The following is a 47,035-nucleotide window of genomic DNA, read 5'->3' as shown; positions in this document are numbered from 1 at the left end:
GCCGCCGGCTGGTACGAATACACGACCTACGGCAACGGCCACACCATCATGATCTGCCCCGGCTCGGCGATGTCCTACAAGTCCACCGCCCCACCAGCCACGGGGTACGCGCACAAGCCGTTCCCGCAATTGAGACGCGACTCGAAATGGATACAGCAACTCAAGGAACGGCTGAAGCCCAAGGATGGCCCTGAAGACCTCGCAGCCTGACTCCCGGCAAGCAACCATTGCGCGTACTCATGGCTTAATGCCGCTCGACGCCACCGGCTTTGCGCAGCATCCTGCGACAAAGCCGCCTGGAAACTACTTTCCAAGCGGCTTTGCTCCGACCTCTACTTGCTGGCGGCGTCTGCCAGCAGTTCAACGATGTGGCGGTATTCCTTGCCCGTCGCACGGGTCATGCCCAGTTCACAGGTGCGGTTGCACGAAGCGTGTTCCTGCGCATCCAGTTCACGAACCTCGGCAGCTTCGCGAGCGGTAGCCGACTCGGTCAGCTCCGGATGCAGCATGCCGCGGTCACCGGCAAAACCACAGCAGCCCCAGTTCACCGGGGTGTTCACGGTATCTGCCACAGCCTCTGCGATCTTCTGCATGTCCGGGTTCAGGCCCATCTGCGTGGACGAGCAGGTTGGGTGCAAGGTGACCGAGGAGATCTTCTCGAGCGCTGGCAGCTTCTCCAGCAAGTGCTGCGAAGTGAACGCCAGCAGGTCAACCACTTCGTAGCCATGCTCGGCCAGGGTATGCGCAAAGCCTTCGGTGCAGCTGGAGGCATCGGAGATGATCGGCAGGACCTTGCCCGGCATGGCCGCACGGACTTCTTCCAGCACGCGCTGGCCCATGACCTCATGGCCCTGTTCGTAGCCCTTGGAAGTCCACGGGGTACCGCAGCAGGTGGATTCAATGCCCTCGGGAACGTAAACCGAGACGCCAGCAGCGTGCAGCAGCTTGGTGAACGCCGGGGCGACTCCTTCCCCGTCTCCTGCAGGGCCGAACATCGAATTCACGCAGGCTGGCAGGTAGATGGCCAGCGGCTCGGTGCCAGCTGCACCCAAGTTGCCGGCCATGGGCTTGCGCGCCTTGCCGCCACCAGGCAGGTCGGCATCGTAACGTGGCATGGTGTCGGTGCTGACCACCTTGCGCGCAGCATCGGTGGCACCGCGGACCAGCGAAGCAGGGAATTTATCGGCGATGCTCAGGGCCAGCGAACCAGCGCGCGTGGCAGGTCCCCATCCCTTGGCTGCGGCCTTGAAGCCGGCTTCCAGGACCGGGTGCGCGTCTCCGCGGCGCAGGCGCTTGACCAGCAGGCCGGTGTTGATGCCCACCGGGCAGGCGGTGACGCACATGCCGTCCACGGCACAGGTCTGCACGCCGTTGTATTCGTAGTCACGCTCCAGTTCGGCCGCCAGCTCGGCGTTGCCCTCGGCCTCGGCCTTGGCGATGGCCCGGCGCACGACGATGCGCTGGCGCGGGGTCAGGGTCAGGTCCTTGGACGGGCAGACCGGCTCGCAATAGCCGCATTCCACGCAGTGGTCGGCCTCGATCTCGATGGTCTCGTTGAGCTTGATGTTGCGGATGTGCGCGGCGTGGTCTTCGTCGATGATCACCCCGGGGTTCATCATCAGGCGCGGGTCGCAGGCGGCTTTCAGCTCCAGGTGCACCTCGTAGAGCTCATCGCCGTACTGCGCGCGCACGAACGGCGCCATGGCGCGGCCGGTGCCGTGCTCCGCCTTGAGGTTGCCGTCCTTGTCCAGAATCAGCTGGACCATCTTGTCGTTGAAGGAGTTGTACCGGTTCAACGCCGCATCGCCTTCGAAACGGTCGGTGAGCATGAAGTGGATGTTGCCGTCCTTGGCGTGGCCGAAGATCACCGAATCCGCGTAGCCGTACTCGGTGAACAGCTCCTGCAGGCTGTCGCAGGTTTCGGCCAGGGACTCTACCGGGACCACGACGTCTTCGAGCAGCGCGGTGGTGCCTGTGGCGCGGGCACCGGCTACCGAAGCATACAGGCCCTTACGGAACTTCCACGCGGCCTGGCGGTTCTTCGCATTTGGGGACAGCACCGCTGGGGCGCGCAATGCCGATGCGTCGAGCAGCGACTGGCCAGCGGAGCGCAGCCCGGCCAGTTCCTCTTCGGTGTCCGCATGGTATTCGACCAGCAAGGCGGCCTGCTGGTCGACGTCGAAGCCCATGATGGCATCCGGCACGCCGGGCAGCGACTGGCCCACGCGCAGCGACGTGGAATCCATCAGCTCCAGGGTGGCGGCGCCGGAATCCACGAGTTCAGGCAGCGCCCGGGTGGCCAGATCCAGGTTATCGAAGACGGCCAAGGTGGCAATGGCCAGCTTGCGGATCGGCACGGTGCGGAAGACGGCCTCGGCGACGAAAGCCAGGGTGCCCTCGGAGCCGATGATCAGGTGTGCCATCAGCTCTGCCGGGGTGTCGTAGTCCAGGAAGGCATTGATGCCATAGCCCATGGTGTTCTTCAGCGCGAAGTGCTTCTCAATCTTGGCGACCGAGGCCGGGTTGCTGCGCACGCGCTGGCCCAGCTTGTCCAGCGTGGCGACCAGTTGCGGTTCAGCGGCGGCCAGCTTGCGGTCGGCCTGCGGATCCGCGGTGTCGATCATGGTGCCCGAGGGGAGCACGAAAGTCATGGATTCCAGGGTGCGGTAGGTGTTGAATTCGGTGCCGCAGGCCATCCCCGAGGAGTTGTTCGCGATCACGCCTCCGATGGTGCAGGCCGCCTCGCTGGCCGGATCCGGCCCCAGCTTGCTGCCGTAGACGGCCAGGCGCGCGTTGACCTGGCGGACGGTGGCACCGGGCTGCACGCGCACGCGCGCTCCGTTATCGAGCACGGTGATGCCGCGGAAGTTGCGGCGCACATCAATCATCAGTCCGTCGCCGCTGGCTTGCCCGGCCAGCGAGGTGCCGCCCGAGCGCAGGGTGACCGGCTGGTTGCCGCGCGCGGCCGCAGCCAGCAGCGCGGAGACTTCCGCGGCGTCCTTGGCCAGCACGACAGCTTGCGGCGTGTACAGGTAGTGCGAGGCATCCGAGGCGTAGGCAACGCGGTCGATGGATCGGGTCTTGACGCGATCCTGGTCGCCGACCAGATCGAGGATGCCGGATGAAACCGTCGTTTCTCCGAGTGCTGGCGTGCTCAATGCCATGGTGCGCTCCTGTGCAGTTGGCAAGCGGAGCTTGCCGAATACGGAAATTGTCTTACAAGTACACAAGCCATAGTAGTACGATTCATGGGATACTTGTTAGGTAAATTTTCCGCGGCTCGAAAGGACCCTGATGGCGGCCCGTTTAGGTGTGGTTTCCGTGGTTCAGGCCGTCGTCAAGTCACTGCGTGCCCGGATTTTCAGCGGGGAACTGTCCCCCGGCACCCCGCTGGGCGAAGTGGACGTCGCCGCGCACTATGAAGTGGCCCGGCCAACCGCCAAGGCCGCGCTGGAGAACCTCGTTGCCAGCGGCCTGCTGACGCGCAACGCGCATCAGAGCGCGAAAGTCACACTGCTCTCATCCGCCGACGCCCGCGACATCTACCGCACCCGCGCCATCATCGAAGCAGAGGCCGTGCGACTGCTGGCCAGCACCGGACAGGTCCCGGAAGCTGCACGCGAGGCCAATGCCGAAATCACCGCACTGCGCGATGCTTCCCCGATCCAGATCGTCGATCCGGATGTCCGCTTCCACTCCGCACTGGTCCAGGCCCTGGATTCGACGCGTACCAGCGCAATCTACGGCCAGCTCAGCGATGAGATTCGCCTGTGCATGACCCACGTCCAGGATGCAACGCTGCTGAACACCGCGGATATCGCCAGCGAACATGAACGCCTGCTCGAATGCATCGCCGCCGGCGATACCCAGGGCGCGGCAGAGGTTTTGGCCCAGCACCTCTCCCGCGCGAGCACCCGATTGGCCGAGCACCTCGACAGCCTTTCCCAAGGTAGGCGAAGATAGGAGCATGGGCATTTTCGCAAGCAGGAAAAGCATTGAGCAGGACTTCGCGCGCATGACACAGCGCCTGGATGCGGTAGCTGCCTTCCAGGCCGAGGGGCTCAGCGCGAAAGCGCGCGTCCTGGCCACGGGCCTGCGCAAGATTGTTCCCGAAGCCGGGTTCGAGCTGGCTGCCAAAGATGCCACCGCATGGATCCACGCGCACGAGGCCCTGCGCCTGCTGGAAGGCACCATCTCGATCCTCGAGGGTTGGAACGGTTCACCCGACGAGGTCTTCATCTCCAGGGCGGCGAGCGCATCGCCCGATTCCCCGGCTGGCGAGGCGATGTCCGATGTTCCAGCCGATCACCTGGGTATTCTGCGCCCCGCAGACGACGGCACCCTGCAGCTATTGGCAACCTTGGACCCCGCGGAGCAGCTGCGGCTAACCGGCTGGCTGCGCACTTTCACCCGGGCATAAAAACACCTTTCCCACCTAGCGGCATTGCGGTCCTCCGCACATACCCCCACCCGTATTTTTGACATACCCCCGGGGGTATAGACTAGTCTGGTTCCAATCCACCTTGAAAGGAACCAACCATGCTGCTTGAACGCCTCTACGACGAAGATCTCGCGCAGGCCAGCTACTTCATCGGCTGCCAGGCCAAAGGCGAAGCTCTCGTGGTCGACGCGCGCCGCGACATCGCCGACTACCTTGCCCTGGCTGCCAAGCACGGCATGCGCATCACGGCCGTCGCTGAAACCCACATCCACGCCGACTACCTTTCCGGAACCCGCGAACTAGCCGCCGCCACCGGCGCCACCAGCTACGTTTCGGGCGAGGGCGGCAAAGATTGGCAGTACGGATTCGAGGCAGAACGTTTGATGGATGGCGATATCATCACGCTGGGCAACCTGCGCATCGCCGCCCGCCACACCCCGGGCCACACCCCGGAGCACCTGGCTTACGCCATCACCGACGGAGCCTTCAGCCAAGACCCTGGCTACCTGCTCTCCGGCGACTTCATCTTCGCCGGCGACCTAGGCCGTCCGGATTTGCTGGACGAGGCCGCCGGCGGTGTCGATACCCGCTTCGAAGGCGCCCGCGATCTCTTTGCTTCGCTGAAGAAAACCCTGGCAGAATTGCCCGATTACATCCAGGTGCATCCAGGCCACGGCTCGGGCAGCGCCTGCGGCAAAGCGCTGGGCGCGGTCCCTTCCACCACGTTGGGCTACGAACGCGAGTTCGCCTGGTGGAGCACCTACCTGGCCAACGACGACCAGGACGGCTTCATCGCCGAACTGCTCAACGGCCAGCCTGACGCCCACGCCTACTTCGGCCGCATGAAGCGGCAGAACCGCCTGGGCCCAGCCATCCTGGGCCAGCTCGACCCCCTAGCTGAAATACCCGTCCAGCAGCTCCTCCAGCAGGTGGAGGCGGGGGTCTCGGTGTTCGTCGATACCCGTGGGTACACCCAGATCGCCGCAGGCACCGTTCCCGGCGCGCTGTCCATCCCGGGTACGGCGAAGACCGCCAGCTTCGGCGCCTGGGCCTACGATCCGGAAAAGGACCAACGCGCCCTGATCGTGCTGGCCGAGACCGGCGAACACGCCGCGACGATCCGCGCCCACCTAATGCGCGTGGGCATCGACGCGGTCAAGGGTTTCACCACCAGCTTGGAAGGCCTGCCAACGGTGAAGCCGAAGTCGATCACCCCGGCACAGCTGGACGATTTCGAGTACGAGATGCTGCTGGATGTCCGCAACAAGACCGAGTTCGCCGCCGGGCATATCCCGGGCGCCAAGCAGCTGTCCGGCGGACGGGTGTTGTGGAATCTCGATCAGCTGCCCGCCGGCGGCACCATCGTCACCTACTGCCAAAGCGGCATGCGCAATGCCGTGGCCGCCAGCGCACTGCGCGATGCCGGCTACAACGTCGTCGAGCTTGAGGGCAGCTACCTCGGCTGGTCCTCCTTCGCCAACTAGCCACCCCCGCCACGAAAGCTGAACTGCATTCAATGACTACCCCTTTGACCACCATGGACGCCGAAGCACTTAGATGCTTGGTGGAAGCCCCCGACACGGACCTCGCCTTGATTGACGTGCGCACCGCGGGCGAATTCGAAACCCTCCACATTCCCGGCTCGTACAACGTGCCGCTCGAAGAATTCACCGCCAACGCCACCGAGGTGCTCGCCAAGATTCCAGGCAAGCCGGTGCTGATCTGCCACAGCGGCAACCGTGCTTCCAAGGCGCAGCGTGCCCTGCAGGAGCAGCAGATCGAGCACAGCACGGTACTGCTTGGCGGCGTCACCGCCTACGAAAATGCCGGCGGCACCATGGTGCGCGGCGTGCAGCGTTGGGCGCTGGACCGCCAGATGCGCATGACCGCAGGTTCCGTGGTGCTCGCCGGGTTGCTCGGAGCGAAGTTCATCTCCCCGAAGTTCGCCTATCTTTCGGCAGCCATCGGTGGCGGACTGGTGTTCTCAGCCCTGCGGGATTCTTGCCCGATGATCAGCTTCTTGGGCAAGATGCCCTGGAACAAAGTAAAGAAGTAGGCCATGGAGTTCGGACCGCTGCTGGTTCTGGCCCTTGCACTAGCGAGCATCGTCGGGCTGTCCCTGGGACTGTTCGGCGGCGGCGGTTCAATCCTGATGGTTCCCCTGCTCAGCTATGTAGCCGGGTTGCCCGCCAAGGAAGCGATCGCCACCTCCCTGCTGGTGGTCGGTGCGACCTCGGCAACGAGCCTGATCCCGCATGCCCGCAAGGCCAATGTGCGTTGGAAACAGGGGATGGTCTTCGCGGCCACCAGCATGCTTGGCGCCTTTGGCGGCGGGCTGCTGGCCAGCGGGATCCCTGCCCAGCTGCTGATGCTCGGTTTCGCGATCATCACGCTGGCCAGTGCCCGCGGGATGATCCGCGGACGGAAAAACACTGGCAGCGCAACACAGTCGTTGTGGCTGTCCGCCCCGGTCGGCTTGGGCATTGGCATGGTCACCGGCCTGGTCGGTGCCGGAGGCGGTTTCCTGCTCGTCCCTGCACTGGCTTTGCTGGCCGGGCTGTCCATGCAACAGGCGGTGGGCACCTCCCTGCTGGTGATCACCCTGAATTCGATCACTGGCCTGGCCGGGCAGTTGAATTCAGTTGCACTGGATTGGCCGCTGGCCGCAGGGCTGGCGACCACCGCGATCCTCGGTTCGTTGATCGGCGCACGGCTTTCGCGCAGGATCGACGAACGCGCTTTGCGCAAGGGTTTTGGCTACTTCGTCTTGGCCATGGGCGTGTTCGTGCTCAGCCAGGAACTGCCGGCTCCCGGCGGGCTGGTCGTAGTTGCGGTTGCAGCCCTCGCGGGCGCATTGGTGCTGCTGTGCAACAAAATTCCGGCGATGGGGGCGCGCTGCCCGCTCGTTCTGAAAGGAGAAACCCGATGAAGCCGCTTGAATTGTCAGCTTCGAACTTCGCTGGCTTCATCGCAAGGAACCGGCTGGTGCTCGTGGATTTCTGGGCGCCTTGGTGCGGTCCTTGCCGCGGCTTTGCCCCGATTTTCGACGAAGCATCCGCGGCGCATCCTGAAATCGCCTTCGCCAAGGTGAATACCGAAACCCAGCCGGATTTGGCGCAGGCAGCCCGGATTGCATCCATACCGACGCTCATGGCGTTCAAGGATGGGATACTTGTACATTCAAAACCCGGAGCGTTGAGCTCTGGCGCTATGGAGCAGTTGCTCGTCCAACTCAAACACCTGGATGCCGAAATTGCAGAAGACGACTAACCCGCTACCCGTACCAAGGAGAAATTGATGCGTACTGCTAATGAAGCGACCCGCAAGAGGATCCTCAACCGCCTTAAGCGTGCCCGAGGCCAGCTTGATGCGGTGATCAACGCCGTGGAAACCGATGGTTCGTGCAAAGAGGTAGTCACTCAGCTGGCCGCCGTCTCCACCGCGCTGGACCGCGCCGGATTCGCCATTGTCTCCACCGCGATGCAGTACTGCATCGCCGATCCCGAGAAGGCTTCCGAGGAAGAAGACGGCCTGAGCGTCGAAGAACTCGAAAAGCTCTTCCTCTCCCTCTCCTGATTACTGACGAAAAGGAAAAAATTATGTGCCGCCAGGTTCAATGCAAGATCTGCCAGAAGACCACGTGGGCTGGCGGCGGCCAGCACGTTGAAGCAACTATGCGCAATGTCCCCAATAAGGACCGCTGCCAGGGCCACGAAGCCGAACCGAAGAAGGGCTTCTTCAAGCGCCTGTTCGGCTAAGCCGGGGTCATAGAGGGTCAAGGGTTTCACTGCCCCGGGATTCGTTGGCATAATCCGAAGTATTTAGCCCATCCGCGGCTGAGCAAACTTCACTCCCCCAAGGAAACGGCAGGCATGACTTCAAAGATCCGCATCGGTATTGCTGGCTATGGGAATCTGGGACGCGGCGTCCAAGCCGCGATCGCCAAGAATCCGGATATGGAGCTGGTGGGCGTCTACACCCGCCGTGACCCGCAGGCCCTCCAGCTGGCTCAGCCAGCACCACGGTTCGGCATCGATGAGCTGGAAAAGCACGCCGCACAGATCGACGTATTGATCCTTTGCGGCGGCTCGAAATCGGACTTGCCGCAGCAGGGCCCGAAGTTCGCGGCGCTGTTCAACACCGTGGACAGCTTCGATACCCACGCCCGCATCCCCGAGTACTACGCGTCCATCGACGGCCCGGCGAAGGCAGCTGGCAAGACCGCGCTGCTCTCCGTGGGCTGGGATCCGGGCATGTTCTCGATCAACCGTGTCTTCGGGGAGGCCTTGCTGCCCGACGGCGAAACCTACACCTTCTGGGGCCGGGGGCTGAGCCAGGGGCATTCGGATGCGATCCGCCGCGTCCCGGGCGTCGCCGCCGGCGTGCAGTACACCATCCCGAGCCAGGAGGCTATCGACCGGGTCCGGGCCGGCGAGCGCCCTTCCTTGAGCACCCGCGAGAAGCACCAGCGCGAATGCTTTGTCGCGCTCGAAGACGGTGCCGATCGGGAGTCGGTGCGCGAAGCCATCGTGACCATGGAGCACTACTTCGACCAGTACGACACCACGGTGCAGTTCATCGACGAGCAGACCTTGGCCGCCGAGCATTCGAATATGCCGCATGGCGGGTTCGTGATCCGTTCGGGCAATACCAGCGAAGAGCAGAAGCAGGTCATCGAGTATTCGCTGGCACTTGGCTCCAACCCGGAATTCACTTCCAGCGTGCTGGTGGCTTACGCCCGGGCCGCCTTCCGGATGAACCAGCGCGGCATCACCGGTGCGCAGACCGTTTACGATGTGGCCCCGGGGCTGCTCTCGCCCAAATCCCCCGCACAGTTGCGCGCGGAGCTGCTCTAGGATTTTGCCGGGCCAGCAGCTCACCCGCTGGCGAGCGCATCCTTCTCCCAGGCCTCCACTGGCCCCGGGACCTGCACGAACAGCGGATGCAGGGCCACCTGCCCTGCCGGTTCCAAGCGGGCGATGCGCGCGGGATCCCGGACGGAGAGCTTGCGAAGCAGGTGCTCGCGCTCGAAGTGCACCTGCCCCTGGGTGACCGGGATCTTTTCCAGCTGCGCGGCGGCTGCCGGATGCAGGATTTTCGCGGCGTCGAAGCGATAGCCCCGGACAGCCGCTTCATCCCACAAGCCCTGCAGATAGCCGCCCATATGCACCAGCGGGGCGGACTGCGCCTTGAACCGGAGAAGCTGCGGGTGCCCGGTATAGCCCTTGGTCTGGCCGGCGAGCACCTTCTGGGCCAGCAGTGTTTCACGCCAACAGGCAACCAGCCCTTTGGCGTCGAGCAATGAGGGGTGCAGGGACCACAGTCGCATGGGCCAAGCCTAGTCGGGGTTCGGGCCAGCCGGGAACTCGATGATCTCGCTGCGGATCAAGAAGCGCTTGCCCTCCGGGGCTTCGACGGAGAAACCGGATCCCCGCCCGTTGACCACGTCCACGGTGAGCTTGGTGTGCTTCCAGTATTCGAATTGCTCCTTGGACATCCAGAAATCAATGTCGCCCAGGGCGGTGCCATCAGCGCCGTCCAGGGAAAGCACGCCGAGCCGGATGTCCGATCCCCCGGTGCGGAACTCGCCGGCCGGATAGCACATCGGCGAGGACCCGTCGCAGCATCCTCCGGACTGGTGGAACATCAGCGGGCCATGGATCCCCCACAGCTTGCGCAGCAGGTCCAGGGCTTCGGAGGTGAAGGCCACCCGCGAGAACTCTTCGCCCTCGATTGCGGCGCGCGTTTCGGTTACGGTGCTCATGTCATGCTCCTGCCTCGTTGTCCACGTCCGGATTTATCTCGTTGTGGCCAGTGTCCTCTTTTTGGGCCGCACCGTCCATCGCTCGGCCAGGGCGGCCAGGGCACCGGTACCGGATGCCGCTTCGAAAAGCCGCATCCGGTACCGTGCCATCAACCGTTGCGGATCCGGCTACGCCCTGCCGGCGTAGTCGATGACAACGCGCCCATCGATCTTGCCATGGCGCATTTCGTCGAATACGGCGTTGATGTCTTCCAGCGGGCGGGTATGGAAGGTCGGCTTGATCTTCCCTGCCGCATAGAATTCCAGCGCCTCGATCATGTCCTGCCGTGTTCCCACGATCGATCCGCGGATAGTCAGGCCCTTGAGCACGATGTCGAAAATGGGTGCGGGGAAATCACCGGCGGGCAGCCCGTTGAACACGATCGTTCCGCCGCGCCGGGTCATGCCGATCGCTTGCCCGAACGCCTTTGGATGCACCGCCGTAACCAGCACGCCGTGCGTTCCGCCAACCTTCTGCTGGATGATCTCGGCCGGGTCCTGGGCGAAGGCATTGACGGTGATTTCCGCTCCATGCTTCGAGGCCAGCGCCAGCTTGTCATCGGCCACGTCAATGGCGATCACCCGCATGCCCATGGCCACCGCGTACTGCACCGCGATATGGCCCAGTCCGCCGATACCCGAAATAGCCACCCACTGGCCGGGCTTGACCTCAGTCATCTTCAGGCCCTTGTAGACAGTCACTCCCGCGCACAGCACCGGCGCGATTTCATGGGGATCCGAGCCCTCCGGGATGTGCGCGGCATAGCGGGAATCCACCAGCATGTACTGGCCGAAGGAACCGTCCACGGAGTATCCGCCATTGGACTGGGCTTCGCACAGCGTCTCCCAGCCGGTGCGGCAGTACTGGCAGTGCCCGCAGGCGCTGGCCAGCCACGCGTTGCCGATCATGTCCCCGAGCGCGACCTCGGTGACTCCTTCGCCGAGCTTTTCCACGATGCCCACGCCTTCATGCCCGGGAATCAGCGGAAGCTTCGGCTTGACCGGCCAATCGCCCTCGGCGGCGTGCAGGTCGGTGTGGCAGACGCCCGAGGCGATCAGCTTCACCAGCACCTGGCCGGGGCCCGGCTCGGGGATCTCGGCGTCCTTCACCTGGAACTCTTCGCCGAAGCCTTCGACTATTGCAGCTTTCATCTTGCTCATGTACTTTGTCCTTTGCATGGCATTCGAAGGTGCGGGGTGCCGGCTGGCGTGCGGGGGATGAGGCCAATCGATCCCCGGACGCTGTCCCGGCTGGCCCCGCACCTTCGAGGTCTGTTGTCATCTCATGCTGCTCGTGGCAGCTACTGCTCCTAGAAGAAGCCCAGCTTGTCTTCCGAGTAGGAAACCAGCAGGTTCTTGGTCTGCTGGTAGTGGTCCAGCATCATCAGGTGGTTCTCGCGGCCGATACCCGAGGACTTGTATCCGCCGAAGGCCGAGTGCGCCGGGTAGGCGTGGTACTGGTTGACCCACACGCGTCCGGCCTGGATGGCGCGGCCGGCACGGTAGGCCACGTTGCCATTGCGGCTCCACACCCCCGAACCCAACCCGTACAGGGTGTCGTTGGCGATGGAGATCGCGTCGTCGTAGTCCTTGAACTTGGTCACCGCTACCACCGGCCCGAAGATCTCCTCCTGGAAAATGCGCATGTCGTTGGTGCCCTCGAAGATGGTCGGCTGCACGTAGTAGCCGCCGGAGAGCTCTCCGCCCAGATCCGCCCGTCCCCCGCCGAGCAGCACCTTGGCGCCCTCGGACTTGCCGATGTCCATGTAGGAGAGGATCTTCTCCAGCTGGTCGTTGGATGCCTGGGCACCCATCATGGTGTCGGTATCCAGCGGGTGTCCCTGCTTGATGGCCTTGGTGCGGGCCACCACATCGCCCATGAAGCGGTCATAGATGCTTTCCTGGATCAGCGCACGCGATGGGCAGGTGCAGACTTCGCCCTGGTTCAGCGCGAACAGCGTGAATCCTTCCTGCGCCTTGTCGTAGAAGGCGTCATCCTTGGCAGCGATGTCCTCGAAGAAGATGTTCGGGGACTTGCCGCCCAGTTCCAGGGTGACCGGGATCAGGTTTTCCGACGCGTACTGCATGATCAGCCGGCCGGTAGTGGTTTCGCCGGTGAAGGCGATCTTGCGGATGCGCTTGTTGGAGGCCAGCGGCTTGCCGCATTCCACGCCGAAGCCGTTGACCACGTTCAGCACGCCGGCTGGAAGCAGATCGCCGATCAGCTCCATGAGCACCAGGATGCTGGCAGGGGTCTGCTCGGCGGGCTTGAGCACGATCGCGTTGCCGGCAGCCAGAGCGGGGGCGAGCTTCCAAACGGCCATGAGCAGCGGGAAGTTCCACGGGATGATCTGCCCGACCACGCCCAGCGGCTCGTGATAGTGGTACGCGGTGGTGTCCTCATCGAGCTGGGAGAGGCTGCCTTCCTGGGCGCGGATGGCGCCGGCGAAGTAGCGGAAGTGGTCCACTGCCAACGGGAGGTCGGCATTCAGGCACTCGCGGATCGCCTTGCCGTTATCCCAGGTCTCGGCCACGGAGAGCATTTCAAGGTTTTCCTCGATGCGGTCCGCGATCTTGTTCAGGATGACTGCGCGTTCGGCCGGGCTGGTCTTGCCCCAGGCGCCAGCCGCCGCATGCGCCGCGTCCAGTGCTACTTCGACGTCCTCTGCGGTGGAACGGGCCACCTCGCAGAAGACCTTTCCGGTGACCGGGGTGATGTTCTCGAAGTACATGCCCTTGACCGGGGCTACCCATTCACCGCCGATGTAGTTCTCGTAGCGCGGCTTGAAATTGACCAGTGCTCCATCGGTATTCGGGTTTGCGTAAACCGCCATTGCTCCACGTCTCCTTAATCGGATGTCCTGGCCGCGACGGCATCATCGCGGAACCATGCTTGTGACTCTAGTCACATAAAGGTTGCAGGCAGGTTGCAACGGACGTGCATGATGCCCGTAGCGGCAACTCCGGGCCTAGCGGGTGGATCGGCAATGCCCGGGAACCTAGTTCTCGATGGCCTGGACTTCGGCGACGACAAGTGAGCGCGCTGGGGATTGCGCGGGCAATTCCCGCAAGGCCGCACGCAACAGGCCCGGGTCGGCAAGCTGGCGGCCCAGGTTCAGCAGCTGATGCGCAGTTCCTCGATCCAGCACCATTTCACGCAGCGCAGCTTCGGTCCGGTACAGCAGCGCAACGATCCCTGGCGCCTGGGAGCGGGCCAGCAGGCCCGGCGAGTACAGCGGCAGGGCCGTATCGAGATCACCCTGCTCCAGGGCATGCCATAGGCGGCCAAGGGTCGTATGCAGGTCCCACTGAAGGCGGTATGGGCGTGAAGTCAAGGCACGCCCGCCTGGGCCTGCGAGCACCTTGCGCAGCCTGACAATTTCGGCGCGGACCGTGCCTTCGGCCGCAGCATCAGGACGTTCGAACAGCTCTTCCACCAGCTGAGCAGTGCTCAAGCCCTCCCGGTAATGCGCCAGGAGGGTCAGGATCTCTGCATGGCGGAGGGAAATCGGCGCGGCTCCCAGATGGGCCCCGTCAGAGCGCCCCAAGTCCAGGTAGTCGGGGTCGGCGACGACTCCGGCACCTGGCAAAAGCAGCTGCGTTTCCGCAGCCATGACCGCCGCCTGCAACAGCGGCAGGGAGTGCGTGGCAATGGCTTCCGGTCCACCGGTCAGGTCTATTGCGCCAATCACCTGCCCCGTGCGCGGATCGCGAATCGGTACCGCCGAGCAGCTGTAGCGGTGGGCTTGCTCGTAGAGGTGCTCAGCCCCCGACACTTGCGAGCCGGTCCCGGTTGCCAGCGCTATGCCCGGCGCGGATGTGCCAACACTCTTTTCCGCCCAGTCGGCACCTGCCATGAAGCCCACGTGCTCGGCTTGGCTCATTGCGCCATTTCCACCCGCCACCCACAGCAAGGTGCCGCCAGCATCCGCAAGAGCCACCAAGAGATTGGCATCCGCGGCAGCGGGGACCAGGAGCTTTTCGAAAACGGGCCAGATTCGCTGGAGCTCGCTGCGCTCGCGGGCGAGACGCAGGTGGTCATCGCTCAGTACCGACGGAACGCGGAGATCAGCAGAATTCTCCAGTGACCGCTTCCAGGATTCACGCACGTCATTGCGCAAGGGGAGGTCGGTAACACCGGCGCCACTGGACCCCAAAAGCTCATGGGCATGCTGAGCGCGACGCGATGCGCCAGGCCAATCAATGGCGAACCCACTCATGCAATCCCCTCGCTAGCAAGGCTTATTCTCCGCAGTTCCCACAAGCCTAGGCGAAGGGCCGGGCCTTGAGAAGAGCCCGCCTTGCCCCGCAAATCCGATTAGGTGATAAATCATCCGGAATTACGTCAAAAATCAGGCGATAAGTTGACTAGAAATTTATCTTCGGCAATTTCCGGGATTCCCCTTTACCAGCCGCGACGAAGGGAGTAACATACAACCAAATGGTTGTATATGAGTTGAGCGAAGAACAGGTGAACAAGGTCTTCCGCGCCTTGGCAGATGCCACACGAAGGGACATCGTGCGGCGGACGCTTCACGCCGAGGTCAGCATCACGGATCTGGCGTCAAGCTACGACATGTCTTTTGCCGCAGTGCAGAAGCACGTTGCCGCGCTGGAAGCCGCAGGCCTGGTCAGGAAAATCGCACGTGGCCGCGAACGCATCGTTCGCGGGCAGCCGGATACCATCCGGCATGCGCAAGAACTACTTACTTCCCTCGAGGATATCTGGCGCCAACGCATCAGCCGGCTCGATGATTTCCTCGCCGACGAGGCTACCTAAGGAGCATTCCCATGCCTGTCACATCCGTTGTCAAAGATTCCGAAGCCCTCTCACTGACTGTCCATGCAGAATTCCCGGTCAAAGTTTCCCGCCTGTGGGATGCCTACCTGGACGCCCGGCAACTTGAAAAGTTCTGGGGGCCGATGGAATACCCGGCAACTTTCACCCGGCACGATGCCGCCCCTGGTGGCCGTTCGAATTATCACATGACTTCTCCCGAAGGCGAAGAATTCCACGGATACTGGATCTGGAACGAAGTCGTCGAGCACAAATTCTTCGAGGTCAGTGACGGCTTTGCGCACGCCGATGGCACGCCCAATACCGACTTGCCGGCCAATCGCATAGTCTTCACCTTCGATCCGACATCCGAGGGAACGAAATTGACCATCACCTCCACCTTCGACTCCGCCGAGGACCTGGAGCAGGTCGTAGCAATGGGCATGATCGATGGCACCCGTTCGGCCATGAGCCAGATCGAGCAAGTCCTCATCGACCTGCGCAATTACGCTGAAAATTTCCTCACCGATGCACAGATCCTGTCGGACACCCAGGTGCGCATTACCCGCTTGGTGCGCGGGTCAGTCGCGCAAGTCTGGCAGGCTCACCATGACGAGCAGCTCATGAAACGTTGGATGCTCGGCCCCGACGGATGGCAGTTGGCTGAATGCGTGACGGCGCAAGAGGTCGGCGAGACCTACCGATACTGGTGGGAACCGCTATCTGCCGATGCCGGGTCCGGCTTCGGCTTCACCGGAACCGTGCTTGAAACGTTGCCCCAGTCCTACGAGCGGACCACGGAGCAAATGATCGGCACCGAGTACCCGGCCACGGTGAATGAATTAACGCTGACATCGAACCAGGGCGGCACCCTGCTGACGATCCTGATCACCTACCCAGACGCGCAAACCCGCGACATGGTGCTCTCCACCGGAATGACCGACGGAATGGAGGCCAGCTACGCCCGGCTCGAATCGATTCTCTAAGGGCGATTCGCCCCACATCCGGCGCCTTCGCGCGCGCAAATATGAAAGACTTAGACCCATGAGTTCTCAGAATGCGCGCGCAGGCCTGGATAAGAAGGCCGATCAGGTTCAGGAAATGTTTGACAAGCTGGCTCCTCGCTACGACTTGCTCAATACCTTGATGACCGGCGGCATCGTGAACTACTGGCGCAAGATCACCACCGAAGCGATCGCGCCAAAGCCCGGCGAGCGCATTCTCGACCTCGCCGCAGGCACCGGCACCTCCTCGGTCCCGCTCGCGGAAGCCGGCGCTGACGTCACCGCCTGCGACATGTCCCACGGCATGCTGGATGAGGGGCGCAAGCGCTACCCGCAGCTGAACTTCGTCTACGGAGACGGAACCGACCTGCCATTCGAGGACAACACCTTCGATGCAGTGACCATCTCCTACGGGCTGCGCAATATCGCAGACACCGAGAAGGCCCTGTCCGAAATGCGCCGCGTGATAAAGCCCGGCGGACGCATCGTCGTCGCCGAGTTCTCCACCCCGACGGTCGCCCCGATCAAGGTGGCCTACAAGCAGTTCCTGCCGCGCGCCATTCCCGCGCTGGGCTACCTGGTTTCCCCTAACCCGACCGCCTACGCCTACTTGGCTGAATCCATTGCGGCTTGGCCAGACCAGGACGAGCTGGGTGCCAAGTTCGTCAACGTTGGCTGGAAGAACGTGGAATACCGCAACCTGACCGGTGGCATCGTCGCCGTGCACCGCGCCTGGAAGTAGCACTTCTCCAGAATTTTCCTTCTGGCCCGCAGCCGAAATGACGGATGCGGGCCAGAAGCTTTAAAGCACTGGTTCCGCGGCGGCGGGCTGTGTCTTTCTGCCGGCCCAGCTGGCATGCTTGTGTCCGTGAGCCAGATACCAACCGAATCGCACCGCCCCGCGATGAGCTGGAAGCTGCTGCCAGCCTCCCTGCTCTCGGGTTCCGCAGTGTTCCTCTTCGGCGCCGAAAACGACCTGTTGGGCTACGGCCTGCTGGCGCTGAGCCTGTTGTGCGCGGGGTTCATCGACCGCAGGCTTGCACGGCATCTGGGACTCATCGCAACCGGTTTGGTGGTCATCAGCCTGGTTCCATTGAATGCCGACCTGAGCCTGGGGCATATGGCATTAATGGGTGGCGCGCTGGCCGCGGCAGTCCTGCTGCCCTGGCTGATTTCGCGCTTCGCCTTGCGCGAGCAGATCATCAAGTTCCCGGTGAATACCGGCCGCAAGTGGCCGCTGGCGGCGAAGCTGTACTTGCTGGGGGTGGTGGCCCTGGGCTTCTTCATCCTCCCGGTGTACCTGATCAGCACCGGCGCCTACCAGAACTGGCCGGACGCCTCGGACCCAGCCATCTTCTGGCGGCTCTTCCTCGGAGTTAATTCGGTGGGCATCTGGGACGAGCTGTTCTTCATCTGCACGGCATTCGCATTGCTGCGCCAGCATTTCCCGGACTGGCAGGCCAACCTCCTGCAAGCGGTGATCTTCTCCTCCTTCCTGTGGGAGATCGGCTACCAATCCTGGGGGCCGTTGCTGACCTTTCCCTTCGCCCTGCTGCAGGGGTATACCTTCAAGCTGACCAAGTCCTTGTCCTATGTAGTTAGCGTGCACCTAATCTTCGACTTCGTCCTGTTCCTCGCGCTGGTCCACGCGCACAACCGGGAATGGCTCCCGATCTTCTTGTACTGAGGGGGTTAACACCCCAATTCCCCCCTGCTACACTCGTTGGCATGGATACCTACTGAGCCAGCCGATGACCCCGCATCGATTCCCAACGGTGCATCTTGTTCATTTCGGCTACCGGCTTCGGTATCCTTTTCCTTTCCGGCTCCCCTGCGGGGTTGAGCCAATTCTGCGATCCCCCAAGCCGGCAGCCCCTTCGCATTCGCGGGAGGACCTGCATGTCTTTGACACCACCAATTACCCTGAACAACCTCAGCTTTTCCTGGCCCACGGGAGAAAGCGCCCTGGCCAATCTGGACGGCACGTTTCCATCCGGGCGGACCGGGTTGATCGGCGCCAACGGCAGCGGCAAATCGACGTTGCTGAAGCTGATCGCTGGGCAGCTGCGCCCAACGAGCGGAACGGCAGAAACGAACGCACCGCTGAGCTACCTGCCGCAAACGCTGGCTCTGGAACAGGACACGACCGTCGCCCAGCTGCTGGGGGCGCATCAGGTCCTGGCGGCTTTGGAAGCTATCGAGTCCGGCAGTGTCGACCCAGCGGATTTCGATGCGGTGGGCGCGAACTGGGATGCCGAAGCCCGGGTTCGAGCTGAACTGGCGCCGCTGGGCTTCGACGGGCTGGATCTGGGCCGCCAAATCACCACCTTATCGGGTGGGGAGGTCATGCTGCTGGCGGTACTGGGCCTGCGACTGGCCGATTCGCCGATCACGCTGCTCGACGAGCCGACGAATAACCTCGATCGCCCTGCCCGTGAATTGCTCTACGACCTTGTACGTGCCTGGAAGGGCACGCTGGTTGTGGTGAGCCACGATATCGAGCTGCTCGAGCTCATGGAGCATACGGTGGAGCTCTACGACGGGAAGCTCAGCGTTTTCGGAGGGCCCTACAGCTCATACCGCGAGCAGCTTGAAACCGAGCAGCAGGCGGCCGAGCAGGCAGCCAGAACTGCCCAGGCCTCCCTGAAAGTGGAAAAGCGCCAACGGGCAGAGGCCGAAACGAAGTTGGCGCGGGCCAAGCGCAAGGGTCGGGCCACCCAGCTTTCCGGAGGCATGCCGAAGATCCTGGCCAACCACCTTCGCCAGAAATCCGAGGCGAACGCCGGGAAGATGCGTTCAAACCTGGATGGCAAGGTCGATTCGGCCCAGGCCAGGCTCGACGATGCCGATCGGCGGGTTCGGCAGGCCGAGCACATCAGCATCGAGCTGCCCGATCCCCGGTTGCCCTCGGGCAAGCAGGTCGCGGCGCTAGGTGCAGAAGATCACCAGTTCATCATCCAGGGAGCCGAACGCGTGGGCCTTGTCGGCCCCAATGGTTCCGGGAAGACCCGGCTGCTCCAGCAGATGCTCGCCGGCGAAGATCCCGGCCCCGGACCGGGCGGAACGCTCTTCGTGGACCGGGTCGGGTACCTGCCCCAGCGCCTGGACGGCCTGGATGGCCAACTAAGCGCGATCCAGAACGTGGCGCTGGTGGCGCCAGCAGCAACCGCGAACGACGTGCGCAATATGCTTGCCCGGTTGCTGCTGCGCGGGGCCAGCGCCGACCGGCCAGTGGCGGCGCTGTCCGGCGGCGAGCGTTTCCGGGTCCATCTGGCGACGTTGCTGCTGGCAGAACCAGCCGCGCAGCTGCTCATCCTCGATGAGCCGACGAATAATCTGGATATGGACAGCGTGCGCCAGCTCAGTGAAGCACTGGGCGCCTATAAGGGTGCGTTGCTGGTAGTCAGCCACGATCAGCATTTCCTGTCGCAGCTGGATCTGGACTATTTGCTGGAGCTGGATGCGCAGGGAACCTTGGCGAAGTCCTACCCGAATCCAGTTTGCTAACCCCCTGGCGGTGCGCTGCCGGTTTAGACTTGTTCAAAGCACACCGCCAAGGACCCCGAAAGCAAGTTGAGTATGTCCTACCCCCAGCGCACCGTCGAAGTCGTCAAAAGCGGCCTCGTGATCGACCAGTCCGCAACCCTGCTCTGGCAGGACATCAAACGTGCCTTCATCTATGAAACGGGTTCCGGCCAGGAAATCCTTACCTGCGCAGAATTCATGCTGGTCGAAGGGTACAGCGTGGAGATCAATAGCCAGATGCCCGGCTGGGACATGGCCATTGAGCACTTGCCGCAGCGCATCGAGAACCTGGTCGACGAACGCTAGAAACCGCTAGGAGCACCCATGGCTACGATTGTTCTTTTCCATCACGTCCAGGGCCTGACCCCCGGGGTGCAGGAGATGGCCGCAGAATTGCGCGCCGCTGGCCACACCGTGCACGCACTGGATCTGTACGCCGGCAAGCTGCCCAAGGATTTCGATGCCGGGATGCGCATGGCAGGCAAGCTGACCGCGGACAAGATCCAGGAACGCGTCGACAAGCTATTTGGCAAACTGCCCGAAGAGCTGGTCTACATCGGCACTTCCTGGGGCGCGGCCCTGGCCCAGCAGTGCGCGCAGCAACGTCCCGGCGCCATCGCCGCGATCCTGCTCGAATCCTTCGTGGATCTGGACGCCGACTGGAGCTTCGGGCCATGGCCGGAAAATGTCCCGGTGCAGATCCATGGCATGGACCAGGACCCGTTCTTCGCGAAGGAAGGCGACCTGGAGGCAGCTCAGCGCTTCGTTGAAGCAGAGGGCGGCGATATCGCCCAGCTCTTCACCTACCCTGGCAAGCAGCACCTGTTCACCGACAGCTCGCTTCGCTCGCATGATCCAGAAGCTCGCGCGTTGGTGATGGAACGCATGGTCAAGTTCCTTCAGCCCTACGTCTAGCACGAGGGCAGTCCGCTGGTTCCATGCCGGACAATAAATCGAAAAACCGGACCCGGCTTGCGTTAGCAAGCCGGGTCCGGTTTCATTTTGTGCGCCCTGCGGGGATCGAACCCGCGACCAATGGATTAAAAGTCCAGTGCTCTACCAGCTGAGCTAAAGGCGCACGGCACAAGGCCAAAATCCATACTACCTGATGGACCGGCATGAGTATTAATCGGCGTATTCCGCAATTCGGCAGCCTGTAATTTCCGCTGGATCTTGGGGTTTGCAAGCTAAATCACTTGTTGGCGCAGAACTCAGGATCAGCGAGTATTCTGGAGCGCATGAGAGGTGCACGTGCAGGATCAAAAGTTGCCCAGGATGCGGGATTCCGCCATCACAAACCACGCCCCTTCGCCCCGGCAGATTTCGAGCCCTACGAGGGAGGCGCTGATCCGGCGCGCGTATCCGAGGCAGCCCATCTGTCCGCCCAGGCTTTCGTGCAGCGCGGCATTGCCAACAACGACCCCGAAGTTTCACGCCGGCTGATTGCGGTGGCCGAAGAAGAAGGGCTGGAGGTGCTCGCGCAGCTGTGGAGCGAGGCTCCGGCCCGCTCCCTGCCAGGTGCCCTGTGGCGCTTGTATGCGGTTCGCGCGGCAACAATGAGCAAGCCCGAGGTGCATTCTGCACGCTTCCAGGCTGGAGCCCATCGTGCCCAGGTCGAACGCATCGTCGCCGGAGTGGCCGAGCCGCCGACCGCCGAGGAGATGAAGAAGATGACCGGGTCGATTCTCTCCGGCGCCTTCGATGGCGACTTCGCCCACGCCTTGGAACGCACCGCCGCCTATTGCCGGGTACTGGCGCTGGGCATGACCGAGCATGCCGATGCCGCGGATTTTTCCAGCAGCGATCGGGGAACCAAGCTGACCCAGCAGGCCAAGGCCCTGATGGGCACCGCCGTGGATCTGGAAGCCTGCGCCCGGCTTTGGCGCCAGGACGCATTGGACTGAAACATGATCCCGCGCCCTTAGGATGGGTTGAGGAAGTTGCCCCTCAATTTTAGGCAGGTGGGTGTGGGCGCCGCATCGAGGACCAACTCTTCAGGGCTCGTACGCTGGTTGCTGATCCTGATCGCAACGGCGCTGCTTTCCCAAACGGCGCTGAACCTCATTCGTCCGGTGACCACCTATAAGCTCATCTCTTTTGGCTCCGGCGAGTTCACCGTCGGCGTGGTGACCGCGGCCTATGCCATCCTCCCGCTATTCACCGCAATGATGCTGGGCCGGGCCAGTTCGCGAATCCGCAGGATCCGGTTCCTGATGGTTGCCGGCGTGGCCCTCTTGGCCGCTGGCGGCATCGGCATCAATTTCTCCCCGAATGCCTTGACCGTGGCGCTGGCCAGTGCCGTGCTCGGGCTCGGGCACTTGATGTTCACCATTGGCGGGCAATCTTCCATCGCCCGGTTCTTCCCCGACAGCGATCTGGACAAGGGCTTTGGCTGGTTCACGGCCGCCTACGCGGCTGGGCAATTCATCGGGCCGCTGATTGGCGGATTGGTGCTCGGCTCCGGTACCGATGCCGTCTCCCCTGAGCGCATCGCCGGCATCAGCCTGTCGCTGTGGATTGCGGCCGGGTGCTCGCTGCTAGCTGTCCCCTTCTTGCTTCCGAGCTGGCAGCCGAGGATTTCCAAGACGGCGCCGCAAACCCGCCCGGCGAAGTCCGAAGCCTCCATTCCCTCGGTCTTGCGCATCAAGGGCATGGCTTCGCACATGTTCGCCTCGATGACCTTGCTGGCCATGCTGGACATCCTCACGGCCTTCTTGCCGCTGGTGGCGGAGAAACATGGCGTCACACCCGAAGATGTTGGTGTGCTTTTGGCCATTCGAGGTTTCGCTTCGGTAGTTTCGCGGCTGTTCATCCCCAAGCTCTCGGCCCACTTCGAACGCAACCACCTGCTGGTCACCAGTTTGTACATTTCGGGCATAGCCATCGCGCTGGCCCCGATCTTCATCGATTCGCTGTGGGCCTCCGGGGCCGCGTTGCTGGTCGGCGGCTTCTTCCTGGGCCTGGGCCAGCCGATGACCATGACCATGATTTCCACCTCGGTGCCGGCGGTGGACCGCGGTGCCGCATTGGCCGTGCGGCTCATGGGAAACCGGGTCGGACAAGTAGCTTTGCCGATCATCTCGAGTACGGTCGCCGCGGGTTTGGGGCCGGCGGGAGCGATCTGGTTCTGCTGCGCGCTGCTCTGCCTGAGCGGAGCGGAGAAGAGCGTGCGCCGCTAGCGTGAGAAAAGGCACGAGCGCAGCCCTGCGGTTGACAGCACACCGGTAGGGCGAGAACACTAGGTAACGGTGCCGGGCCGCTGGTAACCCCGGGCTCCAAAATTCTGCCGCTTCGAGCGGCCTTCCGCCGAGAGGCGTTCCCGGTCCGGCACCTTCAAATACCCGGTGTTAACTTCCACGTCGTAAACTGTTCTGCGTTGGTACCAATAGCCGTCGAATCGAATGGTGCGCCGTAAAGTGAAGTTCCAGATCTTTCCCTCCGCCTCGCGCGGCATCGAGTTGCTGTGCGGGTTGACGACGACCATTCGCGCCTCCGTTGCCAATGTCGCCGAGATGATCGGCTCACCCGATACCCGTGCGGACCAGCTGCGGGATCTGGCCTCCGCGGAAGCCGAGGCCTCCGATCTGGTGCACGCGGTGCTCACCCACCTGCGAACCAGCTATATCAGCCCGCTTCCCCGCGAAGACATGTACACGCTCTCGCGCTTGCTGCACGAAACCATGGAACAGCTGCGCGGTACCGGCGAACTGATCATGACCGTTGGCTCCACCCCGCTTTCCGAGCGTTCCTCGGAGCAGCTTGAACTCATTTCGCAGCTGGCCGAGCTGGCCTCCGATTCGGTCCAGCGCCTGCATAACCTCGATGACCTGGAAGACAACTGGCTGCAGATGCTGCAGTTCTCCAAGCGCGCGGCCCGAACCCACCTGGTGTGGGTCAATGAGATCGCGAAGTTCGCCAAGCCAGGGACCATCCACCGCCACCAGCGCGTGGCCGACCACCTGATGCTTACCGCCAACACCCTGCGCCAGTTCGCCGACCACCTGGGTCGCGTGCTGGTGAAGGAGTCCTAGGGGAAATGACCATCCTTTCGGTCCTCACCGGATTCGCGATCGTCCTGACCCTGGGCTATGGCGTGCTCAACGGCTTCAGGGATGCCTCTACGGCCGTTGCGGCCTCCGTCCGCACCAGGGCGCTGCGCCCGGCCATTGCGGTCTCTGTGGCGGCGGTATTCGCCTTCCTCGGCACCTTGGCGACCTCGGGGCTGAGTGTGGCGCTGGTAGACAAGCTGAACTTCAACCTCCCCGATGGCGTCGTCGGATTGAAGCTGCTGATCTGCGGCTTGCTGACCGCCGGCGCGTGGGGCCTGTATTGCTGGTGGCGCGGCCTGCCGGTCAGTTCCACCCATGCGCTGTTCTCCGGCTTGGTGGGCGCCAGCGGCGCCTCGGCTTTCATGGGCGACCTGTCGATGTCCGGGGCCTGGGGTCTGCTGCTCGGCTCGGTGCTGCTGCCCATGCTGATCACCCCGGTCATCGCCTACCTGTTGTCCTATGCGCTGGTGATTCCGGCGACCTGGCTGATGCGCCACAACTCCTCGCGTTCGGTCAACAACGGCTCGCGCGCAGGCCAGGCCATCACCGCCTGCGCCGTGGCCCTGGGACTGGGGCTGCAAGATGGCCAGCGCACCGGCGCGATGATCGCACTGGTGCTGATCACCGGTCATGCAATGGACCCGGGGCCCGTGACCTGGGCTATCCAGCTGGCCGCGGCCTCGGCACTGGGGCTTGGCGTGCTCCTGGGCGGATGGCGCATCACCTATACGCTCGGCCGCCGGCTGGTGAACTTCGATCCGCTGCGCGGCATGATCGCCCAGGGCGTAGCCGCGGCAATGCTGTTCCTCGGCTCGCTCGTCTTGCACCTGCCGCTGTCCACCACGCAGGCGGTAACCAGCGGCATCGTCGGTGCCGGCAATAACCAGTCTTTCGAATCGGTGGTGTGGCGCAATGTCACCAAGGTGCTGCTGCACTGGGTGCTGACCCCGATTGCCTGCGTTGCCTGCGGCGCGATTCTCACCCTGGCGGTGCACCCGCTGCTGGGCAACGCCTAGTCTTTGCCCGGAATGAAGAGGTCTTCGATTTTGCAGCCGAAGACCGCTGAGAGCTTGAATGCCAGCGGCAGGGACGGGTCGTAGCGGCCTTTTTCGAGCGAGATGACGGTCTGCCGCGAGACGCCCAGCAGGTCGGCCAATGCTTGCTGGGAGAACCCGCGTTCCCTGCGGTATGCACTGAGATTGTTCTCCACTAGCTTTCTGCCCGCTTAATGATGAAATAGCGGATTCCGAAGTCAAGCAACGCCAGCAGCACGACACCAGCCAGAACGAGGCCAAGTGATGCTTGGATCTGAATGAAGGAGAACACTGCGCCACCGAGGCCGCAAACTAACAGCAAATCCTGGAACACTCCGATGGCAGCTCTGTCATACCACTGGCTCTCCACCGATATCTCGGGGTTCCTTGTGGCACCGCGCAGGGTGTCGCGATCCAGCAGCAACGCCCAGCAAGCTGTAGAAAGCACCGGCAGCAAGCCAGCGGCCATGAGCAACGCTGCCAAGACGAAATGCTCCGGGGCGTTCAGCCGGGCGAAGAGCACACCTGCACCGGCTGAAAGCACTGCCCCTGCGCTGAGGCTGACGGCAATCAGGGCGCCCGACCCGCCACCGAAGCGCGAACGGCCCCATTTGCTCTGGCCAACTGCTTTTGAATCCATCGTTGTCCCCTATCCCTATTGATGTAAACCACACTTTACTGACAAGTGTGCTTTACAGTCAAGGGTGCTTTACATGAATAGTTAAAGTGCAGCGGCGCACCGTAATCGGTGCGCCGCTGGCGGTGATCCCCTCCAGGATCCCCGGAAGACCCCCCTTCCGGTCCGTCTACCGCCAGCTCAAGGAGCGGCGGTATCCGAAATCTTTATCCGAAGCGTCCGGAGACGTAATCCTCGGTGGCCTTCTGCTCCGGGTTGGAGAAGATGGCTGCAGTGTCGTTGTACTCGATGAGCTTGCCCGGCTTGCCGGTGCCCGCAATGTTGAAGAACGCGGTCTTGTCGCTCACACGTGCAGCCTGCTGCATATTGTGGGTCACGATCACTACGGTGTAGTCGTTCTTCAGCTCGTTGATCAGGTCCTCGATAGCCAGGGTGGAGATCGGGTCCAATGCCGAGCAAGGCTCATCCATCAGGATCACGTCCGGCTTGACCGCAATGGTGCGGGCGATGCACAGGCGCTGCTGCTGGCCGCCGGAGAGTCCCGAGCCCGGCTTGTCCAGGCGATCCTTGACTTCGTTCCACAAGTTGGCGCCGCGTAGCGACTTCTCGACCAGGGCATCGGCATCGGACTTGGAAATCCGCTGGCCGTTCAGCTTCACTCCGGCGAGCACGTTGTCCTTGATGGACATGGTCGGGAACGGATTCGGACGCTGGAAGACCATGCCGATCTGGCTGCGCACGGTGACCGGGTCGACGCCGGCGCCGTACAGGTCATCGCCGTCCAGCAGGACCTGGCCCTCGACGCGGCCGCCCGGGATGACCTCGTGCATGCGGTTCAGGGTGCGCAGGAAGGTGGACTTGCCGCAGCCCGAGGGGCCGATGAAAGCGGTGACGGACTTCGGCTCGATGTTGATCGAGACGCCTTCAACGGCGAGGAACTTGGAGTAGTAGACGTTCAGGTCGTTGACGTCAATGCGTTTTGCCATGATGTAATCCTTGAAAAGTTCGGGTTTGTCCGGACCGGAGCCTTAGCTCAACGGCCCTTCTTTGGGGCGAAGATCGAAGCGACCAGGCGGGCGATGAGGTTCAAAGCCATGACCATGAAGATCAGCAGCAGGGCAGCAGCCCAGGCGCGCTGCACCGACGGGTCGATGTTCGTCGGGCTGGTCGGAGTCAGGATCTGGTAGTAGATGAACGTCGGCAGCGTGGACATCCAGTTTGCGAAGACGTTCATGTTGATCTGGCTTGCGATGCCTGCGGTGACCAGGATTGGCGCGGTCTCTCCGATCACGCGGGCGATGGCCAGGGTGACGCCCGAGGCGATGCCGGAGATCGCGGTCGGGATGACGACCTTCAAGATGGTGCGCCAGCGGCGCACGCCCAGCGCGAAGGAAGCTTCACGCAGTTCGTTGGGAACGATCTTGAGCATTTCCTCGGTGGAGCGGACCACCGTTGGGATCATCAGCACGCTCAACGCGACCGCCGCGACGATGCCCATGCGGGCGTTCGGACCCAGGATCATGCCGAAGAAGGCCGCTGCGAACAGGCCAGCAACGATCGAAGGAATGCCGGTCATCACGTCGACGAAGAAGGTGATCGCCTTGGACAGCGCCTTGCCCTGCCCGTATTCCACCAGGTAGACAGCGGTCAGCATGCCCACCGGAACGGAGATCAAGGTGGCCCACAGGGTGATCAGCAAGGTGCCCATCACCGCGTGGTACGCGCCGCCGACTACCGGGGTGCCATTGGCGACGGATTCATTGTCCACCGCGCCGGTCACGCCGTTCATGGAGCTGAACAGGAAGTGGCTATTCAGGCCCGGCATGCCCTTTTCCAGCACCGTATAGAGCACGGATACCAGCGGGATTACGGCGACGATGAACGCCGCGTAGATCAGGTAGGTCCACATCGCGTTCTTGCCGCGGCGCTTGCCTTCAGCTGCGGTGGTGATCACGGAGGCGGCCACCAGGAAGATGAGCGCCGAGTAGATGGCGAAGGAGGCAACGTTGAAGCCGGTCAGCGTGGACGCTGCCGCGCCGACAATGATGGCGCCTGCGGCGATCGCCCAGATGGCCCACTTCGGCAGCTTGCCCTTGGCCAAGGAGTTGCGCTTGCGCACCGGTGGAGTCGGGGCCCCGGGCCTGTTGCTCTGGTTAGTAGTCATGGTGCTCATCAGTTAGCTCCCGAGAATTCCTTGTGGCGGGCGATGATTCCACGAGCGATCATGTTCACGACCAGGGTGATCAGGAACAGGACCAGGCCGGCGGCGATCAGCTCTGCCAGGCGCAGGCCGAAGGCCTCAGGGAAGTTCAAGGCGATTTCCGCGGCGATAGTCTGGTTGCCGGTCTTGATCAGCGATGGGATCAGGTTGCCGGTGGAGAGCACCAGCGCAACGGCCATGGTCTCGCCCAAGGCGCGGCCCAGACCCAGCATGATGGCGGAAATGATGCCCGGACGGGCGAACGGGATCACCGCGGTGGTGATCATTTCCCAGCGGGTTGCGCCCAGTGCCAGCGCGGCTTCCTCGTGCAGCTTGGGAGTCTGCAAGAAGATCTCGCGGCTCAGCGAGGTGATGATCGGCAGCACCATCACGGCCAGCACGATGCCGGCGGTGAGCATGGTCTTGCCGGTCTGGCTGGCGGGGCCTTCGAAGATGGGGATGAAGCCCAGATTCTTGGCCAGCCATTCGTAGCCTGGAACCAGAGCCGGAGCGAGCACCATGTAGCCCCACGCGCCGTAGATCACCGAGGGGATCGCGGCGAGCAGATCGATCAGGTAGCCCAGCGGGCCTGCGACCTTGCGTGGAGCGAAGTGCGAGATGAACAGCGCCACGCCGATGCCGATCGGGGTGGCGATCAGCAGCGCGATAGCCGCTGCGATCACGGTGCCGATAACAATCGGCCAGATGTAAGCGAAGAATCCTGCGCCGCCGGAAATCTCCGCCGGATCGGCGAAGAACGTCGGCAGGGCTTGGATCAGCAAGAAGACCGCGACCGCGAAGAGCGTGATCAGGATCAGGACACCGGCGCCCAGGGCGGCACCGGAGAAGATCTTGTCACCAGCGCGGCCGGAAGTCGATGACTTGCTTGTCAAAGCATTGGTAGTCATGGCTAGAGCCTTTACGAAACGGGGGTGGTGCAGTTTTCACTGCGGGGGTGGAGGGGTACTGCTGGTGCGGGTGGGTGAGTTCGTCCACCCGCACCTGGTGCCGGTTGCCCGGCGGGGTACTACTCGGCGACGGTGATGCCGTCGATCGACTTCTTTGCCTTCTCGGCAATGGCTGCCGAGATCGGGGCGTTGCCTGCCGAAGCCTGCGCGGTCTTCTGGCCATCTTCGGAGATGACGTAGTTGCCGAAGGCCTTGACCAGATCGGCTGTTGCCTGGTCCTTGTAGCTGCTGCAGAAGATGTGGTACGAAACCAGGACGATTGGGTAGGTGCCCGCTTCGGTGGTGTCGCGCTCCAGGTCCAGAGCCAGGTCGTTCTCGGCTGCGCCTTCAACTGGGGTTGCGGTCTCCAGGGCCTTGGCAGCTGCTTCAGCAGAAATCTTGGTGTATTCCTCGCCGACCTTCACGTTCACGGTGGACAGGCCGCCCACTGCGGAGAAGTCGGCGTAGGTGATTGCGCCGTTGGTGGAGGTGGTGGTCGAAACCACGCCAGAGGTGCCCTTGGCATTCTCCGACTGGATGTCGCTTGGCCAGTCGCCGGAAACATCGTAGCTCCAAACGTCAGCCGCTGCGGCCTTCAGGTACTCGACGAAGTTCTCGGTGGTACCGGACTCATCATTGCGGTGCACCACGGTGATTGCGGTGTCCGGGAGTTCAACGCCTTCGTTCTGCTTGGCGATAGCCTCATCGTTCCACTTGGTGATTTCCTTCTTGAACACCTTGGCGATGGTGGCTGCGTCCATGTTGATCTCTTCAACGCCTTCGAGGTTGAAAGCGATCGCGATCGGCGAAACGTAGGCCGGGATGTTGAATGCGCCTTCTGGGCCGCAAACTTCCTTGGCCTTTTCGGCTTCGTCTTCCTTCAGGTATGCATCCGAGCCGGCGAACTGCGCGCCACCTGCCAGGAATGCTTCGCGGCCTGCGCCGGAGCCATCTGGCGAGTACTGCACGTTGGCTTCCGGGTTGGCGGTCTTGAAGCCGGTGGTCCATGCTTCCATGGCCGAGTTCTGGCTGGATGCGCCGATGCCGGTCAGGGTTCCGGTGACACCGGATGCTGCCGACGCCTCGGCACCTTCAGAACCTGCTGCGGCGGTTGGGTTATCCGAGCCGCAAGCGGTCAGCGCGAGTGCCGCTACGGAAAGAACAGCAGCTGCGCTGCCAAAGCGATTGAGCTTCACGAGATTTACTCCCCATGTTGGTAGATCGATGTAAAACCTTCAGCGGCGTCTTCCCGCTTCATCTACGACGTTAAAGATCGAAAGTAACCAGCTCCCCCGGCAAAGGTGAACATAAGGTTAACAACATACCCGAAGCCAAGTGATCCTGTTCACCAGCGCAATATCCCGGCAGCTTCTGCCACCTGCCGCCGAACACGTGGAAGACTGAAGCCATGGCAACTGGGCGGAAAGTGAAGCGCATGCCAGCGCATCTATTCGGATTCATAGCGCAGCGCAATCGCGCTGGGCTGATACGCTCGCGCAACTCCCTGCCTAGAATCCTGCGCATGACGCTTGGCGCAATCGGAGCCTTTTGGATCGCCGAAAGCATCTGGGGACATTCCCAACCGATTTTCGCAGCCACCAGCGCGCTGGTTTCCCTGGGCTTCGGCGCCTCCACCACCGTGCGCAAAACCGCCGAAGTCGCCCTGGGGTGCACCCTGGGGGTGGCGCTGGGCGATACCCTCATGCACTGGTTCGGGCAGGGGATCTGGCAGGCCGCACTGGTGATGTCGCTGAGTCTGGTCATTGCCCGCTATTTGGATTCCGGTGCCATCTTCTCCACCCAGCTGGGCATGCAATCGGCACTGGTAGTGCTGCTGCCCATCAGCGCGGATGGGCCATTTGCCCGTTCCATCGATGCCCTGACCGGGTCCCTGCTTGCCCTGCTGGTGATTATTTTCTGGCCTACCGACCCGCGGCGCAGCCCGGTGTCCGCGTTATCGGATCTGTTCAAGGAGCTCTCCGAAGCGCTTTTGGAATGCGCCTGGGCCATCCGCGACGATGACCGGCGCGCAGCCTTCCACGCACTGATCAAGGCTCGCGGAACCCAGAAGTACCTGGATATGCTGCCAGCCGCCTTCCGCGCTTCGAAGGAAATCGCAACGATTTCCCCCACCGGGCGTCGCCACCGCCATGAACTGAACCGGCTATCCAAGCGTTTCAACCACTACGACTGGGCCGCCCGCAACTCGCGGGTCTTCGCCCGGCGCCTTGCTTCCGTGCTCAGCAACAGCGCACTGACCCCGGAAGGCGCGCAAACCTTGGCTCCCCTGATGCGCGAGCTATCCGAGGCGGTCAACACCTTGGCGCACTCGGTGCGCGAAACCACGGTGGCTGGCCAACGCAAATACGAGAAGGCCGCCCAGCTGCAGCTCGAAGGCGTCGCCGCCCAACTGGATCCGCGCGCCCTGGGAGTTGAGGGGCTCCAGGGCGAAGGCCTGGTCTTGCTGCTGCGCCCGATGGTGGTGGATCTGCTCGAAGCGGCAGGCCGCGAACACGAAGAAGCCATCGAAGTGCTGCCCAAGCTGTCCTGAACGAAAATGTCCGCATAGCTCGATAGCATTGAGCCATGGCCAAAACCTCCACTCGCAGCAAGTCTTCCGCATCGTTCAAATGCTCTGAATGCGGGTGGACCACGATTAAGTGGGTGGGCCGCTGCGGCGAATGCCAGGCCTGGGGCACTGTCGAAGAAGTGGGTGTCGTCTCCGCCCGTACCGTAGCCGCGGCCAAGGTGGCCCACCCAGCCAAGCCGATCGCGCAGATTGACGGCTCCGAAGCGGCCTTCCGCCCCAGTGGCGTCTCCGAACTTGACCGCGTGCTCGGTGGCGGCCTGGTTCCGGCAGCCGCGATCCTGCTGGCCGGCGAACCTGGCGTGGGCAAGTCCACGCTGCTCTTGGACGTTGCCGCGAAAGCCGCGCAAACCGGCTTGCGCGTGCTCTATCTAACCGGTGAAGAGTCCGCCGCGCAGGTAAAGTCCCGCGCCGAACGCATCAACGCCATCGCCGATACGCTGTTCCTGGCCGCCGAAACCGACCTGGCTCTGGCCTTGGGCCAGATCCAGGAGATCGATCCGCAGCTGCTGATCCTGGACTCGGTGCAGACCTTCTCCTCGGCAGAGGTGGACGGCGCTGCCGGCGGCGTTTCCCAGGTGCGCGAAGTCGCTGCCTCGATCATCAACGCGGCCAAGACCCGAGCCATGTCCACCATCATGGTCGGCCACGTGACCAAGGAAGGTTCGGTCGCCGGCCCACGGCTGCTCGAGCACCTGGTGGACGTGGTCTGCCAGTTCGATGGCGAGAAGCATTCGCGGTTGCGCATCCTGCGCGCGCTGAAGAACCGCTACGGAGCCACCGACGAGGTGGGCTGCTTCGATTTGAATGAAGACGGCATTGAATCGCTGACCGATCCTTCCAAGCTTTTCGTCACCCGAACCCGCACCCCGGTGCCGGGCACCTGCATCACCGTCACGATGGAGGGCCGCCGGCCGCTGGTTGCCGAGGTGCAGACCTTGCTCTCGCGCAGCAATGCCCCTGCTGCCCGCCGGGCCACCAGTGGCTTGGATGCCGCGCGGGCGCAAATGGTTGTGGCGGTGCTGCAGGCCCGCGCGCATATGGATCTGTCGTCCATGGACTCGTATATCGCCACCGTGGGTGGCGTGAAAATTGCCGAACCCGCCTCGGATCTGGCCTGCGCGCTGGCATTGGCTTCTTCGATGAATGAATTCCCGCTGCCGCAGGACTTCGTGGCCTTCGGCGAAGTCGGCTTGGCCGGCGAAGTTCGGCAAGTACCGGAAATCTCACGGCGCATCACCGAGGCGCAGCGTCTGGGCTTCTCTTTCGCGATGGCTCCGGCCACCCCGGAACCGTTGAAGAATATCCCCGAGGGCATCCGCGTATTCCAGGTGGAGAACATCGCGCAGGCGCTGGATATTGCGTTTAACCAGCGACAGAAGCCCGCAGGATAAACTTGATTGTTGCTGCCCGCCGAAAGGACGCAAGTTGAAAGCGCACCCAACCCCCGGATTCCTTGCCGTTCTGGCCCAGATTGCCCCGGGTACCGAGCTCGCCCAGGGTCTTGAACGGATCCAGCGCGGCCGTACTGGCGCTCTCATAGTGCTGGGCCATGACAGGCTCGTGGAGTCGATCAGCTCCGGCGGCTTCAGGATCAACACCGAATACACGCCTACACGCATCCGCGAACTGGCCAAGATGGACGGCGCGATCATTCTGGACGGCACAGGACGCCAGATCCAGCAGGCCGGCGTGCAGCTGATGCCGGATGCGCAGATTGAAACCCAGGAGTCCGGCACCCGCCACCGCACGGCAGAACGCGTAGCCGCGCAAACCGGGTTCCCGACGATTTCGGTTTCGCAGTCCATGCAGACCATCACCCTCTATGCCGACGGCGAGCGCCATGTGCTCGAGCCAGCCGAGCGCCTGCTGGCCCGCGGCAACCAGGCTATTGCTACCTTGGAACGGTACCGCCACCGCCTGGACCAGGTCACCAGCGCCCTGTCAGCTGCGGAAATTGAAGATGTCGCCACCGCGCGGGAAGTGCTCGCTGTCTTGCAGCGCACCGAGATGCTGCGCCGTACCAGCGAAGAAATCTCCCGCTACGTGCTGGAGCTGGGCATCGATGGGCGCCTGCTGGCGGCCCAGCATGCGGAATTGCTCTCCGGCATCCAGGCGGATAACCAGTTGCTCCTGCGGGACTATTCCGACGCTGAAGGCCAGGAGCTGGATATCGAGCGTGCCCTGGAGACGCTGCATGAAGTTTCCGATGCCCAGCTCATTGAGCTTGATGGCCTGACCAAGATCCTGTTCCCGCACTCCACCATTGGCCAAGACGACCAGCTGACCCCGAAGGGCTACCGCCTGCTTTCGCAGATCCGCACGGTGCCCAAGCTGGTCGGGGACCGCCTGGTGGCGTCCTTCGATAACTTGCAGCTGCTCATGGCAGCGTCCACCAGCCAGCTCATGGAAATCGAGGGCGTCGGCGAGCAGCGTGCACGCTCCATCCGGGAAGGGCTGGCCCGCATGGCCGAATCCTCGTTGCTGGATCGCTACATCTAGGCGTTTTCACTCCAAGGTGAAGGTGACCGGCTCCGAAACGAAGTCGCCGATAGCGGCGGTGAACTTGTAGGTTCCCGGACGCGGCTGCACGCTGACCGACTTGCACCCGGGAGCCGAACGCTCGCGGTTCCAGGTGAAGCGCGCGTTCTCCTTCTGCCCCGGCTTGAAGGCCAGATTCACATCTTCTGCGCCATCCAGGCAATCGATGGTGGAGAAGATGCGGTCCGCGCCGCTGGAAACCAGGAACTCCTGCTGCGTGGTTCCGACGTTCAATTCGCATTCGCGCTTGGAAACATTTTCGATGCCCAGCAGCAAGGTCGGCTTCTTGTCCGAGGCGTAGCTTTTCGCATCGGTAGTCGCAGTAATCTCGACCTCGTCGCTCTTGCACTTCTTGGCCGCAGCTTCGTCGTCTTCCGGCTCTGGCGATGGCGAAGGAACCGACTGGGTTTGCTGGGCGCTTGGCTCATTGCCTGCAGTTTTCTTCTCATCAGGGGAGAACAATCCGGCCAGCGCAACGACGCCCCAGACAAGCAGGCCGACGAGCACCAGGGCAAGTACTGCCACGGTGATCCGCCTGCGCCGGTAGACGCTGGCCGATGGTTTCCCCCCTGATGCGTTGCTCATGGCTTAAGGCTAATTCATTTGCCTGCCCGAAGCCGGTAATGGCGTAGGATCCAGGGCAAATCACGTTCTGCAATCCATTCCCGCTGATTCCGGGCGGACGGTGCGCTGGCTTAGAGTGGTGGGGTGCAGCAAATCCACAACACCATCAACACCTGGTACCTAGAGAACGCCCGCGACCTGCCTTGGCGACGCCCCGGAGTGAGCGGCTGGGAAGTCATGGTCAGCGAGTTCATGCTCCAGCAGACTCCGGTAGTTCGTGTCTTGCCGGTTTGGGAAGAATGGATGCGCCGCTGGCCACGGCCGCAGGATCTGGCTGCGGAACCGCTGTCCGAAGCACTGAAAGCGTGGGGACGGCTGGGCTATCCGCGGCGCGCGCAGCGCTTGCATGCCGCCGCCGTGGAGATCACCACCGAGTACAACGGCGAAGTCCCGCGCACCGAAGCCGAGCTCCTGGCCTTGCCGGGCATCGGCTCCTACACCGCGGCCGCCATTGCCTGCTTTGCCTTCGGCGAGCGCACCGTTGTCGTGGACACGAACATTCGCCGCGTGCATGCACGGCTCTTTGGCGGCATGGCATTGCCCGAGCCAAGCCCGCGTGCCAGTGAATTCGCCCGGGCTGCAGAAGTCCAGCCCGAGGATCATCAGGCAGCGAATCTGTGGAATATTTCGGTAATGGAACTCGGTGCCCTGGTGTGCACCGCTCGCAGCCCGAAGTGCGAGCAATGCCCGGTCTTCCAGCAGTGCGCATGGATTGCCCAGGGGCAGCCGGCCCCGCACTACATCCCGAAGGGACAAGCTTGGAAGGGTACGGACCGGCAGGTCCGCGGCGCCATCATGGCGATCCTGCGCGAGCATGAGCAGGCGGTGCCAGAGCAGTCCTTCCTGGCCGAGCTGTCCCATGAATCGCATGCAAGGTATGTGGCGCTTGACCAATTGCAATCACCATTGGAGCAGCGTGAACGGGCACTGGCCGGGCTGCTCAAAGATGGCCTGGCGATCGCCGAAGAAGATGGAATCCGCCTGCCTTCGTAGCATCGGCCCGGAACGAGCCAGAAGCGGCTAGCTTTATGCCCTGATGCCTACCTATGCTTAGCCCATGAACGCTTCAGTTGATCCGGCCGCTGCTGTTCGCCACGTAGCCAAGCACCCATGGTTCGAACGCGCCGCACGCCTGGGATACGTCGCCAACGGCGTACTTCACGCAACCGTGGGAATCCTCGCAGCTTTCGTCGCTGCCGGCGGCAAGGCGGAAGCCGATCAGGGCGGAGCCATGGGCGCCTTGGCAGAGCAGCCTTTCGGCATGGTCTTGCTGTGGATCTGCGCAATCGGCGCACTATTGCTGGGCCTATGGTCCTTGGCGCAGGCCTTCTTGCCCGAAAACGAGCTGAAGGGCAGGCTCAAGTCCGCGGCCATCTCGGTGTCCTTCTTGGCTGTCGGCTTCACCTTTGGGCGGTTTGCGGTGGGAATTCCCAGTGATTCGGGAAAGACTGCCACCAGCTTCAGCGGAGAAATGATGAAGACCGGACTTGGCCGGGGGTTGCTGATCGCCTTGGGCCTGGGGCTGCTGGCCATGGCCGGCTACTACATCTACAAGGGTGCCACCCGGAAGTTCTTGAAGGATCTCTCCGGTTCCGGAAATACCGAGGTATCGCGCGCGATCAAGTACTCGGGCATGCTGGGCTATCCTGCCAAAGGCGTAGTCCTCGGTGCCGTGGGCCTGCTCTTCATCGTGGCCACGGTACAGCGCGACCCGGAAGAGGCCAGCGGCATCGATGGCGCGCTGAAGGCCATCCAGGATCAGCCGTTTGGGCCGGTTGCCCTGGTTGCTATCGGTGCGGGCCTGGTTTGCTACGCGCTGTACCTGGTATTCCGTGCGCGCTACGACCGGATGGACTAGAAGTATCAGTCCAGCGTAATGATCATCCGGGTGTTGCCCAAGGTATTCGGCTTCACGCGGGCGAGGTCCAGGAATTCAGCAACGCCTTCATCCCGGGAGAGCAGGATCTCCTGGTATACCGCTGGATCCACGGCGCTCTGGTCAGCCATCACCTTGAAGCCTTGGCGTATGAAGAAATCCACTTCGAAGGTCAGGCAGAAGACGCGGCCAACCCCGACTTCCCGGGCACGTTCCAAGAGTTCGGAGAGCAGGACATGGCCTACGCCCTTGCCACGCAGCTCGCCCGAGGTCGCCAAGGTACGGATTTCGGCGATGTCTTCCCAGATGACGTGCAAACCGCCGCAGCCGACAACATTGCCGTCCGCGTCCTCGGCGACCAGGAATTCCTGGATGGACTCGTAGTAGGTGACCGCTTCCTTATCCAGCAGGATCCGTTCCTCGGCCAACGGGCGCACAAGATTGCGGATAGCGTTGACATCACTGGTTCTGGCTGAGCGGACGGTAAAAGAGTTCACGTTCTAAATCCTATGCCCCACCGTTTGCAGAATCGAAGCAGATGCCGGATATGTCATTGAAGGAACATCCCGCAACACGGTGTGCCAAGATAAACTTGAACATTGAAGTCGCACTGGAGCAAGGATGAGGATGCCAGCTAGAACAGCACGCCCCGGATTCGGGTTGCTTGCCATCCTCCTATCCGCCGTCGGCATCGCTCCCCTGCTTAATTACGGGTTGAACGCCACCAGCGACCTGGTCATCAGGGATTTGGGAATCACCGAATCCCAGTTCGGCCTGTTGGCGACAGTGTGCTTCGGCTGCGCCGCACTGGGTAACGCCGTCTTCGGGAAGTTCTCCGACAGGCAACCGGATACCAGGCTGGTCCTGCTGATCTTCGGCACGACGGCGGTCGCGCTGGGCTTGGCAGCCATTCCCGCAGGCTACGTCTTGCTCCTGGCGGCTTCCGGTTTGGCCGGCTTCGCCCAGTCATTCCCCAACGGGGTCACCAACCGCATTCTGGCCCAGCGCGTCCCTAGTGCCCAGCGCATCACGTGGACCGGCATCAAGCAGTCTGGCGTGCAGGTTTCACAGCTCATAGGCAGCGTGGGGTTCCCGCTGCTGGCTGCATTCATTGGCTGGAACGGAGCATCGCTGGCCGGCGCCGTGCTCGCCGCGGTCCTCGCGGTGATCGCTGTACGGGTTATCCGCGCGACTCCCATGCTCGCCGCGCCTGCCCCGCAGAAGGCGGCAACGGGCGCGAGCCAGCCGGTGGCTGCGGCCGCCCCCTCCACGAAGTTCGTCATTTTTGCGCTGGCCCTATTCGGTTTCATCAACGGTGTCGGCGTACAGGCGACCAACGTCTACCTGGCGCTCTTTGCGGTCCGCGAGCTGGACTTCTCCTTGGTCGCTGGCGGCCTGACCGCCGCGGTCGCTGGCGTCATTGGCGTTTCCGCCCGCGTCGGATGGGGGCAGATGATGTCACGCGGCGTATCAGCTCCTAAGCTCTTGCTGCTGCTGGCGTCGCTGGCCACTGCGGGCGGTGCCAGCTTCCTGATGGCCCAGCAGCTGCACTCGGTGGCCTTGCTCTGGCTAGCGGTCTGCCTGCACGGCGCCTCGGCCCTGGGAGTTTCGGTAGTGCTGATGGCGGGCTTGCTGCGGGTGATCCCCGCAAGCCGCCTGGGAAGTGCCAGCGGAATCGTCTCGGCGGGCCAGTTTGGCGGTTTCACCGTGGGGCCCTTGGCCATGGGCCTGCTGGTCGGCTCGGTCGGTGGCTTCACCGCGGGCTGGATCACCGTCACCGGGATCTACCTGTGCTCAACGGTGCTGGGTGCATTCCTTGTCCTGCGAGCCAGGAACCGGGGCTAGCCGGTGGATGCCGAAGCGCTGAAAACCCTGGCGCACTTGCGCCGGGCCAGGGACCTGATGGACCGGCACTATGCGGAACCATTGGATGTGCCTGCGTTGGCCCAGCGTGCTTCCATGTCTCCTGCTCATTTTTCCAGGGAGTTCAAGCGGGCCTATGGCGAGACCCCGCATGCCTATTTGCTCACCCGCCGTATCGAGCGCGCCATGCATCTGCTGCGCGCATCGGTCTCGGTAACAGATGCTTGCATGCAAGTGGGATGGACCTCTCTGGGTTCCTTCAGCACGCGCTTCACCGAAGTGGTCGGCGAAACTCCCTCGTCATACCGGGAACGGGACCATTCAGCCACCGAGCAGATCCCTGCCTGCATCGCCAAGATCCTTTTGCGTCCCGAGAGATTCTGAGCAGTTTTGAAGAAGCGCTATCTGGTCGGCGCTCCCTAGGCTGGAGCCATGGCAAGCATTTCAATCAATCATGTCCCTTTGACCGTGCTCGATGTGGATGAGGCGCTCGCGTTCTACCGCGATGCGCTGGGCTTCACGGTCCTCTCCGATGTCGCCAACGGCGGCTTCCGCTGGGTGTCCCTTGGCGGCTCCGACGGTGCCGGCACCAGCCTGGTGCTTTCGGCTCCGGGCGCTGGCCGGTCAGCTGCCGATGCGCAGGCCTTGGCCGAGCTGGTAGCCAAGGGCGCGATCGGCCCGCTGGTGCTGTCCACCAATGATCTGGACAAGGTCTTTGAAACTTTGAGCGCGTCGGGCGCTGAAGTCCTGCAGGAGCCAATGGACCAACCGTGGGGTCCGCGCGATTGCGCCTTCCGCGATCCTTCGGGAAATATGGTCCGTATCAACCAAGCAGTTCAGGGAGAAGAAGCATGAGCAGTTCAGAACAAGAAGGCTTTTCAGCCGCCGAGAAGGCCGCGATGAAAGAGCGGGCCGCTGAGGTGCGCACTTCGAAGAAGCGCATGACCAAAGCCGAGAAGGCGGAACAGGCCCGCAAGGAAGTGGAAGAGAAGATTGCTTCCTTCGAGGGCAACGACAAGGTGCTTGCGCAGAAGCTGCACCGGATCATCACCGAGACGGCTCCGGAATTGGAGCCGAAAACCTGGTATGGCATGCCCGCTTACGCTTTGGACGGCAAGATCTTGTGCTTCATGCAGGATGCCAAGAAGTTCGGTACCCGCTACCTGACTTTCGGCTTCAACGATGTTGCGCAGCTGGATGAGGGCACCCTATGGCCCACCTCGTTCGCCATTACCGCGCTTGATGGGCAGCTCGAAGAAATGCTTGCCGAGTTGGTAGCCAAGGCGGTGGCCCGCTAAGCCCAGCACGCCCGGAGGGAATCGATTGCTCTTCAGGCGTCGAGGCTTTCTTGCTCCGCCTGGGGCAATGCCTTTGCCAGCAGCGAGGCGGAAAGCGCGAAGACTCCGATCAGCCCAAGCAGTCCCATGCCAATAGGCAGGGTGCCTTGCTGCGCGGCGTCTTCTCCCATGGCAGCGAGAAGCATGGCAGCGCCCAGTCCGAGGATTCCGAAGCCAGCGGCCAGGAAGCAGACCACAATCGATTTCGGTCCCGGGTTCCAGTGCCCCAATGAGGTGAAGTCGCGGTAGGCAATGATGCCGATGGCAATACTGAGCGTGCCCGCGGCACCAATCACCAGCACCACCAGCCACGTTGGGCCGTATCCGGCTCCGTCGGTGCCGGCATGGCGCACCAATTGTCCAGGAAGCTGGGGACGGAGGAGAAGGTACAGGGCTGAATAGGCCATGACTGCGAGGCAGGAAGCGGCAATCAGCTGTTGCCCTTTGCTTCGCTTCTTCATGTGTTGAGCCTACGACATGGCCGGATTAAAGCCAATAGCCGTGGAACTGAACGTTGTCAGTTCCACGGCTATGGGTTATGCCTCTGCGGCCTAGCTTTCCAGTGCTGCCGGTGCCGGCTCGCCTTCCAGCTGGCCGGTGCCGCCTTCAGCGTGGAAGACGAACTTGCGGCTCTCGCCTTCGCCCTCGACGTCGACGGTGACCTTCTGGCCCGCAACGATCTGGCTGAAGAGGATGCGCTCGGAGAGCTGGTCCTCGATATCGCGCTGGATGGTGCGGCGAAGCGGTCGGGCACCCATTGCTGGATCGTAACCGCGCTGGGCCAGCAGGCTGCGGGCAGCCTGGGTCAGCTCGATGGTGATCTCGCGTTCTTCCAGGCGCTTGGCCAGGCGTGCGATGAACAGGTCGACGATTTCTTCGATCTCGTCCTGGTTCAGCTGCGGGAAGACCACGGTGTCATCAACACGGTTCAGGAATTCAGGGCGGAAATGCTGACGCAGTTCTTCCTGGACCTTGGCCTGCATGCGCTCGTAACCGGTCTTGGTATCCGCGGCCGACTGGAAGCCGGTCATCACACCCTTGGAGATGTCGCGGGTACCGAGGTTGGTGGTCATGATGATGATGGTGTTCTTGAAGTCCACCACACGGCCCTGGGAGTCGGTCAAGCGGCCGTCTTCCAGGATCTGCAGCAATGAGTTGAACAAGTCGGCATGCGCCTTCTCGACCTCGTCGAAGAGCACTACGGAGAACGGACGGCGGCGGACCTTCTCGGTCAGCTGCCCGCCCTCTTCGTAGCCGACGTAGCCCGGAGGAGCACCGAAGAGCCGGGAAACGGTGTGCTTCTCCGAGTATTCGGACATGTCCAGGGTGATCAGCGCGTCTTCTTCACCGAAGAGGAACTCTGCCAGCGCCTTGGCCAGCTCGGTCTTGCCTACACCGGTTGGGCCGGCGAAGATGAACGAACCACCTGGGCGGTTCGGATCCTTCAGGCCTGCACGGGTACGGCGGATCGCCTGGGAGATGGCCTTGATCGCCGAGTCCTGGCCGATGACGCGCTTGTGCAGCTCGTCTTCCATGTTCAGCAGGCGCGTGGACTCTTCCTCGGTCAGCTTCACAACCGGGATGCCGGTGGAGTTGGCAAGTACCTCGGCAATAAGGTCCTCGGTCACCTCGGAGACTTCGTCCATGTCGCCATTGCGCCAGGACTTCTCCTTCTCGTTGCGGGCCTCAATCAGCTTGGATTCCTTATCGCGCAGCGAGGCAGCCCCTTCGAAGTCCTGCGCGTCAATCGCAGCTTCCTTCTCCAGGCGCACGGTGGCGATTTCCTCGTCCATTTCCTTCAAGGCCGGAGGAGCGGTCATGCGCTGGATGCGCAGGCGTGCGCCCGCCTCGTCGATCAGGTCCACGGCCTTGTCCGGCAGGAAGCGATCGGAGATGTAGCGGTGCGCCAGCGTGGCAGCGGCCTGCAGTGCACCATCGGTGATGGTCACGCGGTGGTGCGCCTCGTAGCGGTCGCGCAGGCCACGCAGGATCTGCGTGGTCAGCTCTACCGAAGGCTCCTTGACCTGGATCGGCTGGAAGCGGCGCTCAAGCGCTGCATCCTTCTCGATATTCTTGCGGTACTCATCCAAGGTGGTGGCACCGATGGTCTGCAGTTCGCCACGAGCCAGCATCGGCTTGAGGATCGACGCGGCATCGATGGCGCCCTCGGCGGCACCAGCACCAACGAGGGTGTGGATCTCGTCGATGAACAGGATGATATCGCCACGGGTGCGGATTTCCTTGAGGACCTTCTTCAGGCGTTCCTCGAAGTCGCCGCGGTAGCGGGAGCCGGCCACCAGGGAACCGAGGTCCAGGGTGTACAGCTGCTTGTCCTTGATGGTCTCGGGCACATCGCCGCGCACGATCGACTGGGCCAGGCCCTCGACGACTGCGGTCTTGCCGACACCAGGCTCGCCGATCAGCACCGGGTTGTTCTTGGTACGGCGCGAGAGGACCTGCATGACGCGTTCCATCTCGTGCTCGCGGCCAATCACTGGATCGAGCTTGCCCTCGCGGGCAGCTGCGGTGAGGTTGCGGCCGAACTGGTCGAGCACCGCCGAGCCTGCCGGGGTGCCTTCCTGCTGTCCGCCCGAGCTGACGCCAGCGGAGGCAGTTTCCTTGCCGCCCTGGTAGCCCGAGAGCAGCTGGATGACCTGCTGGCGCACGCGACCGAGGTCAGCGCCCAGCTTCACCAGTACCTGGGCTGCGACGCCCTCGCCCTCGCGGATCAGGCCGAGCAGAATGTGCTCGGTACCAATGTAGTTATGCCCCAGCTGCAGCGCTTCGCGCAGCGAGAGCTCCAAAACCTTCTTGGCGCGAGGAGTGAACGGGATATGACCGGAAGGCGCCTGCTGGCCCTTGCCGATAATCTCCTGAACCTGCTCACGAACGGCACCCAGCGAAATATTCAGCGACTCAAGCGCCTTTGCGGCGACACCGTCGCCTTCGTGGATTAGACCGAGCAACAGGTGCTCGGTGCCGATGTAGTTGTGGTTGAGCATGCGCGCCTCTTCTTGGGCGAGCACGACAACTCGACGGGCACGGTCGGTAAATCTCTCAAACATCTTCGGCACACTCCTTGCTTACCAATAATTCGATGCTACGCACCAAGCGCCGGCAATGCGCCCTTGTTCGCCACAGGGATAACCGAAGCGGTCCCCTGGTACCGGAAATCCGTAATTGAGGTGCAATTAATTTCCAGATTTACTTGGCTCGCCAATATTGCGATGTTCAATGAAAGTATTGGATGAATTACGAACGTCGTTATAAGAATAAGAGCCGGCACGCATTGCGTGCCGGCTCTTATATTGAGACTTGTTGAAAACCTCGCAAATTACTTCGCGCGGTTTCGTCCGCCCTTGCGCATTGCAGCATTGTAGGCATCTACAACTTCTGCATTAAGGCGTCCGCGTGCGTTGACCTTGATGTTGTTTTCCTTCGCCCATGCGCGGATTGCTGGAGCTTCGCTCGCTGCAGTCTGCTTCGACGAGCGCGCCGCATCGATGTACGGCTCGATGGCTGCATGGAACAGAGCAGCATGCTCGTCGTTCAGGTCGATTTCAAAATGCTGACCAGCGACGCTGAATGCAATAGATTCAGTCGCCTCGCTACCATCAATATCGTCGATCAGGGCAATTTGAACCTGACGTGCCATTTAGGAATTCCTCCGAGCTTGAATGTACTGGACCAACTGACATTCGATCATCAGCCCATTTCAAACAACAAGCATATACAAATAGCCGCACTAAACTCTAATTATCATCAGAATTCACAAGGTTCTTTCAGGAAAGACTAATTCTCGTTTACTGGATTATTAGAATCCGAGCGATTTTGAATTAGCGCATCAGCTTCAGCTTCAGCTTGGCGTTCTTTTCGATCCGCGTTTGTAATTGCTTTCATCACGTACCAGAAAAGCAGCGCCAGGCCGATTGTCGGGACGATCGCCTCAATATATGGCATTCCTATGCCTCCGGCTTTAGGAGTGGGAACAGAATAGTTTCACGAATACCGACGTTGGTGAAAAGCATAACCAGACGATCGATACCCAAACCGATACCGCCCATCGGCGGTGCACCGTATTCCAATGCACGAAGGAAGTCTTCGTCAAGCTGCATTGCTTCCGGATCGCCGCCAGCAGCCATCAGGGACTGCTCGGTCAGGCGCTCGCGCTGGATCACCGGGTCAATCAGCTCGGAGAACGCGGTACCGCGCTCCATGCCGCCGATGATCAGGTCCCAGGCCTCGATGACTCCCGGCTTCGAGCGATGCGGGCGTGCCAGCGGCTGTGCCAGTGGCGGGTAGTCGCACACGAAGGTCGGGTCGATCAAGGTCGGCTCGACGATTTCGCCGAACAGCTCGATGACCAGCTTCTGGGCGCCCCAGGCCGGATCGATCTTCACTTCGTGCTTCGCAGCGACTTCGCGCAGCACCGAAGCATCGGTTTCCGGGGTGATCTCCACGCCAACAGCTTCGGACAGGCCAGGGTAGACGCTGACCCAGCGCCATTCGCCGTCCAGGTTAGCGGTGCCCTTGGGGGTCTCGATGGTCCGGCCGGCGCCAATGGCGTCAGCGGCGTTGAGGATGATTTCCTTGATGCGATCGGCCATGACGTACTGGTCGGCGTAGGCTTCGTAGGATTCCAAGGTGGTGAATTCCGGCGAGTGGGTCGAGTCGACACCCTCGTTGCGGAAGATGCGCCCCACTTCGAAGACGCGGTCGACACCGCCAACGACGCAACGCTTGAGGTACAGCTCGGTTGCGATGCGCAGGGTCATTTCCTGGTCAAAGGCGTTCAGGTGCGTCTTGAATGGACGGGCCGAAGCGCCACCGTGAACCAGCTGCAGCATCGGGGTCTCAACCTCGACGTAGCCGCGGTTCTCCAGGGTGTTGCGTACGGCGCGGACGATCGCGGCGCGCTTGTAGACCATTTCGCGGGCCTCGTTGCGCACGATCAAATCGGCGTAGCGCTGGCGCACGCGGGTCTCTTCATTCAGATCGGCGTGCAGCACCGGCAGTGGGCGCAGGGCCTTGGAAGCCATTTCCCAAGCGTCTGCCATTATGGACAGCTCGCCGCGGCGCGAGGAGATGACCTTTCCGGTCACGAACACATGGTCGCCCAGATCGACGAGCGACTTCCACTGGGCCAGGCGCTCTTCGCCAACGTTGGCAAGCGAGAGCATGACCTGCAGGCGAACCCCTTCGCCCTTCTGGCCGCCTTCCTGCAAGGTGGCGAAGCACAGCTTGCCGGTGTTGCGCATGAAAACGATGCGGCCGACAATGCCGACGACGTCTTCGGTCTCTTCACCAGCTTCGAGGTGCTCGTACTTGTCGCGGATTTCCTGCAACGAGTGGGTGCGAGCTATGCCTACCGGGTAGGCTTCCTCGCCCTTGGCCAGCAGCTGGTTGCGCTTATCGGTGCGCACCTGTCGCTGGTCGTTTGGATCTGGGGCCTGTGCGGAATTATTTTCGGAAGTCACAATAGACCATTCTACGTGTCATGGCGTGCAGTTGAAGCCCTTCATGATCAGCCTTACACAGTGATCTTGGCCCGTAGCGCAGGATAGGGCAGGGGCAAAGCTGGCTTTGCCCCTGCCCTATCCATTCAGTTATGCGGTTTACCAGATTTCTACGCGGTCAGCTGGATCCAGCCACATGCCATCGCCGGGCTTGGTGCCGAAGGCCTCGTGGAAGGATGCCAGGTTCTTCGGAACCTGGTTGCAGCGGAACTCCCCGGGTGCATGCGGGTCGGTGGTCACGCGTACCACCGCGGTCTCCGGACGAATCAGCGTGCGCCAGCATTCGGCCCAGGAGTAGAAGAAGCGCTGGTCTCCGGTGATGCCGTCGATCACTTCATCTTCCTGTATGCCAAGGGCGGCCAACTCGAGCTTGTAGGCCTTGTAGGCAATGCCCAGGCCACCGAGGTCGCCGATGTTCTCGCCCAAGGTCAGTGCACCGTTGACGTTGTGTTCCGGGGCTTCTGAAGGGGACAGCGCGTTGTACTGGTCCACCAGCTTGGCGGTCAGCTTCTCGAAGGAAGCCCGGTCCTCATCGGTCCACCAATTGGTCAACTGGCCAGTGCCATCGAACTGCGAGCCCTGGTCATCGAAGCCGTGGCCGATTTCGTGGCCGATGACCGCGCCGATGCCGCCGAAATTCGAGGCGATGTCGCGGTTCACGTCGAAGAATGGCGGGCGCAGGATTGCCGCTGGGAACGCGATTTCGTTCAGCAGCGGGTGGTAGTAGGCGTTCACCGTCTGGGGGAACATGAACCACAGTTCGCGATCCACCCCGTCATCGATCTTCTTCAATTCACGAGCGAACTCGAATTCGTTCGCCGAGGCAATATTCGCGATGACGTCCAGTTCATCAGCCTGGATGGCAGAGTAGTCGATCCATTGGTTCGGGTAGCCGATCTTCGGACGGAACTTGGAAAGCTTATCCAGTGCCTTTTCGATGGTCTCCGGGCCCATCCAGGACAGTTCGCTGATCGAGATGCGGTAAGCCTCGATGAGCCGTTGAACCAGCGCGTCCATGGCGTCCTTGGCCTCTGCAGGGAAGTGCTCAGCCACGTACAGCTGGCCGATGTCTTCGCCTACAGCACCTTCGGTGAATGCGACACCTCGCTTCCAGCGTTCCTTGAGCTGTTCCACGCCACCGAGCTTGGCCGAGTAGAAGGAGAAATTCTCATTGACGAATGCGCTGGACAAATAGGGAGCGAAGGAGCGCAGCACCTGGACCCGCAACCAGTTCTTCCAGGCATCCAGCGGCTGGGAGCCGAATAGCTCAGACAATCCCTGAAGGTAGCTTGGCTGCCAGACGACAACTTCGCTGTAGTACTTCGGCTCAATGCCGGCGCCAGCCAGCCAGGTCCTCACACCCGGGAAAAGCGCGGAAAGCTCCTCATCGGACATCAGGTTGTAGCGTGCCTGAGCATCGCGGACCTTGACCCGGTCCCAGTGATGCGAGGCCATGGCCTTCTCGAGCGCTACGACATGTGCGGCCGCGGCTTCGGCATCAGCAATACCGCCAAGGGCCAGCAGGCGGCCAAGGTGGTCCTGGTAGTCGGATACGGTTTCAGCGAACTGCTCTTCGCGATAGTAGGACTCATCAGGCAGGCCCAGGCCGCCTTGCAGGAAGGTCAGCAGGTTCCGGTCCGGATTGCCGGCGTCGTTCATCGCGCCGATATCCATGAAGCCGCTGATGCCTTTGCGCTGGAAGAAACCGCATACTTCGAGCAGCTGTTCGGTGCTCTGGATATCCGAAATAGTATTCAAGAAGACAGCAACCGGATCGGCACCGCGTTCTTCGATAACGGCTTCATTCATGAATGAGCTGTAGAGGCGGGCAATGCGCTGGGTGGCGGCGTCAGTTTCTGCACCGGAATCGACCTTCTGCACTGCTTCATTAATGATTCCGTGGACCGCAGCCTCAGCCTGGTCGCGGAGTTCCATGAAGGAACCGTAAATTCCTTGATCTCCTGGAATTGTTGCTGTCTCGAACCACTTGCCATTGCTATGGCGGTAGAGATCGTCCTGGGGACGAATTGAATCGTCGCGGTATGTCAGTGGACTCGTAGTCTCGGTGGTCAAGGAAAGCCCCTCGTGTAGAAGATCTTGTTATTTCTACTACACACCTTATCTACTTCCATGAAGATAGGAAGGGTGAGGACGGCCGATGCGCGTACGGCTTAAATAGTCTAGTTAAACAGGTGAGGCCCCGGCACCAAACGGTACCAGGGCCTCAAACCATCTACTCAAGTTAAGTCCGGCGGTGACCTACTCTCCCACACC

50 protein-coding genes, 1 tRNA gene and 1 pseudogene are annotated in these 47,035 nt (G+C 62.3%); 30 read left to right on the top strand and 22 right to left on the bottom strand.

Going from position 1 to position 47,035, the window contains the following annotated elements:
• A pseudogene (locus ACFVHU_RS18475) lies at positions 1–210 on the top strand (HNH endonuclease); the annotation flags it as partial.
• Between the two features lie 122 nt (positions 211–332).
• On the opposite strand, the gene ACFVHU_RS18470 reads toward ACFVHU_RS18475, so the two are convergent.
• Positions 333–3,164 carry an FAD-binding and (Fe-S)-binding domain-containing protein gene (locus ACFVHU_RS18470; RefSeq protein WP_388026036.1) on the bottom strand — a complete coding sequence of 944 codons (2,832 nt, stop codon included), beginning with the start codon at positions 3,162–3,164 and terminating at the stop codon, positions 333–335.
• Between the two features lie 130 nt (positions 3,165–3,294).
• Here ACFVHU_RS18470 and ACFVHU_RS18465 point away from each other — a divergent pair, with 130 nt between their 5' ends.
• The 9 genes from ACFVHU_RS18465 to ACFVHU_RS18425 all read left to right on the top strand — a co-directional run bounded on the left by ACFVHU_RS18465 (position 3,295) and on the right by ACFVHU_RS18425 (position 9,297).
• Positions 3,295–3,963: a GntR family transcriptional regulator gene (locus ACFVHU_RS18465; RefSeq protein WP_388026033.1), complete on the top strand. Its 669-nt coding sequence runs from the start codon at positions 3,295–3,297 to the stop codon at positions 3,961–3,963.
• A 4-nt stretch (positions 3,964–3,967) separates the two neighbouring features.
• Positions 3,968–4,420, top strand: coding sequence for a hypothetical protein (locus ACFVHU_RS18460; protein WP_105658975.1), 453 nt, complete (start codon positions 3,968–3,970; stop codon positions 4,418–4,420).
• Positions 4,421–4,539: 119 nt separating this feature from the next.
• Positions 4,540–5,925 (top strand): rhodanese-like domain-containing protein, encoded by a 1,386-nt coding sequence (locus tag ACFVHU_RS18455; RefSeq protein ID WP_388026030.1) that lies wholly within the window; start codon positions 4,540–4,542, stop codon positions 5,923–5,925.
• Between the two features lie 32 nt (positions 5,926–5,957).
• Positions 5,958–6,497 (top strand): rhodanese-like domain-containing protein, encoded by a 540-nt coding sequence (locus ACFVHU_RS18450; RefSeq protein WP_388026027.1) that lies wholly within the window; start codon positions 5,958–5,960, stop codon positions 6,495–6,497.
• Positions 6,498–6,500: 3 nt separating this feature from the next.
• Entirely contained in the window at positions 6,501–7,370 is an 870-nt protein-coding gene (locus tag ACFVHU_RS18445; RefSeq protein WP_388026024.1) for a sulfite exporter TauE/SafE family protein, read from the top strand.
• Complete coding sequence (trxA, locus tag ACFVHU_RS18440; protein ID WP_105658979.1) at positions 7,367–7,711, top strand: thioredoxin; 345 nt, start codon at positions 7,367–7,369, stop codon at positions 7,709–7,711. Before ACFVHU_RS18445 ends, trxA begins: the two co-directional genes overlap by 4 nt.
• A 27-nt stretch (positions 7,712–7,738) precedes the next feature.
• Entirely contained in the window at positions 7,739–8,017 is a 279-nt protein-coding gene (locus ACFVHU_RS18435; RefSeq protein ID WP_388026021.1) for a metal-sensitive transcriptional regulator, read from the top strand.
• Between the two features lie 23 nt (positions 8,018–8,040).
• On the top strand, positions 8,041–8,199 hold the full coding sequence (locus tag ACFVHU_RS18430) for a hypothetical protein (RefSeq protein WP_388026019.1): 159 nt from the start codon (positions 8,041–8,043) through the stop codon (positions 8,197–8,199).
• A 114-nt stretch (positions 8,200–8,313) separates the two neighbouring features.
• Complete coding sequence (locus ACFVHU_RS18425) at positions 8,314–9,297, top strand: diaminopimelate dehydrogenase (protein WP_388026016.1); 984 nt, start codon at positions 8,314–8,316, stop codon at positions 9,295–9,297.
• A gap of 20 nt (positions 9,298–9,317) precedes the next feature.
• On the opposite strand, the gene ACFVHU_RS18420 is transcribed toward ACFVHU_RS18425, so the two are convergent.
• From ACFVHU_RS18420 to ACFVHU_RS18400, 5 genes are all read right to left on the bottom strand, one after another.
• Positions 9,318–9,770 (bottom strand): pyrimidine dimer DNA glycosylase/endonuclease V, encoded by a 453-nt coding sequence (locus ACFVHU_RS18420; protein WP_388026013.1) that lies wholly within the window; start codon positions 9,768–9,770, stop codon positions 9,318–9,320.
• A 9-nt stretch (positions 9,771–9,779) separates the two neighbouring features.
• Positions 9,780–10,205: a DUF779 domain-containing protein gene (locus ACFVHU_RS18415; RefSeq protein ID WP_013347532.1), complete on the bottom strand. Its 426-nt coding sequence runs from the start codon at positions 10,203–10,205 to the stop codon at positions 9,780–9,782.
• 168 nt (positions 10,206–10,373) lie between these two features.
• Positions 10,374–11,405 carry an alcohol dehydrogenase AdhP gene (gene adhP, locus ACFVHU_RS18410; RefSeq protein ID WP_013347531.1) on the bottom strand — a complete coding sequence of 344 codons (1,032 nt, stop codon included), beginning with the start codon at positions 11,403–11,405 and terminating at the stop codon, positions 10,374–10,376.
• A gap of 149 nt (positions 11,406–11,554) precedes the next feature.
• Positions 11,555–13,078 carry an aldehyde dehydrogenase gene (gene adh / locus ACFVHU_RS18405; RefSeq protein WP_332727351.1) on the bottom strand — a complete coding sequence of 508 codons (1,524 nt, stop codon included), beginning with the start codon at positions 13,076–13,078 and terminating at the stop codon, positions 11,555–11,557.
• Between the two features lie 165 nt (positions 13,079–13,243).
• Positions 13,244–14,464, bottom strand: a complete 1,221-nt coding sequence (locus ACFVHU_RS18400; protein WP_388026009.1) for a GAF domain-containing protein — start codon at positions 14,462–14,464, stop codon at positions 13,244–13,246.
• A gap of 221 nt (positions 14,465–14,685) precedes the next feature.
• Here ACFVHU_RS18400 and ACFVHU_RS18395 point away from each other — a divergent pair, with 221 nt between their 5' ends.
• From ACFVHU_RS18395 to ACFVHU_RS18365, 7 genes are all read left to right on the top strand, one after another.
• A complete protein-coding gene (locus tag ACFVHU_RS18395) occupies positions 14,686–15,024 on the top strand; it encodes a helix-turn-helix domain-containing protein (RefSeq protein ID WP_332731787.1) in 339 nt (112 codons plus the stop codon).
• A gap of 11 nt (positions 15,025–15,035) precedes the next feature.
• Positions 15,036–16,007: an SRPBCC domain-containing protein gene (locus tag ACFVHU_RS18390; RefSeq protein ID WP_388026005.1), complete on the top strand. Its 972-nt coding sequence runs from the start codon at positions 15,036–15,038 to the stop codon at positions 16,005–16,007.
• Positions 16,008–16,065: 58 nt separating this feature from the next.
• Positions 16,066–16,767: a demethylmenaquinone methyltransferase gene (locus ACFVHU_RS18385; protein ID WP_133835047.1), complete on the top strand. Its 702-nt coding sequence runs from the start codon at positions 16,066–16,068 to the stop codon at positions 16,765–16,767.
• A 162-nt stretch (positions 16,768–16,929) separates the two neighbouring features.
• Complete coding sequence (locus ACFVHU_RS18380; RefSeq protein WP_388026039.1) at positions 16,930–17,712, top strand: CPBP family intramembrane glutamic endopeptidase; 783 nt, start codon at positions 16,930–16,932, stop codon at positions 17,710–17,712.
• A gap of 212 nt (positions 17,713–17,924) precedes the next feature.
• The gene (locus ACFVHU_RS18375; protein WP_388026001.1) at positions 17,925–19,532 is read left to right on the top strand and encodes an ABC-F family ATP-binding cassette domain-containing protein; all 1,608 of its coding nucleotides are present in this window, start codon (positions 17,925–17,927) and stop codon (positions 19,530–19,532) included.
• A gap of 72 nt (positions 19,533–19,604) precedes the next feature.
• The gene (locus ACFVHU_RS18370) at positions 19,605–19,856 is read left to right on the top strand and encodes a hypothetical protein (protein WP_105658992.1); all 252 of its coding nucleotides are present in this window, start codon (positions 19,605–19,607) and stop codon (positions 19,854–19,856) included.
• Between the two features lie 18 nt (positions 19,857–19,874).
• Entirely contained in the window at positions 19,875–20,465 is a 591-nt protein-coding gene (locus tag ACFVHU_RS18365) for a dienelactone hydrolase family protein (protein WP_105658993.1), read from the top strand.
• A gap of 90 nt (positions 20,466–20,555) precedes the next feature.
• Here ACFVHU_RS18365 and ACFVHU_RS18360 read toward each other — a convergent pair.
• Positions 20,556–20,628: transfer RNA gene (locus tag ACFVHU_RS18360), tRNA-Lys, on the bottom strand.
• Positions 20,629–20,788: 160 nt separating this feature from the next.
• Between ACFVHU_RS18360 and ACFVHU_RS18355 the strand changes: the two genes are divergently transcribed.
• Both ACFVHU_RS18355 and ACFVHU_RS18350 read left to right on the top strand, forming a co-directional pair.
• Positions 20,789–21,454 carry a hypothetical protein gene (locus tag ACFVHU_RS18355; protein ID WP_105658994.1) on the top strand — a complete coding sequence of 222 codons (666 nt, stop codon included), beginning with the start codon at positions 20,789–20,791 and terminating at the stop codon, positions 21,452–21,454.
• A 63-nt stretch (positions 21,455–21,517) separates the two neighbouring features.
• Positions 21,518–22,729, top strand: a complete 1,212-nt coding sequence (locus tag ACFVHU_RS18350) for an MFS transporter (protein ID WP_332727355.1) — start codon at positions 21,518–21,520, stop codon at positions 22,727–22,729.
• A 59-nt stretch (positions 22,730–22,788) separates the two neighbouring features.
• On the opposite strand, the gene ACFVHU_RS18345 is transcribed toward ACFVHU_RS18350, so the two are convergent.
• Positions 22,789–23,034 (bottom strand): hypothetical protein, encoded by a 246-nt coding sequence (locus ACFVHU_RS18345; protein WP_181148953.1) that lies wholly within the window; start codon positions 23,032–23,034, stop codon positions 22,789–22,791.
• Here ACFVHU_RS18345 and ACFVHU_RS18340 point away from each other — a divergent pair.
• Both ACFVHU_RS18340 and ACFVHU_RS18335 read left to right on the top strand, forming a co-directional pair.
• Positions 23,021–23,581 (top strand): hypothetical protein, encoded by a 561-nt coding sequence (locus tag ACFVHU_RS18340; protein WP_388025996.1) that lies wholly within the window; start codon positions 23,021–23,023, stop codon positions 23,579–23,581. The genes ACFVHU_RS18345 and ACFVHU_RS18340 overlap by 14 nt on opposite strands.
• A gap of 5 nt (positions 23,582–23,586) precedes the next feature.
• Positions 23,587–24,615: an anion permease gene (locus ACFVHU_RS18335; protein WP_388025993.1), complete on the top strand. Its 1,029-nt coding sequence runs from the start codon at positions 23,587–23,589 to the stop codon at positions 24,613–24,615.
• On the opposite strand, the gene ACFVHU_RS18330 is transcribed toward ACFVHU_RS18335, so the two are convergent.
• From ACFVHU_RS18330 to pstS, 6 genes are all read right to left on the bottom strand, one after another.
• A complete protein-coding gene (locus ACFVHU_RS18330) occupies positions 24,612–24,809 on the bottom strand; it encodes a helix-turn-helix transcriptional regulator (protein ID WP_388025990.1) in 198 nt (65 codons plus the stop codon). The genes ACFVHU_RS18335 and ACFVHU_RS18330 overlap by 4 nt on opposite strands.
• Positions 24,809–25,273 carry a hypothetical protein gene (locus ACFVHU_RS18325; RefSeq protein WP_105658999.1) on the bottom strand — a complete coding sequence of 155 codons (465 nt, stop codon included), beginning with the start codon at positions 25,271–25,273 and terminating at the stop codon, positions 24,809–24,811. Before ACFVHU_RS18325 ends, ACFVHU_RS18330 begins: the two co-directional genes overlap by 1 nt.
• 203 nt (positions 25,274–25,476) lie before the next feature.
• Complete coding sequence (gene pstB / locus ACFVHU_RS18320) at positions 25,477–26,256, bottom strand: phosphate ABC transporter ATP-binding protein PstB (protein WP_105659000.1); 780 nt, start codon at positions 26,254–26,256, stop codon at positions 25,477–25,479.
• 47 nt (positions 26,257–26,303) lie between these two features.
• Entirely contained in the window at positions 26,304–27,443 is a 1,140-nt protein-coding gene (gene pstA / locus ACFVHU_RS18315; RefSeq protein ID WP_105659001.1) for a phosphate ABC transporter permease PstA, read from the bottom strand.
• Positions 27,443–28,378, bottom strand: coding sequence for a phosphate ABC transporter permease subunit PstC (gene pstC / locus ACFVHU_RS18310; RefSeq protein ID WP_388025986.1), 936 nt, complete (start codon positions 28,376–28,378; stop codon positions 27,443–27,445). Before pstC ends, pstA begins: the two co-directional genes overlap by 1 nt.
• A 119-nt stretch (positions 28,379–28,497) precedes the next feature.
• Complete coding sequence (pstS, locus tag ACFVHU_RS18305) at positions 28,498–29,613, bottom strand: phosphate ABC transporter substrate-binding protein PstS (RefSeq protein WP_105659003.1); 1,116 nt, start codon at positions 29,611–29,613, stop codon at positions 28,498–28,500.
• Between the two features lie 326 nt (positions 29,614–29,939).
• Between pstS and ACFVHU_RS18300 the strand changes: the two genes are divergently transcribed.
• From ACFVHU_RS18300 to disA, 3 genes are read left to right on the top strand one after another with little or no spacing between them, the layout of a single operon-like run.
• Complete coding sequence (locus tag ACFVHU_RS18300) at positions 29,940–30,968, top strand: aromatic acid exporter family protein (RefSeq protein ID WP_286134711.1); 1,029 nt, start codon at positions 29,940–29,942, stop codon at positions 30,966–30,968.
• Positions 30,969–31,003: 35 nt separating this feature from the next.
• Positions 31,004–32,398: a DNA repair protein RadA gene (gene radA / locus ACFVHU_RS18295; RefSeq protein WP_105659005.1), complete on the top strand. Its 1,395-nt coding sequence runs from the start codon at positions 31,004–31,006 to the stop codon at positions 32,396–32,398.
• 34 nt (positions 32,399–32,432) lie between these two features.
• On the top strand, positions 32,433–33,506 hold the full coding sequence (gene disA, locus ACFVHU_RS18290; protein WP_105659006.1) for a DNA integrity scanning diadenylate cyclase DisA: 1,074 nt from the start codon (positions 32,433–32,435) through the stop codon (positions 33,504–33,506).
• A gap of 6 nt (positions 33,507–33,512) precedes the next feature.
• Here disA and ACFVHU_RS18285 read toward each other — a convergent pair whose 3' ends face one another.
• On the bottom strand, positions 33,513–34,130 hold the full coding sequence (locus ACFVHU_RS18285; protein ID WP_105659007.1) for a hypothetical protein: 618 nt from the start codon (positions 34,128–34,130) through the stop codon (positions 33,513–33,515).
• Positions 34,131–34,253: 123 nt separating this feature from the next.
• Between ACFVHU_RS18285 and ACFVHU_RS18280 the strand changes: the two genes are divergently transcribed.
• Both ACFVHU_RS18280 and ACFVHU_RS18275 read left to right on the top strand, forming a co-directional pair.
• The gene (locus tag ACFVHU_RS18280) at positions 34,254–35,162 is read left to right on the top strand and encodes an A/G-specific adenine glycosylase (protein WP_105659008.1); all 909 of its coding nucleotides are present in this window, start codon (positions 34,254–34,256) and stop codon (positions 35,160–35,162) included.
• A 64-nt stretch (positions 35,163–35,226) separates the two neighbouring features.
• A complete protein-coding gene (locus ACFVHU_RS18275; RefSeq protein WP_105659009.1) occupies positions 35,227–36,027 on the top strand; it encodes a DUF1206 domain-containing protein in 801 nt (266 codons plus the stop codon).
• Between the two features lie 5 nt (positions 36,028–36,032).
• Here ACFVHU_RS18275 and ACFVHU_RS18270 read toward each other — a convergent pair whose 3' ends face one another.
• Entirely contained in the window at positions 36,033–36,542 is a 510-nt protein-coding gene (locus ACFVHU_RS18270; protein ID WP_105659010.1) for an amino-acid N-acetyltransferase, read from the bottom strand.
• A 130-nt stretch (positions 36,543–36,672) separates the two neighbouring features.
• On the opposite strand from ACFVHU_RS18270, the gene ACFVHU_RS18265 reads away from it, so the two are divergent.
• The 4 genes from ACFVHU_RS18265 to ACFVHU_RS18250 are packed head-to-tail and all read left to right on the top strand — an operon-like array spanning position 36,673 to position 39,206.
• Positions 36,673–37,890: an MFS transporter gene (locus ACFVHU_RS18265; protein ID WP_388025979.1), complete on the top strand. Its 1,218-nt coding sequence runs from the start codon at positions 36,673–36,675 to the stop codon at positions 37,888–37,890.
• Positions 37,891–37,947: 57 nt separating this feature from the next.
• A complete protein-coding gene (locus ACFVHU_RS18260; protein ID WP_219844379.1) occupies positions 37,948–38,292 on the top strand; it encodes a helix-turn-helix transcriptional regulator in 345 nt (114 codons plus the stop codon).
• Positions 38,293–38,340: 48 nt separating this feature from the next.
• The gene (locus ACFVHU_RS18255; protein ID WP_105659013.1) at positions 38,341–38,763 is read left to right on the top strand and encodes a VOC family protein; all 423 of its coding nucleotides are present in this window, start codon (positions 38,341–38,343) and stop codon (positions 38,761–38,763) included.
• On the top strand, positions 38,760–39,206 hold the full coding sequence (locus ACFVHU_RS18250) for an iron chaperone (RefSeq protein ID WP_105659014.1): 447 nt from the start codon (positions 38,760–38,762) through the stop codon (positions 39,204–39,206). Before ACFVHU_RS18255 ends, ACFVHU_RS18250 begins: the two co-directional genes overlap by 4 nt.
• A 32-nt stretch (positions 39,207–39,238) precedes the next feature.
• Here ACFVHU_RS18250 and ACFVHU_RS18245 read toward each other — a convergent pair whose 3' ends face one another.
• From ACFVHU_RS18245 to ACFVHU_RS18220, 6 genes are all read right to left on the bottom strand, one after another.
• Complete coding sequence (locus tag ACFVHU_RS18245) at positions 39,239–39,706, bottom strand: hypothetical protein (protein ID WP_105662701.1); 468 nt, start codon at positions 39,704–39,706, stop codon at positions 39,239–39,241.
• 90 nt (positions 39,707–39,796) lie between these two features.
• Positions 39,797–42,310: an ATP-dependent Clp protease ATP-binding subunit gene (locus tag ACFVHU_RS18240; protein WP_105659016.1), complete on the bottom strand. Its 2,514-nt coding sequence runs from the start codon at positions 42,308–42,310 to the stop codon at positions 39,797–39,799.
• A 269-nt stretch (positions 42,311–42,579) separates the two neighbouring features.
• Complete coding sequence (locus ACFVHU_RS18235) at positions 42,580–42,900, bottom strand: Lsr2 family protein (protein ID WP_388025975.1); 321 nt, start codon at positions 42,898–42,900, stop codon at positions 42,580–42,582.
• A gap of 137 nt (positions 42,901–43,037) precedes the next feature.
• A complete protein-coding gene (locus ACFVHU_RS18230) occupies positions 43,038–43,205 on the bottom strand; it encodes a hypothetical protein (RefSeq protein ID WP_166650875.1) in 168 nt (55 codons plus the stop codon).
• 2 nt (positions 43,206–43,207) lie between these two features.
• Positions 43,208–44,722, bottom strand: a complete 1,515-nt coding sequence (gene lysS, locus ACFVHU_RS18225; RefSeq protein ID WP_105659018.1) for a lysine--tRNA ligase — start codon at positions 44,720–44,722, stop codon at positions 43,208–43,210.
• A 138-nt stretch (positions 44,723–44,860) separates the two neighbouring features.
• On the bottom strand, positions 44,861–46,834 hold the full coding sequence (locus tag ACFVHU_RS18220; protein ID WP_105662699.1) for a M13 family metallopeptidase: 1,974 nt from the start codon (positions 46,832–46,834) through the stop codon (positions 44,861–44,863).
• Positions 46,835–47,035: the final 201 nt, after the last annotated feature.

Source organism: Glutamicibacter sp. NPDC127525 (genome assembly GCF_042672105.1).
Lineage (GTDB): Bacteria > Actinomycetota > Actinomycetes > Actinomycetales > Micrococcaceae > Glutamicibacter.
Note: the sequence above shows the minus strand (reverse complement) of the source record. Positions and strands in the feature narration are given on the sequence as shown.

What these genes read in the sequence shown, in the direction of transcription:
- ACFVHU_RS18335 (WP_388025993.1), top strand. Translation starts at nt 23,587, where the DNA reads ATGACCATCCTTTCGGTCCTCACCGGATTCGCGATCGTCCTGACCCTG.
- ACFVHU_RS18230 (WP_166650875.1), bottom strand. Translation starts at nt 43,205, where the DNA reads ATGCCATATATTGAGGCGATCGTCCCGACAATCGGCCTGGCGCTGCTT.
- ACFVHU_RS18455 (WP_388026030.1), top strand. Translation starts at nt 4,540, where the DNA reads ATGCTGCTTGAACGCCTCTACGACGAAGATCTCGCGCAGGCCAGCTAC.
- ACFVHU_RS18445 (WP_388026024.1), top strand. Translation starts at nt 6,501, where the DNA reads ATGGAGTTCGGACCGCTGCTGGTTCTGGCCCTTGCACTAGCGAGCATC.
- ACFVHU_RS18250 (WP_105659014.1), top strand. Translation starts at nt 38,760, where the DNA reads ATGAGCAGTTCAGAACAAGAAGGCTTTTCAGCCGCCGAGAAGGCCGCG.
- pstC (WP_388025986.1), bottom strand. Translation starts at nt 28,378, where the DNA reads ATGACTACCAATGCTTTGACAAGCAAGTCATCGACTTCCGGCCGCGCT.
- adhP (WP_013347531.1), bottom strand. Translation starts at nt 11,405, where the DNA reads ATGAGCAAGATGAAAGCTGCAATAGTCGAAGGCTTCGGCGAAGAGTTC.
- pstB (WP_105659000.1), bottom strand. Translation starts at nt 26,256, where the DNA reads ATGGCAAAACGCATTGACGTCAACGACCTGAACGTCTACTACTCCAAG.
- ACFVHU_RS18400 (WP_388026009.1), bottom strand. Translation starts at nt 14,464, where the DNA reads ATGAGTGGGTTCGCCATTGATTGGCCTGGCGCATCGCGTCGCGCTCAG.
- ACFVHU_RS18245 (WP_105662701.1), bottom strand. Translation starts at nt 39,706, where the DNA reads ATGAAGAAGCGAAGCAAAGGGCAACAGCTGATTGCCGCTTCCTGCCTC.
- radA (WP_105659005.1), top strand. Translation starts at nt 31,004, where the DNA reads ATGGCCAAAACCTCCACTCGCAGCAAGTCTTCCGCATCGTTCAAATGC.
- ACFVHU_RS18425 (WP_388026016.1), top strand. Translation starts at nt 8,314, where the DNA reads ATGACTTCAAAGATCCGCATCGGTATTGCTGGCTATGGGAATCTGGGA.
- ACFVHU_RS18385 (WP_133835047.1), top strand. Translation starts at nt 16,066, where the DNA reads ATGAGTTCTCAGAATGCGCGCGCAGGCCTGGATAAGAAGGCCGATCAG.
- ACFVHU_RS18370 (WP_105658992.1), top strand. Translation starts at nt 19,605, where the DNA reads ATGTCCTACCCCCAGCGCACCGTCGAAGTCGTCAAAAGCGGCCTCGTG.
- ACFVHU_RS18470 (WP_388026036.1), bottom strand. Translation starts at nt 3,164, where the DNA reads ATGGCATTGAGCACGCCAGCACTCGGAGAAACGACGGTTTCATCCGGC.
- ACFVHU_RS18420 (WP_388026013.1), bottom strand. Translation starts at nt 9,770, where the DNA reads ATGCGACTGTGGTCCCTGCACCCCTCATTGCTCGACGCCAAAGGGCTG.
- ACFVHU_RS18275 (WP_105659009.1), top strand. Translation starts at nt 35,227, where the DNA reads ATGAACGCTTCAGTTGATCCGGCCGCTGCTGTTCGCCACGTAGCCAAG.
- ACFVHU_RS18255 (WP_105659013.1), top strand. Translation starts at nt 38,341, where the DNA reads ATGGCAAGCATTTCAATCAATCATGTCCCTTTGACCGTGCTCGATGTG.
- ACFVHU_RS18325 (WP_105658999.1), bottom strand. Translation starts at nt 25,273, where the DNA reads ATGGATTCAAAAGCAGTTGGCCAGAGCAAATGGGGCCGTTCGCGCTTC.
- ACFVHU_RS18450 (WP_388026027.1), top strand. Translation starts at nt 5,958, where the DNA reads ATGACTACCCCTTTGACCACCATGGACGCCGAAGCACTTAGATGCTTG.
- ACFVHU_RS18285 (WP_105659007.1), bottom strand. Translation starts at nt 34,130, where the DNA reads ATGAGCAACGCATCAGGGGGGAAACCATCGGCCAGCGTCTACCGGCGC.
- ACFVHU_RS18265 (WP_388025979.1), top strand. Translation starts at nt 36,673, where the DNA reads ATGCCAGCTAGAACAGCACGCCCCGGATTCGGGTTGCTTGCCATCCTC.
- ACFVHU_RS18465 (WP_388026033.1), top strand. Translation starts at nt 3,295, where the DNA reads ATGGCGGCCCGTTTAGGTGTGGTTTCCGTGGTTCAGGCCGTCGTCAAG.
- ACFVHU_RS18380 (WP_388026039.1), top strand. Translation starts at nt 16,930, where the DNA reads ATGAGCTGGAAGCTGCTGCCAGCCTCCCTGCTCTCGGGTTCCGCAGTG.
- ACFVHU_RS18300 (WP_286134711.1), top strand. Translation starts at nt 29,940, where the DNA reads ATGACGCTTGGCGCAATCGGAGCCTTTTGGATCGCCGAAAGCATCTGG.
- ACFVHU_RS18430 (WP_388026019.1), top strand. Translation starts at nt 8,041, where the DNA reads ATGTGCCGCCAGGTTCAATGCAAGATCTGCCAGAAGACCACGTGGGCT.
- ACFVHU_RS18375 (WP_388026001.1), top strand. Translation starts at nt 17,925, where the DNA reads ATGTCTTTGACACCACCAATTACCCTGAACAACCTCAGCTTTTCCTGG.
- adh (WP_332727351.1), bottom strand. Translation starts at nt 13,078, where the DNA reads ATGGCGGTTTACGCAAACCCGAATACCGATGGAGCACTGGTCAATTTC.
- ACFVHU_RS18355 (WP_105658994.1), top strand. Translation starts at nt 20,789, where the DNA reads ATGAGAGGTGCACGTGCAGGATCAAAAGTTGCCCAGGATGCGGGATTC.
- ACFVHU_RS18390 (WP_388026005.1), top strand. Translation starts at nt 15,036, where the DNA reads ATGCCTGTCACATCCGTTGTCAAAGATTCCGAAGCCCTCTCACTGACT.
- trxA (WP_105658979.1), top strand. Translation starts at nt 7,367, where the DNA reads ATGAAGCCGCTTGAATTGTCAGCTTCGAACTTCGCTGGCTTCATCGCA.
- ACFVHU_RS18260 (WP_219844379.1), top strand. Translation starts at nt 37,948, where the DNA reads ATGGACCGGCACTATGCGGAACCATTGGATGTGCCTGCGTTGGCCCAG.
- ACFVHU_RS18435 (WP_388026021.1), top strand. Translation starts at nt 7,739, where the DNA reads ATGCGTACTGCTAATGAAGCGACCCGCAAGAGGATCCTCAACCGCCTT.
- ACFVHU_RS18460 (WP_105658975.1), top strand. Translation starts at nt 3,968, where the DNA reads ATGGGCATTTTCGCAAGCAGGAAAAGCATTGAGCAGGACTTCGCGCGC.
- pstA (WP_105659001.1), bottom strand. Translation starts at nt 27,443, where the DNA reads ATGAGCACCATGACTACTAACCAGAGCAACAGGCCCGGGGCCCCGACT.
- ACFVHU_RS18415 (WP_013347532.1), bottom strand. Translation starts at nt 10,205, where the DNA reads ATGAGCACCGTAACCGAAACGCGCGCCGCAATCGAGGGCGAAGAGTTC.
- ACFVHU_RS18235 (WP_388025975.1), bottom strand. Translation starts at nt 42,900, where the DNA reads ATGGCACGTCAGGTTCAAATTGCCCTGATCGACGATATTGATGGTAGC.
- ACFVHU_RS18395 (WP_332731787.1), top strand. Translation starts at nt 14,686, where the DNA reads ATGGTTGTATATGAGTTGAGCGAAGAACAGGTGAACAAGGTCTTCCGC.
- ACFVHU_RS18345 (WP_181148953.1), bottom strand. Translation starts at nt 23,034, where the DNA reads ATGGTCGTCGTCAACCCGCACAGCAACTCGATGCCGCGCGAGGCGGAG.
- ACFVHU_RS18365 (WP_105658993.1), top strand. Translation starts at nt 19,875, where the DNA reads ATGGCTACGATTGTTCTTTTCCATCACGTCCAGGGCCTGACCCCCGGG.
- ACFVHU_RS18240 (WP_105659016.1), bottom strand. Translation starts at nt 42,310, where the DNA reads ATGTTTGAGAGATTTACCGACCGTGCCCGTCGAGTTGTCGTGCTCGCC.